Origin of the sequence: Streptomyces catenulae (genome assembly GCF_000718015.1) — a bacterium.
GTDB classification, from domain to species: Bacteria; Actinomycetota; Actinomycetes; order Streptomycetales; family Streptomycetaceae; genus Streptomyces; species Streptomyces catenulae.
The window spans coordinates 1-55,963 of the sequence record NZ_JODY01000033.1 but is presented as its reverse complement, the minus strand read 5'-3'; the positions used below and the strand labels follow the sequence as shown (position 1 = coordinate 55,963).

The window sequence follows — 55,963 nt, the reverse complement described above, 5'->3', positions numbered from 1 at the left end:
GAGTTGGCGTAGGTGACGCGGTGTCCGCGCGCCACCAGCTCACGGATGATCTCCAGGCCGGGCAGCACATGGCTGACCATCGGCGTCCCGATCATCGCCACATGCGCCCGCCCCCGGACGGGCGCATCGGCCCCCGGCGCCACCAGCGCCGAGGTACGGGAAGGGGCGTGCGGGCGCGGGGTGTTCTCAGGCATGACAATCCTCTGCTCGGTCTACGGGTACGGGGTGCCGTGAGCGGGCGGCCGGACGAACGGACGCCATGACGGCACGCGGACGAGGCCCGCGTCCCCGGGTGCGGCGCGGCGTCCGGGGCGCGGACGCGCTCAGGCGTCAGCGGTTCCGGGCGTCACGGGACGGCCGCGGTCCCGGCCGCGGCGCGGGCACGGGAACGGCGCGGCACGGACCGGCACGGGAGCCGGTCGACCGGGGAGCGGGACGGGGGCGGGCGCGGGCGCCCGGCCTGATCAGCCGTAGAACTGGAGGAAATGCATACGAGGACGGTAGGCGGACAACGGGCGGCGGCGCCACGGGTTTTCCGGTCGGCGGAGGGCGCGAGCGGGGCCCGTGCCCGGCTTGCGGCTGGCCTGCGCCCGGCCTGTGCCTGGCCCGTCCCGACCTGCGGACCTGGTCAGCCCGCCACGGCCCCGCGCTCGGCCCGCACGCGCGGCCCGGCCGCCACCGGGCCCGACCCCGCCCCGCCCTCCGTCCGCCCCACCGCCCGGCGCCGAACCCCCCGTACCCTGCCCGCCATGGCCGAAGACTCCATGAACCCGGGCCGGGACGCCGCCGAGGCGCCCGTGCCGTCCCCCGACGCCCCGTACGACGCGGACCGCGCCTTCCGTGAACTGCTGCGCGGGCTGCGGGTCTGGGACCATCCGCTGCCGTCGTTCGACGCGTCGCAGGCGCCGGACGCGCCGTTGCCGCTCTTCCGCCGCTGGCTGCGCGAGGCCGCCGAGGCCGGGCAGCCCGAGCCGCACACCATGACGCTGGCCACCGCGGACGCCGCCGGGGACCCTTCCGTACGCATCGTGATGCTGCACGACGCCGACGAGCGGGGCTGGCACTTCGGCTCCCACCGGGGCAGCCGCAAGGGGCGCGAACTGGCCGACCGGCCCCGCGCCGCGCTGCTCTTCTACTGGGCGGCGGTCGGCCGTCAGGTCCGGATCGAGGGGACGGTCACCGCGGCCGACCCCGGGGAGAGCGCGGCGGCGCTGCACGGGCGGTCCACCGGTTCGCTGGCCGCGGCGCTGGTCGGGCGGCAGAGCGAGGTGCTCGGCTCGGCCGCCGAACTGGACCGCGCCGCCGACGCCGCCTGGGACCGCGCGGTCCGCGAACCGGACGCCCCGGTGCCCGACTGGACCCGCTACACCCTGCGCGCGGAGACCGCCGAGTTCTTCCAGGGCGACGCCCGGCGCCGCCACGTACGGCTCAACTACCGCAAGGACGGCGCCACATGGCGGCGGGAGCTGCTCTGGCCGTAGCCGGGCGGGCGCTCCGGCGAGGTCTCAGGCCGTGTGGCGGGCCATCGCGTCGACGAGAACGGGCCAGAGCGGGCGCGGCCGGTCGTGGCCCATGTCCGGGACGAGCAGCAGTTCGGCGCCGGGCACCAGCTCCGCGGTGCGGCGGCCGCCGCTGGGGTCGATCAGGGTGTCGTCCAGACCGTGGATCACCAGCGTCGGCACCCGCAGCCCGCGCAGCGCGTCCGCGCGGGAGCCGTCGAGGACCATCGCGCCCATCTGCCGCGCGACGCCGCCGGGGTGGTGGCCGCGGTCGTAGCTCTCGGCGGCCAGCCGCCGCAGCTCGTCGGCGTCGCCGTACCGCCGCGAGGCCCACACCAGCTCGCGTTCGGCCGCCGCGATGTACCCCGCCCGGTCGTCGGGGCGCGGGCCGAAGAGCCCCGCCCGGGCCTCGGGGGTGGAGCGGCCGTACTCCGGCTCGCCGGTCGTGGACATCATGGACGTCAGGCTCAGCACCCGCTCCGGCCGGGTCAGCGCCATCCGCTGCGCGATCATGCCGCCCATCGAGGCGCCGACGACATGGGCCCGCTCGATGCCCAACGCGGTGAGCAGCGCGAACCCGTCGTCGGCCATGTCGGTGAGCCGGTACGGCACCATCGCGAGGGCGGCGGCGAGGTCTCCCGCCTTGACGGTCTCGATGAACCGGGCCATGTCCACGGGGTGGTCGTCGAAGGCGGTCGACCGCCCGCAGTCGCGGTTGTCGAACCGGATCACATGGCGGCCACGGTCCGCGAGCGCCCGGCAGAGCCCCTCGTCCCAGGCGATCATCTGCGCGCCGAGGCCCATCACGAGCAGCACCGGGGCGTCGTCGGGGTCGCCGAAGCACTCGTGGGCGAGGGAGATTCCGGGCGCTACGTCGATGATCGGCATAGCGGCAGTCTGCCGGAACGGGGCGCGGGAGCACAGCCCCCGAGGGCGCCGTCCGGGCCGGTGCGCGCTCCCCCGGCGGCGGCCGGAACACCGCCCCGGATCCCGCGAGGACCGCTGGCGGAAGGGCACTTGTGCAGGGAAAACGCAACGTCGACAGGGCGCGCGGAGGCGGCTACCTTCACCTCGTCCCCGGTGGTCGCCCAGGGCCGTACCGGGCCCGTTCAGGCCGGGCCGTCCCCTACCGGACGAGCCGGTCACGCCCCACGCACCCGCCCCGCGCACACCACCGCACCGTGTCCACACCCGTCAGCCCGACCAGGGAGAGACACATGCCCGCTCTCGCTCTGTACACGTTCGGCATCCTGAAGTCGCCGCTCACCGATCCCACACCCCTCATGCGCGAGTTCCACGACGGCGCCGAGGCCGTCTACCGGACGATCAGCCACCACCCCGGATACCTCGCCCACGCCGAAGCGGCGGACGGCCCCCGGGGCAGCCACTTCGACCTGGACTGGGGCGCCTGGGGCCGGTTCACCGTCCCGGCCTGGTACGACAGGGGCCGTACGCCGGAAACCCTCGCCCTGGCCGCGACCCTCTCGCTCTGGACCGACCCGCGCTCCGCCTTCGACGCCCTCTACACCGGACTGCACCGTGCCGCGATGAACAGGCGGTACGACTGGTTCGAGCGGGCGGCGCACCCCGGCTACATGCTCTGGTGGGCCCCCGACGGCGCCACCCCCACCTGGCAGGACGGCGTCGCCCGGCTGGAACGCCTCCACGGCCACGGCGCCACCGCGCACGCCTTCACCTTCCGCCGCCCGTTCGCCCCGGACGGGACGCCGACCACGGTCGACGGCACCGGGCCACGGGGCGACCGGGCCCGCTGACGGGGCGGCGGGAGCGGCCGGCTGCGCCGCCGCGCCCGGCGCCGCCGCTCACCGCCCCGTCACAGCTCCTGGAACATGATGTGCAGGCCCACATAGCCCTTGGTGGGGTGGCGGAAGCCCTCCGGGAGGGTGGCCAGGATCCGGAAGCCGAGCGAACGCCACAGGGCCACCGCGCCGGTGTTGGTCTCCACCACCGCGTTGAACTGCATCGCGCGGTACCCCTCGGCGCGCGCCCACGCGAGGACGTGCTCCCCGAGGGCCCGTCCGACGCCCCGACCGCCGTGGCCGGGGTCCACCATGAAGCTGGCACCGGCGATGTGGTCGGCGGCGCCCAGGTGGTTGGGGTTCATCTTCGCCGAGCCGAGGACCGTGCCCGCCCCGTCCACGGCGACGACGGTCCGCCCCGGCGGGCGGAGCAGCCACAGCTCCCGCGCGCTCGCCTCGTCGAGGTCGCGCGGGTAGGTGTACGTCTCACCGGCGGCGACGATCGGGCGGAAGAACGCCCAGACGGCGGGCCAGTCGGCGGCGGTGGCTTCTCGGATCTGGATCTGCATCGCCACAGGATGCCCGCGCCCGGGGCGCCGCTCCACCGACTTTTCCCACGTCGGGGGCGGCGCACCGGGCCGGACGGCGGGGCGGACGGCTCAGCTCCCGGCCCCTTCCTCCGGCCGGAACACCGGAATGACCACGTCCGTCCCCGCCCCGGACGTCGCCTCCCCCGGCCCGATGTCCCGGAACGCGACCCGCAGCGCCATCCCGATCCGCAGCCCCGCCGCGGGACAGTCGACGATCTGGGTCATCATCCGGGGCCCCTCGGCCAGCTCCACCACGGCGGCGACGTACGGGACGCGCTCGCCGAACGGCGGCAGGTCGTTACGGTGCACCACCGACCAGGTGTAGAGCGTGGCGCGGCCGGACGCCCGCTCCCACACCACGTCCTCGCTCCAGCAGCGCGGGCAGAACTCGCGCGGATAGTGGTGCGCCGCACCGCACCCCTCGGCCCGGCACCGGCGCAGCAGCAGCCGTCCGGCCGCGGCAGCCTCCCAGTACGGGCGGGTGAACGCGTCGGTCTCCGGCAGATCGAAGCGGACCGTGCTCCTCCCGCCCGCCGTCCCGCCCGTCACCGGAACAGTCCCAGCGCCGCGTCCAGCGACCAGCTCTGGCCGCACAGCGCGAAGAGGCCGACCAGCGAGATCAGCGCCATCATGCCGTTCTGCCCCTGCTCCGCCCAGTCGTGGATCATCAAGGCCAGGTAGAGGAGGTTGAGCACCGCCCCGCCGACCAGCGCGACCGGGGTGAGGAAGCCGAGCACCAGCCCCAGCCCGAGGGCCAGTTCCGCATACACGACGAGGTACGCCATCGTCTTCGGGTACGGCCGCACCACCGCGTCGAACCCCCGCCGCACCACACCCCAGCGGTGCCGGTCGGCGACGTCCGCGGCCCAGGCGATGCCGGTGCCGCGCGCGAACCACGCCTTCTTGTCCTTGTGCCGCCAGCTCTCCAGCCACCACAGGCCGAGGCCGATACGGAGCACGGCGAGCCATTCGGCCCCGCCGAGCCAGATCGTCTGCATCGCGCGCGTCCTCCTTCGAAGAGCCCCATGACCACATCTGACGCTACGTCAGTTACGGCGGAGCCAGTTCAGCCGATCCGGACGCGGACGCGCAAGAGGCCGGAACGGGGCGGGAGTTGCCCCGTCGGCCATCCGGCGCCGCCCACCGGAACCTTTCCGTGCAGCCCCATTCCTGACAGACCGTCAGTTCCAGTAATCTGACCGCGCGTCAGCACGGAGAGCCGCCGTCACAGAGGAGCGGGCGACTGCGATGCTTGGATCGACTCACGGCACCCTCAGCACTCACTCCCGCCCGGCCCGCGTCGTGGCCTGCGGGGAGCAACCACCCCACACCGCACACGGCACGGTCCCTCCGTCCCCGGACGGACGCCCCGGAGCCGCGGCCGACCTCGACGTCAGCGGCCGTCCGCTGTCCGCCGCCGTGCCCGACCTGGACCGCTTCTTCCGGCCCGCCTCGGTGGCGGTCGTCGGCGCGTCCGACAGCGAGGGCCGTCCCAACACCGGCATCACCCGGCAGCTGATCGCCTGGGCCGACCGCGTCGGCGCCCGGCTGCACCCGGTGAACCCCGGACGGCGCACCGTCTTCGACCGCGTCTGCCACCCGACCGTCGCCGACCTCCCGGAACCGGTCGACCTCGCGGTGCTGCTCGTCGCCGACCCGGTGCCGGTCATCGAGCAACTGCCCGCGGCCGGGGTGTCGTTCGCGGTGGCGTTCGCCTCCGGCTTCGCCGAGACCGGCGCGGACGGCGCCGCCGCCCAGGAGCGCCTGGCGGACGCCGTCCGGCGCTCCGGCGTCCGGCTGCTCGGGCCGAACACCAACCTCAACGCCTTCGAGTCGTTCCGCGACGACCTCGACGGGCCCTCGATCGCCCTGATCACCCAGTCAGGCCACCAGGGCCGCCCGGTCTTCGCCCTCCAGGAGCTGGGCATCCGCCTGACGCACTGGGCCCCGACCGGCAACGAGGCCGATCTGGAGACCGCCGACTTCCTCTCCTACTTCGCCTCCCGTCCCGAGGTCGGCGCCATCGCCGCGTATGTGGAAGGGCTGAAGGACGGCCGCAGCTTCCTGCTCGCCGCCGACCACGCCGCCCGCGCGGGCGTACCCGTCGTCGCCGTGAAGGTCGGCCGTACGGAGACCGGCGCCCGCACCGCCGCCTCCCACACCGGCAAACTCACCGGCGCGGACGGCGTCGTCGACGCGGCGATGCGGCAGTTCGGCGTCATCCGGGTGGACGGGCTGGACGAGCTCCAGGACACCGCGGCGCTGCTGGCCCGGGCCCGGAAGCCGCTCGCCGAGGGCGTCGCGGTCTATTCGATCTCCGGGGGCACCGGCGCCCACTTCGCGGACCTGGCGACCGCCGCGGGGCTGCACCTGCCCGTCCTCTCCGACGCCAAGCAGACCGAACTGCACCGGTGGATACCCGACTACCTGAACGTCGCCAACCCGATCGACAACGGCGGCCACCCGGTCGGCGACCACCGCGGCCCGAAGATCATCGACGCGATCCTCGACGACCCGTCCGTCGGCGTGCTGATCTGCCCGATCACCGGACCGTTCCCCCCGATGAGCGACAAACTCGCCCGGGACCTGGTGGCCGCCGCCGAACGCACCGACAAGCTGGTGTGCGTGGTGTGGGGCTCGCCCGTCGGCACCGAGGAGGCGTACCGCTCCACGCTGCTGGGCTCCTCGCGGGTGGCGACCTTCCGCACCTTCGGCAACTGCGTCACCGCCGTCCGCGCCTATCTCGGCCACCACCGCTTCACGGCCGACTACCGCTCCCCCTTCGACGACGCCCCGCGCACCCTCTCGCCGTCCGCCCGCAAGGCCCGCGCCCTGCTGCGCCCGGGCACCCAGCTCAGCGAGCACGCGGCGAAGCAGCTGCTGCGCGCGTACGGCATCCGCGTACCACGGGAGCAGTTGGTGACCAGCGCGGCGGCGGCGGTACGGGCGGCGAGCCTGGTCGGCTACCCCGTCGTCATGAAGGCATCCGGGCCGCAGCTGGCGCACAAGAGCGAACTGGGGCTGGTCAAGGTGGGTCTGACCTCCGCCAGCCAGGTCCGGGACGCCTATCGCGAACTGACCGAGATCGCCCGCTGCGAGGGCGTGCCGCTGGACGGGGTGCTGGTCTGCCAGATGATCGAGCGGGGCGTCGAGATGGTCGTGGGCGTCACCCGCGACAGCCTCTTCGGGCCGACCGTGACCGTCGGGCTCGGCGGGGTGCTGGTGGAGGTGCTCCAGGACGTCGCGGTCGGGGTGCCGCCCTTCGGCGAGGAGCAGGCCCGCGCGATGCTCGGCGAACTCCGCGGCCACGCCCTGCTGGAGGGCGTCCGGGGCGCGCCGCCCGCGGACGTCGACGCGCTGGTGGAGGTGGTGCTGCGGGTCCAGCGGATGGCGCTCGAACTCGACGGTGGCCTCGCCGAGCTGGACATCAATCCGCTGGTGGTGCTCCCCCGGGGGCAGGGCGCGGTGGCGCTGGACGCGCTCGCCGTCTGCCACTGACCCGCCCCGCACCGGACCACACCGCACCGGCCCGCACCCGCCGCGCCCGGGACACGTACCGCCCGCCCCCGCGCCGCCGCGCGCGCCCGGCCACCACCGCAGCAGCACCGGCAGCCACCGCACCCACATCCCCAGGAGCCACGCCCCCATGACCTCCGCCCCCCTCTCCGACTCCCCCGATTCCCCCGGCACCTCCGACGCGTCCGCCGCGGCGGCCGGTGCCTCGGATTCCTTGATACTGCACACCACTGACAACGGCGTCGCCACGCTCACCCTCAACCGGCCCGAGGCCCATAACGCCCTCACCCCCGACCAGCGCGAACGCATCATCGACCGGCTCGCGGAAGCCTCCGCCGACCCCGCGGTACGGGCCGTGCTGATCACCGCGCGGGGCAAGGGGTTCTGTGCCGGGGCGGATCTGCGGGCCCCCCGCGCGGGCGGGTCCGGGGAGCGGGTGGCCGGGGATGTGGCGCGGCTGATCCGGGGCGGGGCGCAGCGGCTCGTCGGGGCGGTGCTGGACTGCGAGAAGCCGGTCCTCGCGGCCGTCAACGGCACCGCCGCCGGGCTCGGCGCGCATCTGGCGTTCGCCTGCGATCTGGTGCTCGCCGCCGAGTCGGCGCGGTTCATCGAGGTGTTCGTCCGCCGCGGTCTGGTGCCGGACGGCGGCGGCGCCTATCTGCTGCCGCGGCTGATCGGCCCGCAGCGGGCGAAGGAGCTGATGTTCTTCGGCGACGCGCTGCCCGCCGCGGACGCCGCGCGGCTGGGGCTGGTCAACCGGGTGGTCCCCGACGACGAGCTGCCGCAGCGCGCCCGGGAGTGGGCCGACCGGCTGGCCGCCGCCCCCACCAGGGCGCTCGCCCTCACCAAACAGCTGGTCAACGCCTCCCTGGACGGCGACCGGAGTGCGGCGTTCGCCGCCGAGGCCACCGCTCAGGAGCTGACCATGACGACGGCGGACGCCCAGGAGGGCGTCGCCGCGTTCGTGGACCGCCGCACCCCCGTCTACCGGGGGCGCTGACCGGCGCTACCGGGGGCGCTGACCGGCGCTACCGGGTGCGCTGGGCCGGGACCCGGGGCACGGCGGGGCCCGGCGGCCCCTCCCCCGGGGGCCCCGGCTGGGTCGGCACCACCCGGTCCACCGCGGCGGGCGCGCCGTCGCCGTCCGCCGACGACGCCGTGACGGCGCCCGCCGCGCCCAGCAGTCCGACGGTGAGGACCCCGGCGCCGACGGCTCCGTTGAACATGGCTCGTACCTTCATCGCTGCTCTCCCGTGCAGTGCGGACCCGGCATCCCTCATACGGCCGGGCCCCCCGATCCGTATGACACCGCCCTGGGTGAGCCGTGTCACAGCTTGCTCTCGCGTGCGGTGCACACCGGCACCTCGCGGGTGTTGCGGGTCCGCACCCCGGGCAGCCAGCCCGTCATGCCCCGGGCCGTCCGGACGCGGTACCAGCGGGTGGAGGTCAGGCCCTGTTCGTCGCGGACCATGACGCCGTCGGTGACCACGCAGCGGGCCGCCAGGACGTCGCCGTGCCAGACCCGCCCGGCGGCGTTGTCGCGGTCGGCGTAGCGCCGGTACGGGTCCTTGGCCAGCCGCAGCGCGCACTCCAGCGTGTGGCTGCCGCGGCAGACCGGCTCGGTGTTGTAGACCGCCACCGGGACGGTCGGGGGCGCGGCCGGACGCGGCGGCGCGGCCCCGGGGCGCACCGCCCACCACACACCCAGTGCCACCGCCGCGACCGCCGCGGCGACCACGAACGCCGTGGCGTACGGACGGCGGCGGAGCGCGAGCGGGGCGGCGCGGCGCTCCGGCGGCGTCTCCCGGACCCGTGCCCACAGCCCCGGGGGCGTCCCGATCGCCTCGTCGGCGCGGCGCAACCGCTCCCGCAGCAGCGCCACCGCGTCCGCGCCGCCGCCGTCCGGCCCGCCCGTACGGCCCGGCCCGCCGCCGCCCGGTCCGCCCCCGTGGGCGTCCGCGCCGTCCGCGCCGTCCGCGCCGTCGTTCCGGTGTCCCGTGTCCACCGTGCCCTTCACCTCCCCGCCCGTCCCCGGGCCGATTCAACGAGGTGGGCGCGGAGCCTGTCCAGGGCGCGGGCCCGGTGCCGGGCGGCCGTTCCGCGGTGCACCTTCAGGATCTTGGCGGCCTGGTCGAGGGTGTAGCCGTCGAGGTCGACGAGGATGACGATGCCCGCCTGCCGGTGGGTGAGCATGCCCAGCATCCGTACCGCCTCCAGCTCGGCGTGGCGGCGCTCCAGCCCGCCGTCCCACCCCGCGGCGTCCACCGGGGCGCTCTCCTCCGCGAAGCCCTCGACGGCGTCGACCGGCACCTGCCGGCCGTTCCTGCGGTACGCGTCGCGGGCGATGTTGAGCGCGGTGGTGAACGCATAGGCGTACGGCTCCGGATGGGCGAGAAAGCGCTGGGGGCGCTGGGCGAGCTTGAGGTAGGTCTCGTGCACCACGTCCTCCGCGGAGTGGCGCGAGCCCGCCAGCATCACGGCGCGCCGGTAGAGGCGCGGCAGCAGCCCGCAGAAGACGTCGTCGAAGGTCGGTGGTGCGGCGGACGCGGACGATGACGGCATCACATCGGCCATGTACCGGAACCTCCCCCGTTGCTCGGTCACGGTCGCGGCCGGGGTGGACGCTACCCGCACGGTGGGCAGCAAATCAGGCCGTTGCGGGCCGTCGGCCGAAAATGCCCGGCGTTCGCCGCCCCGGGTCCGCCAAACCACCCGTGAGGGTCAACTCCCTTTTCCCCAGCACCTCATGGCGCACCGGAACGCTTCACATCTGACGTAGCGTCAGCTTCAATGAGGCCATGATGGGACATGCGGGAATGGCGGCCGCGGCCGTCCGCTATCTGCGTTCGACCGGCGCCACGACCGCGGCACCCGCGCCGGGAACCGCCCCTCGGCGACCACTGCGGGCGGTACGCGACGGGGAGCGCGCACCGTGCGATCCGGCCGCGTTCCGCGCCGCCCTGGGGCACTTCGCCAGCGGCGTCACCGTGATCACCGCGCCCGCCCCGGCCGAGGGCGCCACCGGACCGGCCGGTTTCGCCTGCCAGTCCTTCGCCTCGCTCTCCCTGGACCCGCCGCTGGTGACGTTCATGGTGGCCCGTACGTCGACGACCTGGCCGCGGATCGCCCGCGCCGGGGTCTTCTGCGTCAATGTGCTGGGCGCCGGGCAGGGCGCGCTGTGCCGGGCGTTCGCGGTCAGCGGGGCCGACAAGTTCGCCGGGGTGCGGCACACGCCCGCGCCGGTGACCGGCGCGCCCCGGCTCGACGCCGTGCCCGCCTGGATCGACTGCACCGTCCACGCGGTGCACACCGGCGGCGACCATCTCGTCGTCGTGGGCCGGGTCGAGGCCCTGGGGACGGACGCGACGGCGGCGGCCGACGGTCCGCTCCTCTTCCACCGCGGGGCCTTCGGGACCTTCCGGGAGGCGTGAGCGCGGGGGCGCGGGCCGGGTGGCCCGCGCCCCCACCGCGCGCCTCACCCCGGGAAGACCAGCACCCCGCGCGCCACCCGCCCGTGGTGGGCGTCGTCCGCCGCCCGGGCGAACTCCTCCACCGGGTACTCCGCGCTGACCAGTTCGTCGAGGAGGAGCCGGCCCTCGCGGTAGAGGCGGGCGTAGAGGGCGATGTCGCGCTGCGGGCGGGCGGAGCCGTAGCGGCAGCCCAGGATCGCCTTGTCGAGATACATCGACGACACCAGGAACGACGCCTCGGCGGTGGCGGGCGGGACGCCCAGCAGCACCGCCTGGCCGTGCCGGTCCAGCAGGTCCACCGCCTGCCGGATGAGGCGGGTGGAGCCCACGCACTCGAAGGCGTGGTCGGCGCCGGTCGGCAGCACCGCCTTCACCGCCTTGACGCTGTCGGGCACCGCGGAGGCGTCGATGAAGTGGGTGGCGCCGAACTGCCGGGCCCGCGCCTCCTTCGCCGGGTTGGCGTCCACCGCGACGATCACCGAGGCACCGGCGAGCCGGGCGCCCTGGAGGACGTTGAGGCCGACCCCGCCCGCGCCGATGACCACCACCGAGTCGCCGCGGTCCACCTTGGCGCGGTTGAGCACCGCGCCGACGCCGGTCAGCACCGAGCAGCCGATGAGCGCCGCGGACGCCGCCGGGATGTGCGGCGAGATCTTCACCGCCTGGACCGCCTTGACGACGGTGCGCTCCGCGAACGCCGAGTTCGACGCGAACTGGTACAGCGGCGTACCCCGCCACCGGAACGGCGTGCCGGGCATCCCGATCGCCTTGCGGCACATCGTCGGCCGCCCCCGGTCGCACTCCGCGCACGCCCCGCAGTTGGCCAGCGTGGACAGCGCCACCTGGTCCCCCGGCTCGACATGGCCGACGCCCGGGCCGACCGCCTCCACCACCCCGGCGCCCTCGTGCCCGAGCACCAGCGGCGCCGGGAAGGGGATCGTGCCGTCGACGACCGACAGATCGCTGTGGCACAGCCCGGCCGCCCGGACGGCGACCAGCACCTCACCGGGTCCGGGGTCGCGCACCTCCAGGTCGTCGACGACCCGGGGCTTCTCACCGTCGAAGATGACGCCTCTCATCACAACCTCCGTGGATCGGCCGCCCGGACCGGGGCGGGGACGGGGCGGGACGGACAGGGCGGGCGGGCCGGAGGCACGGCCGCGGGGCGGCGGGCGCGCCGCCCCGCCGCCCCGCGCGCCGCCCCGCACCCGTACCGGTCTCAGCCGTTGGGCCGCTCGCCCTTGGCCGCCGCTGCCGCCATCGCCTCCAGCTGCGCCAGCATCGGCATCGGGTCCGTGCCGAGGGTCACCGGCAGGGACGCGGCCAGCTTCTCCGGGCTCCAGCCGTCGGCGCTGTAGGCGGCGCGCACCTCGCGGGGCTGGGCCCAGAGGGCGATCTTGGGGCCCGCGACGGTGTAGACCTGCCCGGTGATCTTCTGCTCCCGGGCCCGGTCGCTGAGCAGGTAGACGACGAACGCGGCGACGTCCTCGGGCTCGCCGATCTCCGTCAGCTCCATGGGCACGTTCGCCGACATCCGGGTGCGCGCGACGGGCGCCACCGCGTTGGCGGTCACGCCGTACTTGTGCAGCCCCAGCGCGGCGCTGCGCACCAGCGAGATGATGCCGCCCTTCGCCGAGGCGTAGTTGGCCTGCGCCACGCTGCCCTGGTGGTTGCCGCTGGTGAAGCCGATGAGGGTGCCGGAGCGCTGTTTGCGCATGACGGCACTGGCGGCGCGGAAGAGGGTGAAGGTGCCCTTGAGGTGGGTGGCGACCACCGGGTCCCACTCCTCCTCGGTCATGTTGAAGAGCATCCGCTCGCGCAGGATCCCGGCGACGCAGACCACCCCGTCGAGGCGTCCGTAGCGCTCCAGCGCGGTGTCGACGATCCGCGCTCCGCCCGCCATCGTCGCGACGTCGTCGGCGGCCGCGACCGCCTCGCCGCCCGCCGCGGTGATCTCCTCGGTGACCGCCGCCGCGACCTCGCTGCTCGGCTCGCCGCCCTCGACGGAGACGCCGTAGTCGTTGACGACGACGCGGGCGCCGTGGGCGGCGCAGGCGAGGGCGACCGCCCGGCCGATGCCGCGCCCCGCCCCCGTGACGGCGATCACCTTGCCGACCAAGAAGTTGCCCATGTCGCGACCCTCCCAAAGTTTCTGACGGATCGTTAGATTTTTGAGCAGTCCCGGGACGAACACAAGACCCCGGGCCGAACCCACCGGGAGGGCCCGTGCCGCTGCCGCAGGAATTCCACGACCTCGCCCGCCGGGTGAACAACTGGGGCCGCTGGGGGCCGGACGACGAGATCGGCACCCTCAACCTGATCACCGAGGAGACCGTCCGGGCCGCCGCCGCGGAGGTGCGCGACGGCCACCGCGTCCCGCTCGCGCTGCCGCTGCGCCACGACGGCGTCCAGACCGGCGCGATCCCCGGCCGGATCAACCCGCTGCACACCATGACCGCCGTCCACCACGAACTGTTCGGCCCGGGCACCGTCGCCACCTCGGACGACGCGGTCACCATGGGCCTCCAGGCCGCCACCCACTGGGACGGCCTGACGCATGTCTCGTACGCCGGGCGGCTCTACAACGGGCGCCCCGCCGACACCGTCACCGCACACGCCGGGGCCACCGCCCTCGGCGTCGAGAAGCTGCCGCCGGTCGTCTCCCGCGGCGTCCTGCTCGACGTGGCCCGCGCCCACGGCGCCGACCGGCTGCCCGACGGCCACGCCGTCACCCCCGAAGACCTGGACGCCGCCGAGGAGTTGGCGGGCGTCCGGGTGCGGGCGGGCGATGTGGTGCTGGTGCGCACCGGGCAGCTCCGGCGCTATCTGGCGGGCGAGCGGGAGGCGTACGCGTTCCCGTCGCCGGGGCTGTCGGTGCACACCCCGCGGTGGTTCCACGAGCGGGACGTGGCGGCGGTCGCCAACGACACCCTGACGTTCGAGATCTTCCCGCCGGAGATCGAGGGCGCGTGGCTGGCGGTGCATGCGCTGCACCTGGTGGAGATGGGCATGCTCCAGGGCCAGAACTGGAACCTGGAGGAGCTGTCGACGACCTGCGCGGAGCTGGGCCGCCACACCTTCCTGCTGTCCGCCGTCGCCGAACCCTTCACCGGCGGCGCGGGCGCCCCCGTGGCCCCCGTCGCGCTGCTCTGACCGGCCCGGGCGCGCGCCGGAACGACGGACCGCCGCCCACCCGGGCCGCGGCCCGCGGGCGGCCCGGCGTCAGACGGCGTGATGGGTGACGCGGCACGCGGAGCCGGGGGCGTACGAGGCGTCCTGACCCTCCGGGGCGAACGGCAGCGGTCGGGCGCGGTCCACCTCGCACCAGATGCGCTTCCCGGCGCCCTCGGGCTGCCAGCCCCAGCGGTCGGCGAGCCCGTCGACCAGCTCCAGCCCCCGGCCGTGGGTGTCGTCGCCGTCGGCGTGCCGGGGGCGCGGCGGCCGGGCGCTGGAATCGGCGACCTCCACCCGCACCGTCCCCGCCACGGCGCCGGAGCCGGAGAAGCACATACGCAGCACGGCGCCGGTGCCCGTGTGGACCACGGCGTTGGTGACCAGCTCCGAGATCAGCAGGATCAGCGTCTCGGACAGCGGCTCGTCGACGCCTATCCCCGACCCGGCCAGCCGCGACCTGGCCCACCGCCGGGCCCGCCCCACCTCAGCGGGGTCGGGGCGTACCTCCAACTGCATCTGAAGCACCTGCACCGCTCACACCATCCGAACCGGCGGAAACTTCGCCTTGCGCCTCCACGAGGTCACGGTGCGTGACCTCACCGACTCCCAGCATGGTTGACGTTCCGTCACGGCAACAAGCGCTTCGGGCATATTCCAGCGCAAGGGAGTATGCGTGTTGCATACTGTGCGACGCACTTTTTGGGGGAGTCGAACACGCGGAAACCGACCTCCGCGCCCAGTGCGAGGGCGGCGCACTCCGTATCCCGGAGCCGCCTCACCGACGGCACCGTGATCATTGCGCCACAGAACCACTCGCACCCGAGCGAGCGTACCCGAGCGGACCGCCGACTCCCCCGTGTGACGAGTCACGCTCAGGACACAACCCGATATCGACGCTCCGTGACCGAATCTGCGTACCGGAACCGACATTTCGCGCATCGGCTGCAAGAAGCTGACATCCCTTGCGCCCGCTCCGGACATCATCCGGTCAGCAGGCCGGCCGCCAGCCGTTCCTCCGTCTCCCGCGCGCCACCCCAGCACTCCGCACGCCACCACGCCCGCTTGAGGTGGAGATGGATCTCCGCCTCCCAGGTGAATCCCATGCCGCCGTGCACTTGCAGACAGTCGCGGGCGTTACGCACCGCCGCGTCGTCGGCGAGCAGCTTCGCCGCGCAGACCTCGTCCTCGCTCTCGGTGACCGCCGCCGCGTACACCGCGGCGCGCGCCGTCTCGGCCCGTACCAGCATTCCGGCGCACAGATGCTTCACCGCCTGGAACGCGCCGATCGGCGCCCCGAACTGCTCGCGGACGCGGGCGTACGCCACGGCTTTCCCGACCGTGCGCGCCGCGCTGCCGAGCTGTTGCGCGGCGGTGAGCAGCGCCGCCTCCCGGCGCATCCGGCGCACGTCCACCGCGGGCCCCGGCAGCGCCCGCCCGCCGCCCTCGGGCACCCGGGCCAGCGGCGTCAGCGGATCGACGGAGGAGGGGCGCGGGGCGTCCGCCGCGCCGTCCGGCCGGAACACCCGTACGGGCCCGTCCGCGCGGTCCGGCAGCACCACCAACTCCGCGCATTCGTCCGGGTGTTCCCACAGCCCCGGCCCGCCCGGCGCCTGGGCCAGGCCGACGAGGCGCTCCCCGGTGGCGACGCCGTCGAGCCGTCCGGCCAGCAGATGGCAGGCGACCAGCGGGCCGGGGAGCAGCGCCCGGCCGGTCTCCTCGAAGAGCAGCACCGCCTCGGGCAGTCCGAGCCCGACGCCGCCGTCCGCCTCCGGCAGCCGCAGCGCGAAGAGTCCGGCCGCGCCCAGCTCGCGCCAGAGCGCACGGTCCGGGGCCGGTTCCGCGACGGCCGCGCGCAGCCGCTCGGGGCCGAACCGCCCGGCCAGCAACGCCCGCATCCCGTCTTGCAACTCGCCCTGTTCCTTGGTGAGTCGGAAGTCCACGGCCGCGCTCACCGCCCCTTCGGCAGGCCGAGGATCCGCTCGGCGACGATGTTCCGCTGAATCTGCGAGGTCCCGGCCGCGATGGTGTACGAGAGGGAGGAGAGGCGGGCGGCGACCCATTCGTGGTCGGTGTCGAGCGCCCCGGCGCCCAGCACCTCGGCCGCCGCGTCGTACAGCTCCTGGCGGGCGTGGGAGTAGCGGAGCTTGAAGACGGAGGCACCGGCGCCCGGCACCCCGCCGCCGCGTTCGGCCGCGCTGACGTTCCACTGGGTGAGCCGCCACAGCGCGGTGAACTCCGCGGCGAGCCGCCCCAGCCGCCGCCGCAGCACCGCATCGTCCCAGCGGCCGTTCTCCCGGGCGGTGCGGGCCACCGCGCCCAGCACCCGGCGGCAGGCGACGACCTCGCCGACGAAGGCGGTGCCGCGCTCGAAGGAGAGCGTCACCATCGTGACCCGCCAGCCGTCGTTCTCCGCCCCGACCCGGTACGCCGCCGGGATGCGGACCTCGTCGAGGAACACCTCGGCGAACTCGGTGGACCCGGCGAGCGTGCGCAGCGGCCGTACGGTCACGCCGGGCGCGTCCATCGGCAGGGCGAGCCAGGTGATGCCGCGGTGGCGGGGCGCGTCCGGGTCGGTGCGGACCAGGAGTTCGCACCAGTCGGCGACCTCGGCGTGCGAGGTCCAGATCTTGCTGCCGGTCACCACGTAGTCGTCGCCGTCGCGGACCGCGCGGGTGCGCAGCGCGGCCAGGTCCGATCCGGCGTCCGGTTCGCTGAAACCCTGGCACCAGATCTCGTCGCCGCGCAGGATCGGCGGCAGCCAGCGGGCGCGCTGCGCCGCGCTCCCCTCGGCGGCGAGTGTCGGCCCGGCGTGCAGCAGCCCGACGAAGTTCGCCCCGACGTACGGCGCCCCGGCCAGCTCGCTCTCCTCCAGGAAGATCAGATGCTGGGTCGGGGTGGCGCCCCGCCCGCCCGCGTCGGCGGGCCAGTGCAGCCCCGCGTACCCGGCGTCGTACAGCATCCGCTGCCAGGCGGTGTCGTAGGCGCGGCGCCCCGGCCAGTCGTGCGGGTCGGGGGGTGGCGGGAGCGTCGGGAGCGCGGTGGCGAGCCAGCGGCGCAGCCCGGCGCGGAACTCCTCCTCCTCGTCCGTGTAGGTGAGGTCCACGGGCGGGCCTACCGGTCCAGGTCCAGGCCGAGCATGCGGATGGCGTTGCCCCGCATCAGCTTGTACACGGTCGTCTCGTCGAGCCCCCGCACATGGTCGAGGGCGACCTGCTCGGTGTGCGGGAAGGTCGAGTCGACGTGCGGGTAGTCGGTCTCGAACGTCGCGTTGTCCCGCCCGACGACGTCCAGCGACGCGACGCCGTGCCGGTCACGGAAGAAGCAGCAGAAGATCTGCCGGTAGTAGTACGTGGACGGCGGCTCGGGGACCAGATCGCGCACCCCGCCCCAGGCGCGGTGCTCCTCCCAGACGTCGTCGGCGCGCTCCAGGGCGTACGGGATCCACCCCATCTGGCCCTCGCTGTAGGCAAGTTTGAGCCGCGGGAAGCGGACCAGGACGCCGGAGAAGAGGAAGTCCATCATCGACGCCATGGCGTTGTTGAAGGAGAGCGACGCCTGAACGGCGGGCGGCGCGTCCGGGGAGGCGGCGGGCATCTGCGAGCTGGACCCGATGTGCATGTTGACGACGGTCCCGGTCTCCTCGCACACCGCGAAGAACGGGTCCCAGTAGCCGGAGTGGATCGACGGCAGCCCGAGGTGGGTGGGGATCTCGGAGAACGTCACGGCGCGCACCCCGCGGGCCGCGTTCCGGCGGATCTCGGCGACGGCGAGGTCGATGTCCCACAGCGGGATCAGACAGAGCGGGATCAGCCGCCCGCCGCTGTCCCCGCACCACTCCTCGACCATCCAGTCGTTGTACGCGCGCACACAGGCGAGGGCGACCTCCTTGTCCCGCGCCTCGGCGAAGGTCTGGCCGCAGAAGCGCGGGAAGGTCGGGAAGCAGAGCGACGCCTCGACGTGGTTGAGGTCCATGTCCGCCAGCCGCGCCTTCGGGTCCCAGCAGCCGCGCCGCATCTCCTCGCGGGTGATGCCCTCCAGCGTCATCTCGTCGCGGTCGAAGCCGACGGCGGCGATGTTCCGCTTGTACGGGAACTTCAGGTCCTCGTAGAGCCACCAGTCGGTCGGCGGTCCGTCGGGGTCCATGGTGATGACGTACTTCCCGGCGACGTACGCCAGCTCGCCGATGCCCGCGGTGTGCGGCCGGGGGCCACGCTCGCGGTAGCGGCGCGGCAGCCAGGTCTCGAAGAGGTGCGCGGGCTCGATCACATGGTCGTCGACGCTGATGATGCGCGGTAGTTCCACCGGAATCCCCTCACCCGGACCGGCCGGACCCCACTGCCCGATCCGCCATATCTGATGCTCCGTCAGATATGAGGCTAGCTCCGGCCGCACGAGGCCGACAAGGCTTGGGAGATGGGCACGCGGACGCACGACGGACCGGCCCCCGGGAGCGGGAGCCGGTCCGCGAGGAGGCGGAATCGGCGGTCAGTTGGGCCGGTACGAGCCCGTGGCCTGGTCGTAGAGGCGGTCGACGGTGCGGCTGCCGGACTTGGGGCCGATGACCTGGACGAGGTGGTAGCGGCCCTGGTGGATCATGGCGAGGTTGCGGACGTAGACCTCACGGCCGCTGCCGTCCTTCCAGCTGAAGCCGCCCTCGGCCATCGCCGTCCGCCCGACGTCCATCCGCCGCAACCCGGACGCGGACGCCCAGTCGGCGGCGCGGTACGCCGCCAACTCCGGCTCCCTGTCCTGCTGGTAGGCCATCGGATCGGCGCCGAACGCAGCGACGGTGTCCCGGCCCGGCACCACGACCAGCTCGTAGTCGCCGCCGGTGTAGCGGATCCGGTCGTGCCCGTCCCGCCCCCGCCGCTGCCAGTCCGCACGGACCGCGATCTGGAAACCGGCCGGGTCCTTACGGACCGCGAAGCCGGTGGCGAGACCGGCCGGAGTGGTGGTCTGCGGGCTGCCCACGGGCGGGGCGCCACGGTCGTCGTCCGGGACGGTGGCGGCGGGCGACGGTGCGCCCGAGGTGCCGGTGCCCGTACGGCCGTGGGCCTCCTCACCGGCGTCCGGCAGGAACAGCACGACGCACGCCACCGCGCCCGCCATCAGCAGCAGGACCAGCACCAGCAGCAACGGGCCCAGATGGCGCGGCCCGCGGGCGCGCGGCGGCTTCGGCGCCCGGCCCGGGGCGGGCGCGGCGAGGCCGGGCGGCTCGTGCCGGTCGGCCACCGCCGCGCGGGCCTTCCGGCCGGGCGGCTGCGGCGCCGGGGCGGACGGCGCGGCGGAGCGCGTCCGGCCCGGGCGCCCCTTGCGGACCAGTTCGCCGCGGCGCCGGACCTCCGGCAGCCGCCGCGGGTCGGCCGCGCCACGGGCGGGGAGGGTGACGAGGCCGCTGTCCAGCTCCGGTTCGGTCGCGCCACGGGTCACCTCGCGCAGCACGGCGAGGAGCGGGCCGACCGCGGGCCGGGCGACCGGATCCGGGCCGAGCAGCGCCTCGACGGCGGGCCGCAGCGGGCCGCAGGCACCGGCGGGTGCCGGGCGGTGCGCGCAGACCATCCGGGCCAGCTCCGCCGCGTCCTCCTCCGGATACGGCGGATGGCCCTGCACACAGCGGAAGAGCAGCGCGCCGAGCGCCCACAGATCGGTGCCCGGACCCACCGCGCCCCAGGTACCGGACCCGGCCGGTGCCGCCTGCTCCGGCGCCCACCGCTCGACGACCGGCCCGACCAGCGCCAACCGCATCTCCCGCACCCGCCCGGCGACGAGCCCGGCACCGGCGGGAGCGGAACCCGTAGGGGCGGAACCCGTAGGGGCGGGGATGGCCGGGAGCGCCGGGGTGGGGCCCGCGGGGGCCGGGATCTCGGGTGCGGGGTCAGCGGGGGCCGCGGGGGCCGGGCCGCCGGGCTCCGCGACGGTGGCGTCCGCGGAGCCGTCCCCGGTGTCGCCCTCCGCCGCCTCGCCGTCGGGCTCCCCCGTGGCCTCCGCCACCTCGGGGCCCCGGGTCGGCGCCGGTACCGGGACCGGCAGCGGCATCGCCTCCGTCCCGCACAGCGCCTCCTGGGCCGCGCCCACCGCCAGGCCGCCGAGCACCGCGCGGCCGTCGTCGCAGATCAGGACCGTACGGTCGGTGATGTTGCGGTGCACCCAGCCCCGGGCGTGCAGGGTGCGCAGGGCGGTGAGGACATCCGCGCCGATCTCGGCGGCCCGCTGCGGCGCCATCGGGCCCTCGGCGAGCAGCGCGGCGAGCGGGCGGGCGGCGATCAGCTCACCGGCGATCCACAGCGCGCCCTCCGCCACGAAGACGTCGAAGACCTGGTCGAGCAGGGGATGGTCCGGCAGCTGCGCGGCGCGGGTCGCCGCCAGGAACGCCCGGCGTACGACCGGGTCCCGCGGATCGCGGGCCGCCTCCGCCGCACCGGCCCGCCCGGGCACGGACCGGCCGCCCGGCGCGTCGGCGAACTCCGCCTCCACCACCTCGGGCAGCGGCACCTGACGCAGCAGCACCTCCTGCGAGCTGTAGGTGTCGAGGGCGCGCAGCACCGTGGCGCCGTCCGCACCGCCGGGCCGCAGCGGCAGACGGTAACGCTCCGCGAGCATCCGCCCCGCGTACCGCTCCACGACGCCTCCCCTGCCTGTGTGCCGCGCGGTCGCCGCACCGGCGCCGCGTCCCCCGCGGGCGCCCGCCCGGGCCGCCCGCACCGGACCCGCACCGCACGGGCCCGAACAGCCTTGTGAATCTCACGATACGTGCCCGGAGCGGCGGTTGCGGCCCGCTCCGGGCGAACGGCGCGCGGCCTGTCGCCGCCGGGCCGACGGTCCGTCAGTCCTTGACGGCGAAGGTCGCGAACGCCGTGTCCCGCAGCTTCGTGCACTCGTCACCCGACCAGGCGTCCGCCTTGCAGCTGATCATGATCGCGTAGCCGTGCTTGTCGTCCGCCCGGAAACCGCGGTTGAGCACCCGTACCTTCTCGCCGTGCGAGGTGCGGGTGAACGACCAGTCGGCGACCGTCGGGTAGTCCCGCCACGCCACGGACTTGATGGCGATCCGGTGGTAGTCGGGCGTCGTGGCGCGCACCGACGTCTCCAGCTTCCGCCAGGAGGCCGCCGCGTCCTTGCCGGGCGTGGCGTTGTAGTCGATCTGGATCCGCGGGTAGCCGCCGTCCTTGCTGAAGATGGCGCCGGAGTTCTGCCCCGAGGTGCCCGTACGGTGCCAGCCCTTGGGCATCGCGACGCGGAAGTGGAAGTCGCCGTTGGTGACCTTCGCGTACCCGGCGGGCAGCTCGTCCTTCTTGTCGTCCTTCCCCTTGCCGTCGCCGTCCTGCGTGCCGTCGTCCCCGGCGCCGGGCGACGCCGGGGCCCGGTCGGACGGGGTGGACGTACCGCCGTCGGGCACGCCGCCGCCCTGCGAGGCGTGCGTCCGCGCCGCCGTCGCCTCGATGTCCCGGCCCGCCCGGGCGCTGTTGCCGGAGTCGCCGCCGGACAGCGCGAACCCGAGGATCGCGGCCACGACGGCGAGCGCCACGACCACCGCGATGATGATCAGGGTGCGGCGCGGCACCACATCGGTGACCGACGCCCGCGGCGGCCGACCGCCGCCCGCACCGGACGCGCCGGAGCCCGCACCCGAACCGGAGCGCGCCGCGGACGCCGCCGACGCCGCGGAGGAGGCGGCCGACGCGGCGGCGGCGCGCACCGTCTTCAGCGCGTCGCGCATCCGCTCCTTGGCCGCCTCGCCGTCGAAGCCCGGCCGGGTCGGGCCCGCCGCCTTCGCGGACCCGCCGCCCGGGGCGGCGGACGGCTTCTCCGGAGCCGCGGGCGACGCCTTCGCGGTCGGCTTCCGCGGCGCGGCGGCGGGCGCACCGGCGGCCGTCCCCGGCGTCTGCTTCGGCTTGCGCTGCCGGGACTTGGGCGGCCTGGGCGCGGGCTTCGGCGCCGCCGCCGGACGCGGCGGAGCCTCCTCGGGCACCACCGGCAGCGCCATCGCCCGCGTCGCGTCCAGCGGCGGTTCGGGCTTCTCCGGCGCGCTCACCGCCTTCTCCAGCAGCACCCGCGCCCCGGCGTCGTCCAACCGCCCGCCCGGGTCCTTGACCAGCAGCCCGCAGATGACGTCGGACAGCGGTCCGGCGTGCTTCGGCGGCTCCAGCGGCTCGGTCATCACCGCCGTCAGCGTCGCGATGGCGGAGCCCTTGTCGTACGGCGGCACGCCCTCGACGCAGGCGTAGAGCAGACCGCCCAGGGACCACAGGTCGGCGGGCGGGCCCGGCTTGTGGCCGCGGGCGCGCTCCGGCGAGATGTACGAGGGGGCGCCGACGAGCATGCCGGTGGAGGTCACCGACGGGTCGCCCTCGACCTGGGCGATGCCGAAGTCGGTCAGCACGACCCGGCCGTCGTCCGACATCAGCACGTTCGACGGCTTCACGTCGCGGTGCAGGATGCCCTCGCGGTGCGCGGCGCGCAGCACGTCGAGGACGGCGAGGCCCACCTCGGCGGCGCGGTGCGGGGTGAGCGGACCGTCGTCGCGCACCAGTTCGGCGAGGGAGCGCCCCTCGACCAGCTCCATGACGATCCACGGCCGGTCGTCCTCGTCGACCACGTCGTAGACCGTCACCGCGCCGTTGTTGCGGATCCGGGCGATCGCCTTGGCCTCCCGCAGCGTGCGGGTGATCAGGCGCCGCTTCTCGTCCTCCTCGACGCCGCCGGGGAAGCGCAGTTCCTTGACCGCGACCGTACGGCCCAGCACCTCGTCGCGCGCCCGCCAGACGGTGCCCATGCCGCCGCGGCCGAGGACTCCGGCGAGCCGGTACCGGCCGGCGAGCAGCCTGCCCTCCTTGCCGTCCATCTCGACCTCGTCGCCCACTGAATCCCCTCTGCAATCCAGCCGAGTTGGCGGCCCCGATTCCCATCGGCGCCAAACTGGCCCAACTCGGACAACCCACCCTGGCAGAGCCTTCATTCTCTCTCATCCGCGAGGGTGCGGAAGGCCCGGGGCCGTGACGTACAGTGCCGCGCGCACCCGCCACGACGGCCCGAAGGACGGGACCCCCGATGACGACGCAACGGCCGCACCCCGCTCCCCCGGGCGCGGTCCGGCGCCCGCCCGCGCCTCCCGCGCGCCGCCGCCCACCCACCGCGCGCCCCCTCCTGGCGGCGTTCCTGGCCCTCTCCTGCCTGCTGCTCACCGGCTGTACGCACCACCACCGGCTGTCGGCGCCGGTTTTGGCCCCCCGGCCGCCCGACACCACGGCGCCCGCGCTGCGCGCCCTGGTCGCCGCGGGCGCCCCCGGCGCCGCCGCCCTGGTCGTCCGGGGCGGGAAATTCACCGCCGCCCGCTTCTCCGCCGCCGGGTTCGCCGATCTGCGCACCCGCCGCCCCATGGAACGCCGGGACCACTTCCGGGCGGGCAGCCTCACCAAGACGCTGGTCGCCACGGTGGTCCTCCAGCTCGCCGCGGAGCGGCGGCTCGCCCTGGACGGCTCCGCCGCCCGGCTCCTGACGACCGGCCACCGGACGCCGCCGGGCCTGTCCCGCGCCCGTCTGGCCCCGCTGTCCCGGGTGACGGTCCGCCAGCTCCTGGACCACACCAGCGGACTCTTCAACTACACCGACGACCCGGCCCTGCACCTGACCGGCCCGGACTTCGCCGTCCACCGCTACGACAGCCACACCCCCGCCGAGCTGCTGCGCCGCGCACTGCGCCACCCGCCGGGCGCCGCCCCCGGCGCCCGCTACGCCTACTCCAACACCAACTACCTCGTCCTCGGTCTGATCGTCGAGGCGGTCACCGGCCGCCGCTACGCCGACGAGATCCGCCGCCGGATACTCACCCCCGTCGGGCTGACCGGGACCAGCTTCCCCGGGACCCGCACCGCCCTGCCCCGCCCGCACGGCCGCGCCTACTTCCGCACCGCTCACGGGCGGCTCGACGCCACCGAGCTGAACCCCAGCTGGGCGGGGGCCGCCGGGGAGATGGTCACCACCCTCGACGACCTCAACCGCTTCTTCGCCGCCCTCCTCGGCGGCCGGCTGCTGCCCCCGCACGAGCTGACCGCGCTCCGCGACGAGCGCGCCACCCACGGCACCTACGGCCTCGGCGTCTACGCCACCCGGCTGTCCTGCGGGGTGACCGTCTGGGGCCACAACGGCGACATCCACGGCTCGTACGCCCGCACCGCCGCCTCCGAGGACGGCCGACACCTCGTCAGCTACCGCCTCAACACCGACGCCCCCGGCCCCCGCGCGGGCGGCGACGCGGTGCTGACCGCGGAGTTCTGCCCCAAGCCGAAGCCGGGGCCGACCCCGACGCCGACTCAGGCGCCGGGGACGGCCGCACCGCGGACCGCCGCCCGCGCCGCGCCCGTCCCCGCCGCCTGAGCCCGTCCCGCCCCTACAGCGGGACGATGTCCGGGGCGCCCAGCCGGGCCGCATCGGCCGTCAGATCGTCGGGCTGGCGCTGCGATTCCCGCTCCGCCTCGACCCGCTTCTCGTAGTGCGTGACCTCCTTGTCGACCTGCGCCGCGTCCCAGCCCAGCGCGGGGGCCATCAACTCCGCCGCCTCGCGGGCGCAGCGGGTGCCGCGGTCGAAAGTCTCGATGGAGATACGGGTGCGCCGGGTCAGCACGTCGTCGAGGTGGCGGGCGCCCTCATGGGTGCAGGCGTAGACCACCTCGGCCCGGAGGTAGTCCTCCGCGCCGGTCAGCGGCGTGCCCAGCGTCGGATCGGCCACCACCAGCTCCAGCAGCTCCTCGGTCAGCGAGCCGTAACGGTTCAGCAGATGCTCGACGCGGGCGACGTGCAGCCCGGAGCGGGCCGCGATCCGCGCCCGGGCGTTCCACATCGCCCGGTACCCCTCGGCGCCGAGCAGCGGGACGTCCTCGGTGACGCACTCCGCGACCCGCTGGTCGAGCCCGTGCACCGCCTCGTCCACCGCGTCCTTCGCCATCACCCGGTACGTCGTGTACTTGCCCCCGGCGACCACGACGAGGCCCGGCACCGGGTGCGCCACGGTGTGCTCGCGGGAGAGCTTGCTCGTCGCGTCCGACTCCCCGGCCAGCAGCGGCCGCAGCCCCGCATAGACGCCCTCGACGTCGTCCCTGGTCAGCGGCGTGGCGAGGACGGAGTTCACATGCTCCAGGAGGTAGTCGATGTCCGCGCTGGACGCCGCCGGGTGCGCCTTGTCGAGATCCCAGTCGGTGTCGGTCGTCCCGATGATCCAGTGCCGCCCCCAGGGGATGACGAAGAGCACGCTCTTCTCGGTGCGCAGGATCAGCCCGGTCGTGGAGTGGATGCGGTCCTTGGGGACGACGAGGTGGATGCCCTTGGAGGCGCGGACGTGGAACTGCCCGCGCTCGTTGATCAGCCCCTGGGTGTCGTCGGTCCACACCCCGGTGGCGTTGACGATCTGCCGGGCCCGGATCTCGTACGTACCGCCCGACTCGACGTCCTCGACCCGCGCGCCGACCACCCGCTCGCCCTCGCGCAGGAAGTCCACCACCCGCGCACCGTTGGCGACCTGCGCGCCGTACGAGGCGGCGGTGCGCACCAGCGTCTCGACGAACCGCGCGTCGTCCATCTGCGCGTCGTAGTACTGCAACGCCCCCACCAGCGCGTCCTTACGCAGACAGGGTGCGACCCGCAGCGCCCGCTTGTGCGAGAGGTGCCGGTGGACGGGGAGCCCGCGACCGTGGCCGGAGGAGAGGGACATCGCGTCGTAGAGCGCCACCCCGGAACCGGCGTAGCAGCGCTCCCAGACGTGGTGCTGGAGCGGGTAGAGGAACGGCACCGGCTTCACCAGGTGCGGGGCGAGCCGCTCCAGCAGCAGCCCGCGCTCCTTCAGCGCCTCCCGTACCAGCGCGAAGTCCAGCATCTCCAGATACCGCAGTCCGCCGTGGATGAGCTTGCTGGAGCGGCTGGAGGTGCCCGCCGCCCAGTCGCGCGCCTCGACGAGTCCGGTGGCCAGCCCGCGGGTCGCCGCGTCCAGGACGGTTCCGGCGCCGACGACGCCGCCGCCGATCACCAGAATGTCGAGCTCCCGTTCCGCCATCCGGGCGAGCGCCTCGGCGCGCTGCACCGGTCCCAGGGTCGCTGTTTTCACCACTGCCTCCCACTGTGATCGGGGCCACACCCCCGTCGGTCGATTCTGTCCGCGTCGGCTGCCGTCACTCCCCCCTGCCGCCACCGGCGGCAACACCCCGCCACCTTGATCCACCAATTCCCATTCTGCGCGAAATGTCGGCTTAGTCTACTTATGCGTCAATCGGAATCGCTCGGGAAGGGCGGCAGCAGCATGCCCGCAGACCTCGCCGTCATCGGCCTCGGCCCCCTCGGCCTCCCCCTCGCCCGGGCCGCCACCGCGGCCGGGATCTCCACCGTCGGCTACGCCCCCGACCCGCACGCCGCCCCGCTCACCGCCCCCGACGGCCCGCTGACCGCCACCGAACTGCGACGGCTGACCGCCGCCGGATTCCGCACCACCGACGACCCCGCCGCCCTCGGCCGGGTCCGCACCGCGGTCATCTGCGCCCCCACCCCGCTCGGCGCCGACCGCGCCCTCGACCTCACCGCCGTCGCCGACGCGGCCCGCACCCTCGCCGCCCGGCTCCGCCCGCACACCACCGTCGTCCTCGAATCCGCCGCCTACCCGGGCACCACCGAGGACTTCCTCCGCCCCCTGCTGGAGGAGGGGTCCGGGCTCACCGCCGGGCGCGACTTCCACCTCGCCTGCTCCCCGCCGCGCCACGACCCCGGCAACCGCACCCACGGCTACGCCAACACCCCCAAGGTCATCGGCGGCCTCACCCCCGCCTGCACCGAAGCCGCCGCCGCCTTCTACGGCCGCCTCACCGACAAGGTCGTCCGCGCCCGCGGCCCCCGCGAGGCCGAGACCGCCGGACTCCTGGAGACCAACTACCGCCACCTCAACATCGCCCTGATGAACGAGATGGCGGTCTTCTGCCACGACATCGGCGTCGACCTCTGGGACGTCATCCGCTGCGCCGAGACCAAACCCTTCGGCTTCCAGGCGTTCCGCCCCGGCCCCGGCGTCGGCGGCCACGCCGCCCCCGTCGACCCCAACTACCTCGCCTACCAGGGCCGTTCCCTCGGCTACCCGCTGCGCATGGTCGAACTGGCGCAGGAGGTCAACGACCGGATGCCCGGCTACGTCGCCCGGCGCTGCGCCACCCTCCTCAACGAGCACGGCAAGTCCGCCCGCGGCGCCCGCGTCCTCCTCATCGGCGTCACCTACAAGCCCGACATCGGCGACCAGGAGGGCGCCCCCGCCCGCGAGATCGCCGCCCGCCTGATGGAACTCGGCGCCCACATCACCTACCACGACCCGTACGTCCCCCGCTGGACCGTCCTCGACCGCCCGGTCCCCCGCGCCGACTCCCTCCACGAGTCCGCCGCCGACGCCGACCTCACGGTCCTCCTCCAGCCGCACCGCACCTACGACCTCCAGGGCCTGTCGGTCAAGGCCCAACTGCTGCTGGACACCCGCGGGGCGACACCCGCCGGGGCGGCCCACCGGCTGTGACATACGGAAGGGGCCCGGCCCACCGTGGTGGTGGTCCGGGCCCCTCGTGCTGTCTACCGCCGTACGGTCAGCGCCTGCCGCGCTGCGACGGGTCGACCGTCACCTCGACCCGCTGGAACTCCTTCAGCTCGGAGTAGCCGGTCGTCGCCATCGCCCGGCGCAGCGCGCCGAAGAAGTTCATCGAACCGTCGGGGGTGGTCGACGGGCCGAGCAGCACCTCCTCGGTGGTGCCGACGGCGCCGAGGTCCACGCGCTTGCCGCGCGGCACGTCCTCGTGGACCGCCTCCATGCCCCAGTGGTGGCCGCGACCGGGCGCGTCCGTCGCCCGGGCCAGCGGGGAGCCCATCATCACGGCGTCCGCACCGCAGGCGATGGCCTTCGGCAGGTCACCGGAGAAGCCCACGCCGCCGTCGGCGATGACATGGACGTACCGGCCGCCGGACTCGTCCATGTAGTCCCGCCGCGCCGCCGCGACATCCGCCACCGCCGTCGCCATCGGCACCTGGATGCCGAGCACGTTACGGGTGGTGTGCGCCGCGCCGCCGCCGAAGCCGACCAGCACACCGGCGGCACCGGTCCGCATCAGGTGCAGCGCCGCGGTGTACGTGGCGCAGCCGCCGACGATCACCGGGACGTCCAGCTCGTAGATGAACTGCTTGAGGTTGAGCGGCTCGGCCGCCGACGAGACGTGCTCGGCGGAGACCGTCGTCCCGCGGATCACGAAGATGTCGACACCGGCGTCCACCACCGCCTGCGAGAACTGCGCGGTGCGCTGCGGGGAGAGCGCGGCGGCGGTGACGACACCGGAGTCGCGCACCTCCTTGATGCGCTGCCCGATCAGCTCTTCCTTGATCGGCGCGGCGTAGATCTCCTGCATCCGCCTGGTCGCCGCGTCACCGTCCAGCTCGGCGATCTCGGCGAGCAGCGGCTCCGGGTCCTCGTAGCGGGTCCACAGGCCCTCCAGGTTGAGGACGCCGAGGCCGCCCAGCTCACCGATGCGGATGGCGGCCTGCGGCGAGACCACGGAGTCCATCGGGGCCGCCAGGAAGGGCAGCTCGAAGCGGTAGGCGTCGATCTGCCAGGCGATCGAGACCTCCTTCGGGTCGCGGGTGCGGCGACTCGGTACGACGGCGATGTCGTCGAAGGCGTACGCCCGGCGGCCGCGCTTGCCGCGCCCGATCTCGATCTCAGTCACGTTGTGGGGCCTTTCCCTCTTGGTCTGCGTGTCCCAGTATCTCCGACACGCGTGTGAGGGGCGGCTCCGGAGCGTCCGGTGCCGCCCCTCACGGGCGTGGTGCTACTTACGGCTGTAGTTCGGCGCCTCGACCGTCATCTGGATGTCGTGCGGGTGGCTCTCCTTGAGCCCCGCCGAGGTGATCCGGACGAAACGGCCCTTGGACTCCATCTCGTCGATGGAGGCGGCACCCACGTACCCCATCGTCTGGCGCAGGCCACCGACGAGCTGGTGCAGCACGTTGGCCAGCGGACCGCGGTAGGGCACCTGACCCTCGATGCCCTCGGGCACAAGCTTGTCGTCGGAGGCGACATCGGCCTGGAAGTAGCGGTCCTTGGAGTACGAACGGCCCTGGCCACGGGATTGCATCGCCCCGAGGGAACCCATGCCGCGGTACGACTTGAACTGCTTGCCGTTGATGAACAGCAGCTCGCCCGGCGACTCCTCACAACCGGCGAGGAGGCTGCCCAGCATCACCGTGTCGGCACCGGCGGCGAGCGCCTTGCCGATGTCGCCGGAGTACTGCAGACCGCCGTCGCCGATGACCGGGACACCGGCCGCGCGGGCGGCGAGCGCCGCCTCGTAGATCGCGGTGACCTGCGGGACGCCGATACCGGCGACCACCCGGGTGGTGCAGATCGAGCCGGGGCCGACACCGACCTTGACGCCGTCGACACCGGCGTCGATCAGGGCCTGCGCGCCGTCCCGCGTCGCGACGTTGCCGCCGATGACGTCGACGTTCACCGCGGACTTGATCTTCGCCATCCAGTTCAGCGCGTTGCTGTTGTGGCCGTGCGAGGTGTCCACGATGAGGAAGTCGGCGCCCGCCTCGGCCAGCGCCTGCGCCCGCTCCAGGGCCTCGGGGCTCGCGCCGACGGCGGCACCGACGAGGAGACGGCCCTCGGCGTCCTTCGCCGCGTTCGGGTACTGCTCGGCCTTGACGAAGTCCTTGACCGTGATCAGGCCCTTGAGGACACCCGCGTCGTCGACCAGCGGAAGCTTCTCGATCTTGTGGCGGCGCAGCAGCTGCATCGCGTCCACACCGGAGATGCCGACCTTGCCGGTGACCAGCGGCATCGGCGTCATGACCTCGCGCACCTGACGGGTGCGGTCGGGCTCGAAGGCCATGTCACGGTTGGTGACGATGCCGAGCAGCTTGCCCGCCGCGTCGGTCACCGGGACACCGCTGATACGGAACTTCGCGCACAGGGCGTCGGCCTCGGCGAGCGTGGCGTCCGGGTGCACGGTGATCGGGTCGGTCACCATGCCGGACTCGGAACGCTTCACGAGGTCGACCTGGTTGACCTGGTCCTCGACGGACAGGTTGCGGTGCAGCACACCGACGCCGCCCTGCCGCGCCATCGCGATGGCCATCCGGGCCTCGGTGACCTTGTCCATCGCGGCGGAGAGCAGCGGGATGTTCACCCGGACGTTGCGCGAGATACGGGACGAGATGTCGACCACGTTGGGCAGCACCTCGGATGCGCCCGGCAGCAGCAGCACGTCGTCGTAGGTCAGCCCGAGTGTCGCAAATTTCTCAGGTACTCCATCGACGTTGTCGCTCATGACACCTTCCCCAATGCTCTTGCCTCGGCGCGGACGTCCATGCTAACGGCCTGAGGTGGTGTCTCATTCCACGAGGAATGAGGGCCTCATCACCCGTACCTTCCTACGGCCGCAACCGGCCATCGGCGCACGGATCACGCCACCCCGGGCCTACTGCTCGGCGAGCGCCCGCAGCCTGCTCAACGCCCGGTGCTGCGCGACCCGCACCGCACCCGGCGACATCCCGAGCATCTGCCCGGTCTCCTCCGCCGTCAGCCCCACCGCGACCCGCAGCAACACCAGCTCCCGCTGGTTCTCCGGCAGGTTGGCCAGCAGCTTCTTCGCCCACGCGGCATCGCTGCTCAGCAGCGCCCGCTCCTCGGGCCCGAGCGAGTTGTCCGGCTGCTCCGGCATCTCGTCGGACGGCACCGCCGTACTCCCGGGCCCGCGCATCGCGGCACGCTGGAGATCGGCGACCTTGTGCCCGGCGATGGCGAAGACGAACGCCTCGAACGGCTTCCCGGTGTCGCGGTAGCGCGGCAGCGCGCAGAGCACCGCGACACAGACCTCCTGCGCCAGATCCTCGACGAAGTGCCGGGCGTCCCCCGGGAGCCGGGAGAGACGGGTCCGGCAGTAGCGCAGCGCCAGCGGGTGCACATGGGCCAGGAGATCGTGCGTGGCCCGCTCGTCCCCCTCGACTGCGCGTGCAACGAGATCACCGATCTCCTGCTTGCCGTCATCGCGCATCGGACCATGGTGCCTTGACGCGGCACCGCTCCCGGCACCGCCCTCGTCGTTGTGCACTGAACCGTTACGAGCCGCCGCGTTAGCACGCACGTCCCACGCCTCCCCCGATCGGGTTGTGCCCATGCCGACGTCGAGTCCTCGCCGGTAGCGTGTATCCGTGCCGTGAGGCATCGGGTAAGGCTTGTCCGTCATGAGGTCTCTTCTTGGCCGAGTGAGAAGCCCCGGCCTCCGCCGGGGAGGAGTCACACGTCAAGGATGCGGCATCCCGTGACGTTTCGACGTCTAAGGGTTGCCCACACCGCACACCGGCCACCCCGGGGCGCACCGCCGAGCGGCGCCCGACCCCCGAAGACCGGCGCGGCCCGCCGTCCGGACGACGGCGCTCCCCCGCGCGCGACCTGCGCCGCACCGCCCGTCACCCACGCGGCAAGGGGGCCACAACGCTCACTCCTCCGACCGGAGAGAGCCGCCGTGACCCCGTTGACCCGCAGTTCAGCGCACCAGCCCCCAACGGAAGCCCAGCGCCACCGCATGGGCGCGGTCCGAGGCGCCGAGCTTTTTGAACAGCCGCCGGGCGTGGGTCTTGACCGTGTCCTCGGAGAGGAACAGCTCCCGGCCGATCTCGGCGTTGGAACGGCCGTGGCTCATGCCCTCCAGCACCTGGATCTCGCGGGCGGTGAGCGTCGGGGCGGCACCCATCTCGGCGGACCGCAGCCGCCGCGGGGCGAGCCGCCACGTCGGGTCCGCGAGCGCCTGGGTGACCGTGGCCCGCAGCTCGGCGCGCGAGGCGTCCTTGTGCAGATACCCGCGGGCCCCGGCGGCGACCGCGAGGGCCACCCCGTCCAGGTCCTCGGCCACCGTGAGCATGATGATCCGGGCGCCCGGATCGGCGGACAGCAGCCGGCGCACCGTCTCCACACCGCCCAGACCGGGCATCCGCACATCCATCAGAATCAGATCCGAGCGATCGGCACCCCAGCGGCGGAGGACTTCCTCGCCGTTGGCTGCCGTCGTCACACGCTCGACGCCGGGAACGGTCGCAACCGCGCGGCGGAGCGCCTCTCGGGCAAGCGGGGAGTCGTCGCAGACGAGGACGGAAGTCATGACTGTCCCCCGCGGCTCTCACAGCTGCTGCGCGTCACCTTGAGCCTCCAGGCTGGTACGTATCGTCACCTGTGCGCTTGACGGGCTCGGACACCTGCCCGATCACTAACTCCGCCAACCGCTTTCGCACACTCAACGACGGTCACTCGAAAGAGTTACGGGTTCGAGCATCGAATTCGGCACGCTGCGTAAGGGCCCGGATACGCAGACGAACAGGGCCGCCGTGGGCGATCACTCGCCCCCGAATGAGCCTTATGCCCTATTTGGCTCTCTTCCTTCCATTTTCTGGCGATCTGACGCTAGATTCGCAATGAGTCATATTTACATCTACTTACACAGTAGATGTACCGTCGTCACCACCGAGCCCGATACAGCAATCGCTTCGAGGGGATACGCAATGGCAGATTTCTCCCGCCTCCCGGGCCCGAACGCAGACCTCTGGGACTGGCAGCTGCTGGCAGCCTGCCGCGGTGTGGACAGCTCGCTGTTCTTCCATCCCGAAGGGGAACGCGGTGCCGCCCGCAGCGCGCGTGAGACATCGGCGAAGGAGGTCTGCATGCGCTGCCCCGTACGGGCCGAATGCGCGGCGCATGCGCTGGCCGTCCGCGAGCCCTACGGGGTCTGGGGCGGCCTGACCGAGGACGAACGCGAGGAGCTGATGGGCCGGGCCCGGCACCGGATGGTCCCCGCGACCACGCTGGTCGGCCCCGCGGGCGCCCAGAGCGGCTGACACCGGACGGCCGAACCGTTCAGCAGAAACGTTCCTCCAGGGGCGTGGCCGCACCTCGGCCAGGGGTGTGGTCGCGCGGCGAGCTGCCCTGAACCGGCGCCGGGCGCACCGTCCGTACGCCGCCGGATCAGCGGGCGGCGGCGCACTCCAGCTGATCGAGCATGGCGCCGACGGCCGGGACCCGGGCGAGGTCCGGCAGGGTGAGGGCCACGATCTCGCGGTGCACGGCGGGCTCCAGACGCACCGTGCGCGCACCCTTGGGCCGTACCGACGCGAGGGTCAGCTCGGGGAGGGCGGCGACGCCCAGACCGGCGCCGACCAGGCCGATCACGGCCGGGTAGTCGTCGGTGGCGAAGTCGATGCGCGGGGTGAACCCGGCGCGCTCGCACACCTCGACCAGATGCGTACGGCAGCGGGGGCACCCGGCGATCCACGGCTCGTCGGCGAGGTCGCCGAAGGCGGCGGAGCCGGTGGCGGCGAGGCGGTGGCCCTCCGGGACCAGGCCCACCAGACGGTCGGCGAGGACCGGGCGGACGACGAGGTCGTCCCAGTCGGAGCAGGCTTCCGGGGCGGCGGCGCGGACCTCCGGGTAGCGGAAGGCCAGCGCGATCTCGCAGTCGCCGTTGCGCAGCATCTCGATCGAGCGGGGCGGCTCGGCCTCGTCCAGGGAGACGCGGGTACGCGGATGGGCGGCGCGCATGGCGGCCAGCGCGGCGGGCACCAGCGTGGAGCTGCCGGAGGGGAAGGACACCAGGCGGACCCGACCGGCGCGGAGCCCCGCGATGGCGGCGACCTCCTCCTCGGCGGCGGTGAGCCCGGCGAGGATGCCGACGGCGTGCCGCACCAGCGCCTCGCCCGCCTGGGTCAGCCGCATCTCGCGGCCGGTGCGGATCAGCAACGGGGTGCCCGCCGACTGCTCCAGGGCCTTCATCTGCTGACTTACGGCCGGCTGGGTGCAGCCCAGTTCCCGGGCGGCGGCGGAGAACGAGCCGGTACGGGCGACCTCGCGCAGCACACGGAGATGGCGAGCCTCGATCATGGCTCCAGCATAAGCGAGGCTTGGGGGTAGGGGGAAAATAAGGGGTGCGACTTTGGTCGCGCCGCCCTTCCCGGGTCCGGCTCCGGCTCGGGTGGCGCCGGGGCGGGCGGGCCGGTCGGGGCGGGCCGGACGGGTGCGTTCATGTCATCCGGGCCGGATAGCGTGCAGCGCATGACGACTGCATTGATCACGGGAGCGACCTCGGGCATCGGGGCGGCGTTCGCCCGGCGCCTGGCGCACGACGGCCACAACCTCGTCCTGGTGGCACGCGACGAGAAGCGGCTGCACCGGCAGGCGACCGAACTGCACGACCTGCACGGCATCGAGGCGAGCGTGCTGAGCGCGGATCTGGCCACCGAGGAGGGCATCGCCACGGTCGAGGAGCGGCTCGGCGACCGGAAGCACCCGGTGGACCTGCTGGTCAACAACGCGGGCTTCGGCAACAAGGGTGAGTACCTGGACGTGCCGATGGACGACGAACTCGCCATGTTGAAGGTGCACTGCGAGGCGGTGTTGCGGCTGACCACGGCGGCGGTGCGCGGGATGCGGGAGCGGCGGCGCGGCGGGGTCGTCAACGTCGCCTCCGTCGCGGCGTTCGTACCGCGCGGCACCTACGGGGCGAGCAAGGCGTGGGTGGTGCAGTTCACGCAGGGCGCGGCGCGGGATCTGGCGGACAGCGGGGTGCGGCTGATGGCGCTCTGCCCCGGCTTCGTCCGGACGGAGTTCCACCAGCGGGCCGGGATGGGGACGGACAACATCCCCGGCTGGATGTGGCTGGACGCCGACAAACTGGTCGACGCGGCGATGAAGGACCTGGCCCGCGGCCGGTCCCTCTCCATCCCCGACCCCCGCTACAAGGCACTGATGGGCGCCGCGAAGCTGGCCCCGCGCGGCATGCTCGGCGGCCTGACCTCCCGCACGGGACGGAAGTTCGGACCGAAGTAGCGGGGCACGGCACGAGGCCCGGCCCCGCTGAGCACGCCCGCGGTCCCGTAAGGGGCAGGAACCTGTCCCTTACGGGACGGCCGCCGCTCCCCCGCGCCGCCGCTACGCCTCGATGTCGTATTCGAGTACGTACGCGGACGAGTCCAGGATCATTTCGTTGACCTCGACGGGGCGGCCGCCGTCCGCGAAGGCGGTACGGACGATGACGATCACGGGCGTACCGGCGCCGAGGCGCAGCCGGTCCGCCTCGTCCCGGGACGGCATCCGGCTGCGGCTCTGCTCCCGGAAGCGCACAGGACCGCAGCCCAGTTCAGCGAGACGGGCGTAGATGCCGCCCGGACCGGTGTCCTTCCGGACAATCGCCGAACCAGCCACCAGGGCGGCGGGCAGATAGCTGGTGGCCAGCAGAACCGGCTTGCCATCGAGGCTGAACCGGCGGCTGCGCACGCACACCGCCTCACGCGGAGCGATCCTGAGCACGTCCGCGACGGCTTGGGGCGCCGACTCCTCGCTGACGACAACCTGGTCGACGACCAGCTCCCTCTCCCCGGCATCGGCCGATCGGATGGAGCGGCCCGCTCCCCACTGATCACGCGCGAGCCGCTGGACACCACGGCGCCGCAACGGCTGGAAGTCACGGACGAAGACACCCACGCCCTTGCGCGCCTCCGCGACTCCTTCGTTCTGCAGGACACCGAGGGCCTGACGCGCAGTCATGCGGGCGACTTGGTGCGCAGCCATGATGTCGTTCTCGCCGGGAAGCCGATCACCGGGCCCGTATTCGCCGACCCTGACCGCCTCCTTCAGCTCTTCAGCGATGCGCTGATACTTCGGCTGACGGTCGTTGCCCTTGGCGGCCATACGCCCCCTCCTGATCTCTGGACACCCTAGACCGCCTGTTCACCCGCACAGCGGACGCTCACCTTCGCGGGTGACATCTCTAGAGGAGGCTTGCGATCTCTAGAGATGGAACGCTTCACTTGGCCGCAGACGGCCCCCGACATCTGACGGAGGGACCGAAGCGGAACATTCACCGATGCCCCAAGGCCGCGCCACGCACTGGCAACGGCCTTCCGCCGCACGGAGGTTGACGACTTGCTTCGCACCAGCCGAACGCTCTTCATGCCGCTGCCCGCCCAGGGCCGCCGTCCCGCAGACACCTCGCCCTCGGAGGAGGCGGCTGCCCGATGAACTCCATAGACCTTGCCCGGCTGCTGCCGTGGACCAGCCCCGACGGAAAGCCGTGTTACCTGATCGGCGGCACCGGGACCGGGTACATCTCGCGGCTCGCCGACCGGATGGAGGCGGAGCAGATGGAAGCGGCGGCCGTCCTCGTCGGAGAAGCCCGTCGCACGCTCGACTCCTGTGCGTGGACGCCTGGCGAAATCCATCTGCTGGCCTACGACTTGAACGATGCGCTGACCAAGGTGCACCGGGTGTCGGAGAGCCGGGGCGCCCGCTTGCGGCAGCTGATGGACGGCGGCGGGGGCGGCGCTTCAGCCGCCTGATGCAGGGCCCGGCCGGTACCGGACCGGCGCCCCGGGCACGGCACGAGGCCCGGCCCCCTTCGTGGGGGACCGGGCCTCGTGTGGCGCTACCGGCGCGGCCTGTGAGGGGCCGGGTCAGTGGGAGTGGCCGTGGCCGTGACCGGCCTCGGCGGGCTCCTCCTCGGCAGGCTTCTCGACGACCAGGGTCTCGGTCGTGAGGAGCAGCGAGGCGATGGAGGCGGCGTTCTCCAGGGCGGAGCGGGTGACCTTCACCGGGTCGATGACGCCGGCCTTGACCAGGTCGCCGTACTCACCGGTGGCGGCGTTGAAGCCCTGGCCCTTGTCCTGCTCGGCGACCTTCGAGGTGATGACGTAGCCCTCGAGACCGGCGTTCTCGGCGATCCAGCGCAGCGGCTCGACGGCGGCGCGGCGGACGACGGCGACACCGGTGGCCTCGTCGCCCTCCTTGCCCAGACCGCCGTCCAGCACCTTGGCGGCGTGGACGAGCGCGGAGCCACCACCGGAGACGATGCCCTCCTCGACCGCGGCGCGGGTCGCGGAGATGGCGTCCTCCAGACGGTGCTTCTTCTCCTTGAGCTCGACCTCGGTGGCCGCACCCACGCGGATGACGCAGACGCCACCGGCGAGCTTGGCGAGGCGCTCCTGGAGCTTCTCGCGGTCCCAGTCCGAGTCGGTGGTCTCGATCTCGGCCTTGATCTGGTTGACGCGACCGAGGACGTCCTCGGAGTTGCCGCCACCGTCGACGATGGTGGTGTCGTCCTTGGTGACGGTCACGCGGCGGGCGGTGCCCAGCACGTCCAGACCGGCCTGGTCGAGCTTGAGGCCGACCTCCTCGGCGATGACGGTGGCACCGGTGAGGGTGGCCATGTCGCCGAGCATCGCCTTGCGGCGGTCGCCGAAGCCGGGCGCCTTGACGGCGACGGCGTTGAAGGTGCCGCGGATCTTGTTGACGACCAGGGTCGACAGGGCCTCGCCCTCGACGTCCTCGGCGATGATCAGCAGCGGCTTGGAGCCACCCGCCTGGATGACCTTCTCCAGCAGCGGGAGCAGGTCCTGGATCGAGGCGATCTTGCCCTGGTGGATGAGGATGTAGGGGTCCTCCAGGACCGCTTCCATCCGCTCCTGGTCGGTGACCATGTAGGGCGAGAGGTAGCCCTTGTCGAAGGCCATGCCCTCGGTGAAGTCCAGCTCCAGGCCGAAGGTGTTGGACTCCTCGACGGTGATGACACCGTCCTTGCCGACCTTGTCCATCGCCTCGGCGATCAGCTCGCCGACCTGCTTGTCCTGGGCGGACAGGGCCGCGACGGCGGCGATGTCGGTCTTGTCCTCGATGGGACGCGCGGTCGCGAGCAGGTCGTCGGAGACGGCCTTGACGGCGGCGTCGATGCCCTTCTTCAGGGCGGCGGGGGAGGCACCGGCGGCGACGTTGCGCAGACCCTCGCGGACCAGCGCCTGGGCCAGCACGGTGGCGGTGGTGGTGCCGTCACCCGCGATGTCGTTGGTCTTGGTCGCCACCTCCTTCACCAGCTGGGCGCCGAGGTTCTCGTAGGGGTCGTCGACCTCGACCTCACGCGCGATGGTGACGCCGTCGTTGGTGATGGTCGGCGCGCCGAACTTCTTGTCGATGACGACGTTGCGGCCCTTGGGGCCGATCGTCACCTTCACCGTGTCGGCCAGCTTGTTGACGCCGCGCTCCAGGGCGCGACGGGCGTCCTCGTCGAACTTCAGGATCTTCGCCATGAGTTACGTGTCCTTAACGTCGTGCTCTCAACGAACTGCGCCCCTGCCCCGGTGCTTGGACGCGGGAACCAGGGGCGCAGATCACAGCAGAATGCTGGGTGACTTACTTCTCGACGATCGCGAGAACGTCGCGAGCCGAGAGGACGAGGTACTCCTCGCCGTTGTACTTCACCTCGGTGCCGCCGTACTTGCTGTAGAGCACGACGTCGCCGACGGAAACGTCGAGCGGAAGACGGTTGCCCTCCTCGAAGCGACCCGGACCGACGGCCAGGACGACGCCCTCCTGGGGCTTCTCCTTGGCAGTGTCCGGGATGACCAGGCCAGAGGCCGTGGTCTGCTCGGCGTCGAGCGGCTGGACCACGATGCGGTCCTCAAGCGGCTTGATGGCAACCTTGGTGCTGGCGGTCGTCACGATCCGACCTCCCCCTTCGGAGATCTCACGGGGTTAACTGTCTGAGGTGGCGAGCAGATGGATCCGTCGTCGCGGGTGCCGGACCAGCCCATCGCCGTGCTTAGCACTCCCCTTCGGAGAGTGCCAACGCCGACACTATGACGCGGTTAGCACTCGGTCAAGTGGAGTGCCAGTCGAGCCGGAAACGGGTCGCCCGGTCCACGGGCGGGCCGCGGGCGGAACTCCGGCGGAGCCGTGCCCTGCACCGTCCCGGCCGGATACCGTGCCGAATCGGACACATCAGGGGCCGTCGTCGCAACCCGGCGCCCCGGACCTCGGTCTTCCCTCAAGGTTGCCGAGCCGGCCACCGGGGCGGGCAGCTTCGCGGATGACGGAGGAGACAGGTGCGAGGAGCGAGGAGTGCGGCACGTACCGCGCGGGAGGAGAGCGACGTCGAGCGCACGATGACGTTCGCCGCGCTCGCCCAGGCACCGGACCGCCGCGGGACCGAGGCCCGGATGCTCGCCTTCGCGGTCGCGATCACCGTCGGCGGCTACGCCTACACCGGACTGTCGATGGAGGGGCGGCTGCCCGACGGGATGGCGTGGTTCACCGCCGCGATGGTGCTGATCGCGCTGGTGCCGCACCTCGTCGTCCGCCGTGTCGCCGAGCGCGCCGATCCGCTGATCCTGCCGCTGGCCACCCTGCTCACCGGCATCGGGCTCGTCCTGCTGAACCGTCTGGACATCACCTACGAACGGCTGCCACGGCTGCAGACCGCGCAGGCGGCCACCGGGCAGCTGGTGTGGACCGGGCTGGGGGTGGCGGTCTGTGTGGGGATCCTGCTGCTCCTGCGCGACCACCGGGTGTTGCAGCGCTACGTGTATCTGACGATGGCGGTCGGGCTGGTGCTGCTGATGGCACCGGCGTTCTTCGGCGCGGACCAGTTCGGCGCCAAGCGGTGGATCCTGCTCGGGCCGCTGTCGCTGCAGCCCGGCGAGTTCGTGAAGCTGATGATCGTGGTGTTCTTCGCCGGGTATCTGACGGTGAACCGCAACGCGCTGGCGCTGACCGGGCGGCGGGTGATGGGCGTGCAGCTGCCGCCTGGCCGTCAGCTCGGGCCGATCTTCACGATCTGGATCATCAGCCTGCTGGTGCTGGTCTTCGAGCGTGACCTCGGTACGTCGCTGATCTTCTTCGGCGTCTTCGTGATCATGCTGTACATGGCGACCGAGCGGACCGGCTGGGTGGTCTGCGGTCTGCTGATGGCGGCGGTCGGCGCGGCGGTCGTGGGGTCGGCGGAGCCGCACGTCAAGGGCCGGGTGATGGCCTGGCTGCACCCGATGGACATCTTCCTGCCGCCGGAGAAGCGGCCGCCGGGGCTGATCTCCGCGCAGTCGGCGGAGTCGCTGTTCAGCTTCGGCAGCGGCGGCGTCGGCGGCACCGGGCTCGGTCAGGGCCATCCGGAACTGGTCGGGTTCGCGGGCAACAGCGACTTCATCCTCACCACCGTCGGCGAGGAGCTGGGGATGGCCGGGGTGATGGTCGTCCTGCTGCTCTACACCCTCCTCGCGCAGCGCGGGTTCCGGGTCGGGGTGAGCGCCCGCGACCCGTTCGGCAAGCTGCTCGCCGTGGGGCTGTCGGGCGCGCTGATACTCCAGGTCTTCGTGGTCGCCGGTGGTGTGACGGGGCTGATCCCGCTGACCGGCAAGGCGCTGCCGTTCCTCGCCAAGGGCGGGTCGTCGCTGGTGGCGAACTGGATGATGGTCGCCGTGCTGCTGCGGATCAGCGATGCGGCGCAGCGGCGCCGGGAGCCGGTGGGCGCCTTCGCGCGGCGTTCCCGGCGGCGCGCGGGGCGGCGTGCGCTGCCCGCCCCGCGCGCCGGTGGGCCGGGGGGCTGACGGCCCCCGGCCGTCCCCGACCACCCGTAGAGGGCGGGCTCCGGCGGGTGCCCGGAGGTGCCGGGCGGTCTGCGGCTCAGACGTAGTCCTCCAGACGGGCGACGGCGAAGCCCTGCTCGGTGGCGGTGCGCAGGACGTTGCGGAGCAGGTCGGGCATGGTCGCCTGCCAGTCCTCGCGGCCCCGGAAGTGGCTGAGGATGATGTCGCCGGGGTGCAGCTTCCCGTCGCCGCGGCTGTAGTCGACGTGGTCGGGGAAGAACTCCTCGGCCCACAGCGGGACGACGGAGATGCCGCAGGACGCGGCGATCTTCAGGGTCTCGTGGGTGTAGTCCCCGTAGGGGGGCCGGAAGAGCCGCGGGGTGCGGCCCATCTCGCGGGTGAGGTACTCCTGCTGCCCGCAGATCTCCTTGCGCTGCTGGGCGTCGCTCAGTCCGGGCAGGTAGGGGTGGTGCAGCGTGTGGTTGTGCACGCCGTTGCCCTGCTGCTGGACGGTGCGGAAGAAGCCGTAGCCCTTGCCCGCCTTGGCGAGGTAGTCGCTGAGGAAGGCGCTGTAGGGGATGTGCAGCTCCTTCGTCATCCGCAGGAACTCGGGGTCCTTGTCGTAGCCGTCGTCCAGCGTCAGGAAGACGATCTTCCGGTCGGTGGGGACGCGGGAGATGGCAGTGGGGAGGTCCGGGTCGTCGCCGCGGGCGAAGACCGGCTCGGTGGTGATGTGGGGTTTGGCGGCGGGCGGCTCGGGCGGCTCCAGCGGCGCCTCGTCGAGCCCCCAGCGGGCGGCGACCGCGTCGCGGCGGGCCTGGGCCCGTTCGATCAGCTTGGCCTGGGTGAGCAGGGCGCGGGCGGCGGGGGCCACGGCGGGGCGGCCGTGGGCGGGGGCGTTGTCCTGGGGGGAGGGGGTCGCGGCGGCGGAGCAGCCGACGGCGAGCAGGCTCAGGGCGCCGACGGCGGCCAGGGTGCGCGTCCGGCGCGCCGTCGGGCGGCCCGGTCCGGGGCACCCGGAATGCGAGAAAAGTCTGATTAGCTGCATAACGCCGGATAGTGGCAGCGGCTTTCTGCGCGCCGCCGCGCGCCACGCGGCAGGGTCAACCGACCGGCCCACGCCGCCCCGCGCGCCGTCCACCCGACGGCCCCGCCCGCCCTACGCCGAGCGGGTCATGGCAGGTCAGCGACGTACCGCCGGGCCGTACGGGATGGACGGCGGCGGCTCGGGGGCGGGCGCGGGGACGCCCCGGGGGCCCCGCCGCGGGTCCGTACCGGCTCCCCGTGAGGCCCGTCCGTCACCGTCCGGCGGCGGCGAGGAATGATGGGACGGTGACCGATCCCGACTCCTTCGCCGCGCTGCTCACCCCCGAGGGGCAGGCGCTGCTGGACGCCCTGCACGACCACGACCCGGCCGACGAACTGGCCACCGCGACCCGGCTGCGCCGCGACCATCCGGCCGCGCTGGTCTCCGCCGCGCTGGGCCAGGCGCGGCTGCGCCAGCGCGCCGCGGCCAAGTTCGGGGCGGACGCCCGGCGGATGTACTTCACGCCCAACGGCGTCGAGCAGTCCACCCGTACCGCCGTCGCCGAGCACCGCGCCGCCCGCCTCGCCGCGCTCGGCGTCCGGTCCGTCGCCGATCTGTGCGCGGGCATCGGCGGGGACGCGCTGGCGCTGGCCCGCGCCGGGATCCGGGTGCTCGCCGTCGACCGGGACCCGCTGGCCTGCGCCGCCGCCCGCGCCAACGCCGACGCGCTCGGGCTCGCCGACCTGATCGAGGTCCGCTGCGCCGACGTCACCGGGACCGACACCGCCGGTTACGACGCGGTCTTCGTCGACCCGGCCCGGCGCACCAAGGCGCGCGGCGGCCGGATCTTCGACCCCGAGGCGTACTCCCCGCCGCTCTCCTGGGCGATCGACGCGGCCCGCACCGCGCCGTACGCGGCGCTGAAGATCGCGCCGGGCGTCCCGCACGAGGCGCTGCCCGCGGACGCCGAGACCGAGTGGATCTCCGACGGCGGCGATGTGAAGGAGGCGGTGCTGTGGTTCGGGCCCGCCGCCGACGCGCCCGGGGCGGTCCGGCCGGGTGGCCGCCGGGCGACGCTGCTGCCCGCCGGGGACTCACTGCTCGGCGCGGACCTGCCCGACCCGGAGCCGGGACCGGTCGGCGGGTGGCTCTACGAACCGGACGGCGCGGTGATCCGCGCCCATCTCGTCGCGGACGTCGCCCGGCAGGTCGGCGGGCGGCTCATCGACCCGACGATCGCCTATGTCACCGCGGACGCCCTGACCCCGACGCCGTACGCCACCGCCTACGCGATCACCGACGTGCTGCCGTTCAACGTCAAGAAGCTGCGGGCGCTGCTGCGGGAGCGGGAGGTGGGCGTCGCCGTGATCAAGAAGCGCGGGTCGGCGGTGGAGCCCGAGGAGCTGCGCAAGAAGCTGAAGCTCGGCGGACGGAACCACTGCACGGTCTTCCTCACCCGGGTCGCCGGGGCGCCCGCGATGCTGCTCGGGCACCCGGCGCAGGCACCCGTCACGCCTGGTCGGTGAGGTCCTCGGCGTAGATCTGGGCGAGCGGCTGCGGGCCGACGTACTGCTGGCAGGCGCAGGGACCGGCCTCGTAGCGCACCGGCCGGTGGTCGGCGTCCCAGGCGACCGGGCGCTCCACCGGCTCGTGGCACTTCCCGCTCTTGTCGTGCTTGGCGAGATGGTGGGTACAGCCGCAGACCGGCTTGGGCGGCTCCTGGGCGGCGGCCAGCTCGGCGCGGCGCGCGCGGTCGGTCTCCAGGCGCTCCATACGGCGTTCGTGGCGGGTGCGCAGCGCGCCGCGCGCGGTGTCGGCGACCTTCGCGAAACCGCCCGCCATGAAGAAGATGAAGACCCACCAGAACCAGTCCATGCCCGCCTCCCCGCGCGCCGCCGGCCGTTCCGCCGCTGCCAGGGTAGCGAGGACGCCGGTGCGCCCGGTCAGCCGTAGAGGTTCTCCTTGCTCAGCTCGTGCACATGGTCGTGGTCATGGCTGTGGCCGTGGGCGTGGGCGTGGGCGTGGCCGTCGTCGTGGGTGTGGGTGCCGGGGACGTGGGGTTCGGTCACCGGGAGGGAGGAGTCGGCGGGGAGGTCCCAGTCGGAGGCGGCGCGGCCCCGGGCGACCATCTCCGCGCCGAGCGCCGCGACCATCGCGCCGTTGTCGGTGCACAGCTTGGGGCGCGGCACCCGCAGGGTGATCCCGGCGTCCTCGCAGCGGCGGGCGGCCATCGCCCGCAGCCGGGAGTTGGCCGCGACGCCGCCGCCGATCATCAGGTGGTCGACGCCGTTGTCCTTGCAGGCGCGGACGGCCTTACGGGTCAGCACGTCCACCACCGCCTCCTGGAAGGAGGCCGCGACATCCGCCACCGGCACCTCCTCACCCGCCGCCCGCTTCGCCTCGATCCAGCGGGCCACCGCGGTCTTGAGGCCGGAGAACGAGAAGTCGTACGCGGCGTCGCGCGGACCGGTCAGGCCACGCGGGAAGCGGATCGCCTCCGGATCGCCCTCGCGGGCGTAGCGGTCGATGACCGGGCCGCCCGGGAAGCCGAGGTGCAGCACCCGCGCGACCTTGTCGAACGCCTCGCCCGCCGCGTCGTCGATGGTCGCGCCGAGCGGCCGGACGTCGGAGGTGATGTCGGGCGCCAGCAGCAGCGAGGAGTGGCCGCCGGAGACCAGCAGCGCCATCGTCGGCTCCGGCAGCGCGCCGTGCTCCAGCTGGTCGACGCAGATGTGGGAGGCGAGGTGGTTGACGCCGTAGAGCGGCTTGCCGAGCGCGTAGGCGTACGCCTTCGCCGCCGAGACGCCGACGAGCAGGGCACCGGCGAGCCCGGGGCCCGCGGTGACGGCGATGCCGTCGAGGTCGCTCGCGGCGACACCGGCGTCCTTCAGGGCGCGCTGGATGGTGGGGACCATCGCCTCCAGATGGGCGCGCGAGGCGACCTCGGGGACGACGCCGCCGAAGCGGGCGTGCTCGTCGACGCTGGAGGCGACGGCGTCGGCGAGCAGGGTGTGGCCCTGGACGATGCCGACACCGGTCTCGTCGCAGGAGGTCTCGATGCCGAGGACCAGCGGTCCACCGCGAGAGTCAGCCATGGTGATCGGATTCCTTGGGGCGAGGGGCGTCGGGGGCGGGGGCGGCGGGGACCGGCGGAGCGGCGTCCGGATCGGGGTCGGGCGCCTCGGCGTCCGGGTCGGTCGCGGTGCGCCGCATGACCAGGGCGTCGACGTTGCCGGGCTGGTAGTAGCCGCGGCGGAAGCCGAGCGGGACGAAGCCGAAGCGTTCGTACAGGCGCTGGGCGCGGAGGTTGTCGACGCGGACCTCCAGCAGCACCTCGTGGCACTCGAAGTCGGTGGCGGCGGTGAGCAGCGCGGTCAGCAGCCGGGCGCCTAGGCCGCTGCCCCAGTGGTCGCGGGCGGTGGCGATGGTCTGGATGTCGCCGGTGCCGTCGACGGCGGCCAGCCCGCCGTAGCCGACGATCCGGCCGCCGCTCTCGGCGACGAGGTAGCGGCGGTTGGCGGCCGGTCCGCGGGCGTACGCCAGCTCGGACCAGAACATCCCGGCCGACCAGGCGTCCTCCGGGAAGAGCGCCCGCTCCAGATCGAGCACCGCGTCCAGGTCCCACCAGCGCATCTCGCGCAGGACGGGGGCGTCCACCGCACCGGGGACGGTCGTGCTCACCGGGGGGTGACCACCTTGTAGTTGGCCGGGACCTGGGCGTCGGGGCGGCGGAGGTAGAGCGGCCGGGGCGGCAGCAGCTCCTCACCGGCGGCGAGCGCGCGGACCGCGGCGGAGGCGAGCGCGGCGCCGGACTGGTGCTCGGGGCCGTCGCGCCGTACGCCGGTGAAGACCGCGTCGTACAGGAGGGCTCCGGCGCCGACCGCGGGGACCCCGGCGACCTGCTCGGCGAGGTCGGCGGGGCGGTCGACGGCGGGTTCGGTCAGGCGGCGGCCGTCGGCGTCGTAGCGGGCCCAGTAGACCTCCTTGCGGCGGGCGTCGGTCGCCACGACGAAGGGGGTGTCCAGGGCGGCGGCGTGGGCGAGGCCGTCCAGGGAGCACAGGCCGTGCACCGGGATGCCGAGCGCGGCGCCGAAGGAGGCGGCGGTGACCAGGCCGACGCGGAGGCCGGTGTAGGGGCCGGGGCCGACGCCGACCACCAGGTCGGTGACCGCGTCGAGCTTCACGCCCGCCTCGGCCAGCACCCGGTCGACGGCGGGCAGCAGCAGCTCGCCGTGGCGGCGCGCGTCCACCTGGCGGGACTCGGCGAGAACCCGCTCGCCGTCGTGGAGGGCGACGGTGACGGCGGGCGTGGCGGTGTCTAGGGCTAGGAGCAGCACGCCCTCAAGCGTACGGCGCGCCGGGCGGTGCCCTTTCCGGTGCTACGGTCGGCGTCCAGTACGTCAATCGGACCGCGAGACGGCTCGCCCCCGGGGTGGGCACAACGGAAGCGCGCACAGCGGAAGGTGGCACAGCGATGCCCGCCAGGAGCAGCACGATCGTCACCGCGCTCACCGCGGCGGCCCTGGTCGCGGTCGGTTTCCTGGGCTACCAGGCGTCCGCGTCCGCCCCGGCCGATCTGCACCCGCACCACAAGAGCGGCGACAGCGCGGGCAAGCACCCCGCGCAGCAGCCCGGCGGCGCGAAGAAGGAGCACCGCCCGGCGGCGCCGAAGGTCCCCGAGGCGTCCGGCGCCGGGAAGCGGATCGTCTACGCGCTCGGCGCCAAGCGGGTCTGGTTGGTCGGCGAGGACGAGACCGCCACCCGCACCTTCGCCGTCGCCCCGAGCACGGTCTCCCCGCCGATGGGCACCTACGCGGTCGCCTCCCGGTCGGTGAGCGTGACCGGGTCGGACGGGATCGCCATCGAGCACGTGGTGCGGTTCGCCAGCGTGGACGGTGTGGTCATCGGCTTCAGCGCGGCGGTCGACGGGTCGTCCCCCAACCCGGACGCCTCGCAGCGCACCGGCGGCATCCGGGAGTCGCGCGCCGACGGCGCCGCGATGTGGGACTTCGCGGTCAACGGCACCAAGGTGGTCGTGGTCGCCTGACGGCCGCGGGCGCCCGTAAATCCTCTTCCGGGCGCCCGTAGATCCTTTTCCGGGCGTCGGTTACATCCGTTCCGGGCGCCCGTACGTCTTCGGGTGCCCGCTCCCCCGCTGCCCGCACACACGGCGACCGGCCGGGACGCGTATCGCGCCCGGCCGGTCGGCGTTCGCCCGTACGGGCTATGCGGCGTCCCGCTCCGTGGTGGACGGCGCCGGGACGTCCGGCTCGGCCGGAGGCGCGGCGGCGGGGGCGGCCGGGGCGTCGGGGGGTGTGGAGACGGCGGTGGCGGCGGCGCAGGACGCGAGGAGCTGGCGCATGGTGGGCGGCGCGTCGCACGCCTCGCGGGCGGGCGGTGCGGCGGCGGGCTCGTGAGCGGTCATGGTCGCCTCCCGGGCTCCTGGGGCAAGCGGGTCGAGAGGGAAGTTAGGCTGACCTAACTTCTACTCCTCTCCCATGTGACCACGGCGGGCACCGCGGACGCAACACGTTACCGACGGCCTGTCGGAAAAGCCCGGCGCACGTCACCCCGGGCACCACCCGCCCGCCGCGCCGCCGGTCAGCCCGCGGTCAGCTCCGCGACCCCGGCGTCCGCCCAGCGCGCGCCGATACCGGTGACCGTCACCGTGCGGACGTCGGCGGCGTCGCTCTCCCAGCCGGTGTCCACCGGGGCGTCCGCGCCCACCGCGCGCTCGATCACCACGTGCAGCCGGTCGTCGGACAGCTCCTCGACCTTGCCGTCGCCCCACTCCACGACCACCACCGACTCCGGCAGCGACACATCGAGGTCCAGGTCCTCCATCTCGTCCAGACCGCCGCCGAGGCGGTAGGCGTCGACGTGGACCAGCGCGGGGCCGCCGGTCAGCGGCGGGTGCACCCGGGCGATCACGAAGGTCGGGGAGGTGACGGCGCCGCGCACGCCCAGGCCCTCGCCCAGGCCGCGGGTGAGCGTCGTCTTGCCCGCGCCCAGCTCACCGGTGAGCAGCACCAGGTCGCCGGGGCGCAGCAGCGCGGCCAACCGGCGCCCCAACTCCTGCATCCGCTCGGGCGTTTCGACGGTGACACGGGTCTGTGTGGCGGTGGCACTCATGCCGCAAATGGTACGGGCGCGGCGGTCAGGCCCGCGCCGAGCGCCCCCGGCGACCGGCCGACGCGGCCCGCTCGATCAAGGTCACCAACTCCTCGGTGACCAGCTCCGGGCGCTCCAGCATCACCAGATGTCCGGCGCCGTCCACCTTCAGCAGGCGGGTGGCGGGGAGCAGTTCGGCGATGGCCTCGCTGTGGTCGGCCGGGGTGATCAGATCGCGTTCCCCGGCGAGCACCAGCGAGGCGACCGTGTCGTACGCCACCAGCGCCGCCGCCTTGTCGTGGGTGGCGAAGGCCGGGTAGAACTCCGCGACGACGTCGATGGGGGTGGCCTCGATGAGCCGCTCGGCGAAGCGCGCGACGCCCGGGTCGACGTCCTGCGGGGTGCCGAAGGAGTACCGCTTGATGATCCCGGCGAAGAGGTCGGCGGTGGCCCGGCGGCCCCGCTCGACGACATCGCTCTGGGCGCCCAGCACCTTCAGCAGACCGGGCGCGAGCCGGTGGAACGCCTTGACGCCGAAGGACGGCAGCCCGAACGCCACCTCGCTCAGCCGCCCGGCGGACGTCCCGATCAGCGCCACGCCCGCGACCCGCTCGGCCACGAACTCCGGGTACTGGTCGGCGAGGGCCATCACCGTCATCCCGCCCATGGAGTGCCCCACCAGCACCAGCGGCCCCTCGGGCGCCGCCGCGTCCAGCACCGCCTTCAGATCGCGGCCCAGCAGATCGATGGTGACCGGCTCGCCGCCGTCACCGACCGCGCGGGAGCGGCCCGAGCGGCCGTGGCTGCGCTGGTCCCAGTGGACGGTGCGGACCGCGCCGCGCAGCGCGGCGCGCTGGAAGTGCCAGGAGTCCTGGTTGAGGCAGTAGCCGTGGCAGAAGACGACGGTGGGCGCGGGCGAGCGGCGGCGCGGCCCGGCGAGGCGGCGGCGGACCTCCGCGGCGTCGCCGGACGCGTCCTTCGCCGTCCGGACGCGCGGCGCCGCGGCGGCGTCCGCCTCGTCGATCTCGTAGTACAGCGGGGTGCCGTCCGCGGCGACGGCGGTGCCCGGGGTGCCGCGGAGCGTGCCGTAGGGGCCGACGGCGTCCAGCGCGGTGCGGGCGCGCCGCCGCATCCCGCGGCCGACCGTCATCCGCTCCATCGCCACCCCGGCGGCGGCGCCCGCGGCGACGATGCCGATGGCGGCGCCCGCCAGCCCCGCGTGACGGCCGGCCTTCGCCCAGCTGCCCGCGGCCCCGGCCGCCGCCTCGGCCGCGTCCCCGGCGTCCGTCATCCGGTGCCTCCCGCGTCGCGGCTGCCCGCCGCCGCGGGCACGGCGGGCTCCGGCGCGCTGTCGTGGTGGACCCGCGCCACCCGGCCGCCGATCCGCGTGACGATCTCGTACGCGATGGTGTCGGTGGCCCGCGCCCAGTCCTCGGCGGTCGGCTCACCGTCGTCGCCGGGGCCGAAGAGCACCGCGCGGTCGCCGGGGAGCGCGGTGTCGCCGTGCAGATCGACGACGAACTGATCCATCGCGACCCGCCCGGCGACCGTCCGCCGCTTCCCCGCGACGAGCACCGGCCCGCGGCCGGAGGCATGGCGCGGAATGCCGTCCGCGTAGCCGAGCGGCACCAGCGCGAGCGTCGTCCCGTCCGCCGTCGTGTAGTGGTGGCCGTACGAGACGCCGTGACCGGCCGGGGCGCTCTTGACCGAGGCGAGTGACGCCTCCAGCGTCATCGCGGGGCGCAGCCCCAGCTCCCGGGCGGTGCCGATCTCGGGGGCGGGCGAGACGCCGTAGATGCCGATGCCCGCGCGGACCAGGTCGAAGTGGGCCTCGGGGAGGGTCAGCAGCGCCGGGGTGTTGGCGATGTGGCGGACCTCCGGGCGCAGCCCCGCGGCGTCGGCGACGGCGAGCGCCGTGCGGTACGCGGTCAGCTGCGCGGCGATCGAGGGGTGGCCCGGCTCGTCGGCGCAGGCGAAGTGGGACCAGACGCCGGTGACGGTGAGCAGCCCGGCGCGCTCGGCGTCGCGGGCGGCGGCGGTCAGCTCCGGCCAGTCGGCGGGCTGGCAGCCGCTGCGGCCCAGCCCGGTGTCGGCCTTGAGCTGGACGCGGGCCGGGCGCCCGGCAGCGCGGGCCGCGTCGGTCACCTCGCGCAGTGCCCACAGCGCGCTGACGGAGACGTCGATGTCCTGCTCGACGGCGGTGCGCCAGGGGCCGCCCGGCGTCCACAGCCAGCACATCAGCCGCCCGGTGTCACCGGCCGCGCGGAGCGCGAACGCCTCCTCGGGAAGGGCGGTGCCCAGCCAGCTCGCGCCCGCCGCGCGGGCGGCGCGCGCACAGGGCACCGCGCCGTGTCCGTAACCGTCGGCCTTGACCACGGCCATCAGCTCTGCCCCGGGTGCGCGGCCGCGCAGCGCTCGCACATTCGACCGCACGGCGGCGAGGTCGATGGCGGCGCGGGCCCGCTTCGCTGTCTCGTTCATCCCCCTCAGTGTCTCAGGCGCCGCCCGGCGGGCCCCGGGTACGCCCGGCCGGAGGCGGCGTACGGGGCCCGGCCGACCGGCGCGGACCGGCCCGGGAACGGCGTGCGCGCAGGGTGCGGGACGCGGCCCGCGGCGGCCGTTCAGCGGGCCGCTCCGCCCTGCCGCGGGGTGCGCCGTCCGACGTCCCGCCAGGCCGCCGCGAGCCGACCGGCGACCTGCATCGCGGTGACCGGCGCCCCGTCCGCACCGGCCGCGAAGCGGGCCGCGAGGCCGTGCAGATAGGCGCCCGCCGACGCCGCGTCCCGCGGGGCGAGCCCGGCGGCGAGCAGCGAACCGGTCAGGCCGGACAGCACGTCGCCGCTGCCCGCGGTCGCCAGCCAGCCGGTCCCGGTGGGGTTGACCCGTACGGGGCCCGCGGCGTCCGCGACCAGCGTCGTCGAGCCCTTGAGCAGCGCCGTCGCGCCGAACCGGGCGGCCAGCTCACGGACCGCCCGCAGCCGCCCGGCCGTCACCTCGGCGCGGTCGGTGCCGAGCAGCGCGGCGGCCTCGCCCGCGTGCGGGGTGAGCAGGGTGCCCGCGGTCCGGGCGCGGACCCGCTCCGGCGTCAGGAACCGCAGCCCGTCGGCGTCCACCAGCACCGGCACCTCGGCGGCGAGCACCTCGTCCACGGCGTCCGCCTCGTCGCCGATGCCGGGGCCGAGCACCCAGGACTGGACCCGGCCCGCGCGGTGCGGCGGCCCGGTGTGCACCAGCGTCTCCGGGAAGCGCGCGAGGACCGCGTCGGCGGCCGGTCCGACGTACCGGACGGCGCCCGCGCCGCCGCGCAGCGCCCCGGCGACCGCCAGCACCGCGGCCCCCGGATACCGCGCGGACCCGGCGACCACCCCGACCACCCCGCGCCGGTACTTGTCGCTCTCCGCCGACGGCACCGGCAGCAGCCGCGCCACCTCCGCGTGCTGGAGCGCCTCGGCGGCGGGCTCCGCGCCCGGCGCGAGACCGATGTCGACGTGGTGCACCACCCCGGCCCGCTCCCGCGCCGGATCGATCAGCAGCCCCGGTTTGTACGCCCCGAACGTCACGGTGACATCGGCCCGGACCGCCTCGCCCGCCACCTCGCCGGTGTCCGCGTCCACCCCGCTCGGCAGGTCGACGGCGACGACTGGGCACGACTCGGCGGCCAGCGCGGCGAGTTGGGCGGCGCGGGGACGGAGTCCGCCGCGGCCACCGATGCCGACGATGCCGTCGAGCACCAGATCGGCGCGGGCCACCGCGCGCTCCGCGTCGTCGACGACGGTGCCACCGGCCGCCCGCAGCGCCGCCAGCCCCCCGGCGTGCGCCCGCTCCGGCGACAGCAGGACCGCGCCGACCGCGGCGCCGCGGCGCGCCAGCCGCGCCCCGGCGTACAGGGCGTCACCGCCGTTGTCACCGCTGCCGACCAGCAGCACCACCCGGGAGCCGTACACCCCGCGCGCCCCGCTCAGCAGCCGGACGCAGACCGCCGCCAGCCCGGCCGCGGCCCGCTGCATCAGCGCCCCTTCGGGCAGCCGCGCCATCAACTCCCGCTCCGCCGCCCGCACGTCCGCCACGCTGTACGCAGTCCTCATGGGGTCAGTCTCACACCGGGGCGCCACGGCGGCACGGGGACGGAGCGGGCCGGGCGGGGCCCGCCCCGGGCCTCACCCCTCCGCCACGACCACCGCCGACGCCACACCCGCGTCATGGCTGAGCGAGACGTGCCAGGCGCGGACGCCCAGTTCGGCGGCGCGGGCGGCGACGGTGCCGCGGACCCGCAGCCGGGGCTGGCCGCTGTCCTCCACGTACACCTCGGCGTCCGTCCAGTGCAGCCCGCCGGGCGCGCCGAGCGCCTTGGCGACCGCCTCCTTCGCGGCGAAACGGGCCGCCAGCGAGGCGGTACCGCGCCGCTCCCCGCTCGGCAGCACCAGCTCCGCGTCGATGAACAGCCGCCGCGCCAGCTCCGGCGTACGCTCCAGCGCCGCCCCGAACCGGTCGATCTCGGCGACGTCGATCCCCACCCCGATGATCACCGGCGCACCCCGCCCCGGAGGCGCGCCGCACGGCACCGCTGACGGCCGCTCACTCCACCGTCACCGACTTGGCTAGGTTGCGCGGCTGGTCGACCTCGTTGCCGCGGGCGGTCGCCAGCTCGCAGGCGAAGACCTGGAGCGGGACGGCCGAGACCAGCGGCTGGAGCAGCACCGGGGTCCGCGGGATGCGGACGAGGTGGTCGGCGTAGGGCACCACCGCCTCGTCGCCCTCCTCCGCGATGACGATGGTGCGGGCGCCGCGGGCCCGGATCTCCTGGATGTTGGAGACGATCTTGTCGTGCAGCACCGAGCGGCCGCGCGGCGACGGGACGACCACCACGACCGGCACGTCCTGCTCGATCAGCGCGATCGGACCGTGCTTCAGCTCACCCGCCGCGAAGCCCTCGGCGTGCATGTACGCCAGCTCCTTGAGCTTGAGCGCGCCCTCCAGCGCCACCGGGTAGCCGACGTGCCGCCCCAGGAACAGCACGGTGTTCTTGTCGGCCAGCCCCCGGGCCAGCTCCCGCACCGGCTCCATCGTGCCGAGCACCTGCTCGACCTGCGTACCGATCGCGGCCAGTTCCCGGACCACGTCCCGGATCTCGTCGCCCCACTTCGTCCCCCGGACCTGCCCGAGGTAGAGCGCCACCAGGTAGCAGGCGACCAGCTGGGTCAGGAACGCCTTGGTGGAGGCGACCGCGACCTCGGGACCGGCGTGGGTGTAGAGCACCGCGTCCGACTCACGCGGAATGGTCGAGCCGTTGGTGTTGCAGATCGCGAGGACCTTGGCGCCCTGCTCGCTCGCGTGGCGGAGCGCCATCAGGGTGTCCATCGTCTCGCCGGACTGGCTGATCGCGATGACCAGCGTGCGCGGCCCCATGATCGGGTCGCGGTAGCGGAACTCGCTGGCCAGCTCGGTCTCGCAGGGGATCCGCGTCCAGTGCTCGATCGCGTACTTGGCGATCATGCCCGCGTGGTACGCCGTCCCGCAGGCGACGATGACGACCTTGTCGATCTCCCGCAGCACCTCCGGCGGGATGCGCACCTCGTCCAGCGAGAGCACACCGGACTCGTCCACCCGGCCCAGCAGGGTGTCGGCGACCGCCTTGGGCTGCTCGGCGATCTCCTTGAGCATGAAGTAGTCGTAGCCGTCCTTCTCGGCGGCGGAGGCGTCCCAGTCGACGTGGTACGCGCGCACCTGCGCCGGTGCCCCGTCGAAGTCGGTGACGGTCACCCCGTCCCGGCGCACCTCGACGACCTGGTCCTGGCCCAGCTCGATCGCCTCCCGGGTGTGCGCGATGAACGCCGCGACGTCGGAGGCGAGGAACGCCTCGTCCTCACCGACGCCGACCACCAGCGGGGAGTTGCGGCGCGCCCCGACGACCACGTCCGGCGCGTCGGCGTGCACCGCGACGAGGGTGAACGCGCCCTCCAGACGGCGGCACACCTGACGCATCGCCTCGGCCAGGTCGCCGCAGGACGAGTACGCCTCGGCCAGCAGATGCGCGACGGCCTCGGTGTCCGTCTCGGACGTCAGTTCATGGCCGCGGTCGGTCAGTTCGGCGCGGAGCGCGGCGAAGTTCTCGATGATGCCGTTGTGGACGACCGAGACCCGCCCGGCGTTGTCCAGATGGGGATGGGCGTTGGCGTCCGTGGGCCCGCCGTGGGTGGCCCACCGGGTGTGCCCGATACCGGTCGTCCCGGACGGCAGCGGCCGCGCCGCCAGCTCCTTCTCCAGATTGGCGAGCTTCCCGGCCTTCTTCGCCGACGCCAGCCCGCCGTCCGCCAGCACCGCGACGCCCGCCGAGTCGTACCCGCGGTACTCCAGTCGGCGCAGTCCGGCGAGCACGACGTCCAGGGCGCTCTGCCCGCCCACATAACCCACGATTCCGCACATGGGGGCAGCGTACGCGCCGGGCCTGTGAGCCCCCGCGCCCGGCAGCCGCGTGGCCGCACCGGGCGCGCCGACGCCCCCGCCGGGCGCGCCCCGTCAGCGGTGTGCGGGGCTCAGTAGCCGCGCTCCGACCGCTCCGCCGCCAGCCGGACCGTGTCCAAGAACTCCTCCTCGGCCTCCGCGTCGGTGCACGCCGGGGACTCGTACCGCTCCAGGAACCCGGCGAGCCCCTCGTCCAGATCGAGCAGATCCAGGTCCACGTCCGGCAGTTCCTCGGCCAGCTCCGCGTGGACGGACGCGGCGAACCGCTCCCGCTCCACCACCGCCGCCCCGCCCCGGCGCCGCCGCAGCACTCCCCTGCCCTGCCGTCCACCCATCCCGACCACCCCTCCCCGGCCCGCTGCGGGCCCGCGCCGTCCCGGGCAACCCGGTCCATGCTCGAAGACGGCGGCGGACGCCCAACCGTTCCCACCGCACGCGTCCACTTCCGGCCACCCGGACGCCCCGGCCGACCCCGGGGGCGCCGCCGCGGCCCGCCCGCGCACAATGAACCCGTGGCCCCGACGACCGATCCGCAGCAACGACGCCGCGCCGAGCGCTCCCCGTACGTCGATCTGACGCGTACGGAGTGGAGCGCGCTGCGGGAGAAGACCCCGCTGCCGCTCACCGCCGAAGAGGTCGAGCGGCTGCGCGGACTGGGCGATGTCATCGACCTCGACGAGGTCCGCGACGTCTACCTCCCGCTCTCCCGGCTGCTCAATCTCTACGTCGGCGCCACCAGCAATCTGCGCGGCGCGCTCAACACCTTCCTCGGCGACGCGGGCGGCGGCCACGGCGCGCAGCCGGGCACCCCGTTCGTCATAGGCGTGGCGGGCAGCGTCGCGGTCGGCAAGTCGACCACCGCGCGGCTCCTCCAGGCGCTGCTGGCGCGCTGGCCCGAGCATCCGCGCGTCGAACTGGTCACCACCGACGGCTTCCTGTACCCCAACGCCGAGCTGCACCGCCGCGGGCTGATGTCCCGTAAGGGCTTCCCGGAGTCGTTCGACCGGCGGGCGCTGACCCGCTTCGTCGCCGCTGTGAAGTCCGGCCGCGCCGAGGTCACCGCGCCGGTCTACTCGCATCTGATCTACGACATCGTGCCGGGCGAGCGGCTCACCGTGCACCGCCCCGACATCCTGATCGTGGAGGGCCTCAACGTCCTCCAGCCCGCGCTGCCCGGCAAGGACGGCCGCACCCGCCTCGGGCTCGCCGACTTCTTCGACTTCTCCGTCTACGTCGACGCGCGGACCGAGGACATCGAGAAGTGGTACCTCGGCCGCTTCCGGAAGCTGCGGGAGACCGCGTTCCAGGACCCGTCCTCGTACTTCCGCCGCTACACCCAGGTCTCCGAGGAGGAGGCGCTGGAGTACGCCCGGAAGATCTGGCGGACCGTCAACAAGCCCAACCTGGAACAGAACGTCGCCCCCACCCGCGGCCGAGCCAACCTCGTCCTACGCAAGGGCCCCGACCACAAGGTGCAACGACTGTCCCTGCGGAAGCTCTGAGCCGCTGCGGGAGCGCCGGGGCCTGCGGGGGGCGCTGAGCCGCCGCGGGAGCGCTGAGCCGCTGCGGGAGCACCGACCGGATGCCCACGGACGGCCCGCACCCCCGGCGAAACTGCGACCGCAGAGCCACCACCGCGTCGCCGAACTCCCCACCCACCACCGTCAGTTGACCGCGTCCCGCGTCTTGTCACCGCCGTCACACCCGCCCTACCGTCAGGTAATACGGTCCGTGCACGGATCTTTCCGGACCGTGGCCCGCACACCGTGAACCGGCGGCGGCTCCGGCCCCGTACCGCACCGGGTACGCCGTCCGGCCCGCCGCGGCATGCCCTTGAGCGCTCCCCCTCGTTGACAGTCCGCCGTCCGCCGGAGCCGGTCGGCCCTCTCACCAGGAGCCCCCATGAACCGTGCCCCCTCCCCCCACCGGACCCCCCGCCGCCCGCTGCGCCGACGCG

Annotated in this window: 53 protein-coding genes (1 of these 53 cut by a window edge); 15 read left to right on the top strand and 38 right to left on the bottom strand. The window is 74.0% G+C overall.

Features of this window, described 5'->3' with window-relative positions:
- Positions 1 to 95, bottom strand: partial view of a macrolide family glycosyltransferase gene (locus IF23_RS0125305; RefSeq protein ID WP_030287518.1) — the start only. 1,075 nt of this gene lie to the left of the window's left edge; 95 of the gene's 1,170 nt are visible here — the first part of the coding sequence; its start codon is at positions 93 to 95; its stop codon lies off the left edge, out of view.
- Positions 96 to 764: 669 nt separating this feature from the next.
- Between IF23_RS0125305 and IF23_RS0125300 the strand changes: the two genes are divergently transcribed.
- Positions 765 to 1,481, top strand: coding sequence for a pyridoxine/pyridoxamine 5'-phosphate oxidase (locus IF23_RS0125300; protein WP_051739881.1), 717 nt, complete (start codon positions 765 to 767; stop codon positions 1,479 to 1,481).
- A 24-nt stretch (positions 1,482 to 1,505) separates the two neighbouring features.
- Here IF23_RS0125300 and IF23_RS0125295 read toward each other — a convergent pair whose 3' ends face one another.
- Positions 1,506 to 2,387: an alpha/beta fold hydrolase gene (locus tag IF23_RS0125295; protein WP_030287514.1), complete on the bottom strand. Its 882-nt coding sequence runs from the start codon at positions 2,385 to 2,387 to the stop codon at positions 1,506 to 1,508.
- 329 nt (positions 2,388 to 2,716) lie between these two features.
- On the opposite strand from IF23_RS0125295, the gene IF23_RS0125290 reads away from it, so the two are divergent.
- Complete coding sequence (locus IF23_RS0125290; protein ID WP_030287512.1) at positions 2,717 to 3,274, top strand: DUF3291 domain-containing protein; 558 nt, start codon at positions 2,717 to 2,719, stop codon at positions 3,272 to 3,274.
- A gap of 59 nt (positions 3,275 to 3,333) precedes the next feature.
- On the opposite strand, the gene IF23_RS0125285 is transcribed toward IF23_RS0125290, so the two are convergent.
- The 3 genes from IF23_RS0125285 to IF23_RS0125275 form a co-directional block, all read right to left on the bottom strand.
- Positions 3,334 to 3,828 carry a GNAT family N-acetyltransferase gene (locus IF23_RS0125285; protein ID WP_030287510.1) on the bottom strand — a complete coding sequence of 165 codons (495 nt, stop codon included), beginning with the start codon at positions 3,826 to 3,828 and terminating at the stop codon, positions 3,334 to 3,336.
- 90 nt (positions 3,829 to 3,918) lie between these two features.
- Positions 3,919 to 4,398 carry a Zn-ribbon domain-containing OB-fold protein gene (locus IF23_RS0125280; RefSeq protein WP_051739880.1) on the bottom strand — a complete coding sequence of 160 codons (480 nt, stop codon included), beginning with the start codon at positions 4,396 to 4,398 and terminating at the stop codon, positions 3,919 to 3,921.
- A complete protein-coding gene (locus IF23_RS0125275) occupies positions 4,395 to 4,847 on the bottom strand; it encodes a DoxX family membrane protein (RefSeq protein ID WP_030287506.1) in 453 nt (150 codons plus the stop codon). The genes IF23_RS0125280 and IF23_RS0125275 overlap by 4 nt, the downstream gene beginning before the upstream one ends.
- Positions 4,848 to 5,097: 250 nt before the next feature.
- On the opposite strand from IF23_RS0125275, the gene IF23_RS0125270 reads away from it, so the two are divergent.
- Both IF23_RS0125270 and IF23_RS0125265 read left to right on the top strand, forming a co-directional pair.
- Positions 5,098 to 7,347: an acetate--CoA ligase family protein gene (locus IF23_RS0125270; RefSeq protein ID WP_030287504.1), complete on the top strand. Its 2,250-nt coding sequence runs from the start codon at positions 5,098 to 5,100 to the stop codon at positions 7,345 to 7,347.
- 232 nt (positions 7,348 to 7,579) lie between these two features.
- Positions 7,580 to 8,365, top strand: a complete 786-nt coding sequence (locus IF23_RS0125265; protein WP_030287502.1) for an enoyl-CoA hydratase/isomerase family protein — start codon at positions 7,580 to 7,582, stop codon at positions 8,363 to 8,365.
- Positions 8,366 to 8,393: 28 nt separating this feature from the next.
- Here the strand turns inward: IF23_RS0125265 and IF23_RS0125260 are convergent, their stop codons facing one another.
- From IF23_RS0125260 to IF23_RS0125250, 3 genes are all read right to left on the bottom strand, one after another.
- Entirely contained in the window at positions 8,394 to 8,591 is a 198-nt protein-coding gene (locus tag IF23_RS0125260) for a hypothetical protein (protein ID WP_030287499.1), read from the bottom strand.
- A 101-nt stretch (positions 8,592 to 8,692) separates the two neighbouring features.
- Positions 8,693 to 9,370, bottom strand: coding sequence for a hypothetical protein (locus IF23_RS0125255; RefSeq protein WP_245655105.1), 678 nt, complete (start codon positions 9,368 to 9,370; stop codon positions 8,693 to 8,695).
- An 8-nt stretch (positions 9,371 to 9,378) separates the two neighbouring features.
- Entirely contained in the window at positions 9,379 to 9,939 is a 561-nt protein-coding gene (locus IF23_RS0125250) for an RNA polymerase sigma factor (protein WP_245655104.1), read from the bottom strand.
- 224 nt (positions 9,940 to 10,163) lie between these two features.
- Between IF23_RS0125250 and IF23_RS0125245 the strand changes: the two genes are divergently transcribed.
- Positions 10,164 to 10,796, top strand: a complete 633-nt coding sequence (locus IF23_RS0125245; protein WP_245655103.1) for a flavin reductase family protein — start codon at positions 10,164 to 10,166, stop codon at positions 10,794 to 10,796.
- Between the two features lie 44 nt (positions 10,797 to 10,840).
- On the opposite strand, the gene IF23_RS0125240 is transcribed toward IF23_RS0125245, so the two are convergent.
- Entirely contained in the window at positions 10,841 to 11,914 is a 1,074-nt protein-coding gene (locus IF23_RS0125240; protein WP_030287492.1) for an alcohol dehydrogenase catalytic domain-containing protein, read from the bottom strand.
- A gap of 140 nt (positions 11,915 to 12,054) precedes the next feature.
- Entirely contained in the window at positions 12,055 to 12,966 is a 912-nt protein-coding gene (locus IF23_RS0125235; protein ID WP_030287490.1) for an SDR family NAD(P)-dependent oxidoreductase, read from the bottom strand.
- Between the two features lie 95 nt (positions 12,967 to 13,061).
- Between IF23_RS0125235 and IF23_RS0125230 the strand changes: the two genes are divergently transcribed.
- Positions 13,062 to 13,988: a cyclase family protein gene (locus tag IF23_RS0125230; RefSeq protein WP_030287489.1), complete on the top strand. Its 927-nt coding sequence runs from the start codon at positions 13,062 to 13,064 to the stop codon at positions 13,986 to 13,988.
- 69 nt (positions 13,989 to 14,057) lie between these two features.
- Here the strand turns inward: IF23_RS0125230 and IF23_RS0125225 are convergent, their stop codons facing one another.
- From IF23_RS0125225 to IF23_RS0125200, 6 genes are all read right to left on the bottom strand, one after another.
- Positions 14,058 to 14,540, bottom strand: coding sequence for an ATP-binding protein (locus IF23_RS0125225; protein WP_030287487.1), 483 nt, complete (start codon positions 14,538 to 14,540; stop codon positions 14,058 to 14,060).
- A gap of 449 nt (positions 14,541 to 14,989) precedes the next feature.
- A complete protein-coding gene (locus IF23_RS0125220; protein WP_030287486.1) occupies positions 14,990 to 15,949 on the bottom strand; it encodes an acyl-CoA dehydrogenase family protein in 960 nt (319 codons plus the stop codon).
- An 8-nt stretch (positions 15,950 to 15,957) separates the two neighbouring features.
- Positions 15,958 to 17,112 (bottom strand): acyl-CoA dehydrogenase family protein, encoded by a 1,155-nt coding sequence (locus tag IF23_RS0125215; protein ID WP_030287484.1) that lies wholly within the window; start codon positions 17,110 to 17,112, stop codon positions 15,958 to 15,960.
- A gap of 8 nt (positions 17,113 to 17,120) precedes the next feature.
- Positions 17,121 to 18,317, bottom strand: a complete 1,197-nt coding sequence (locus IF23_RS0125210) for an amidohydrolase family protein (RefSeq protein ID WP_107127014.1) — start codon at positions 18,315 to 18,317, stop codon at positions 17,121 to 17,123.
- Positions 18,318 to 18,494: 177 nt separating this feature from the next.
- A complete protein-coding gene (locus tag IF23_RS0125205) occupies positions 18,495 to 20,630 on the bottom strand; it encodes a serine/threonine-protein kinase (protein WP_030287481.1) in 2,136 nt (711 codons plus the stop codon).
- A 202-nt stretch (positions 20,631 to 20,832) separates the two neighbouring features.
- Positions 20,833 to 22,869 carry a serine/threonine-protein kinase gene (locus IF23_RS0125200; protein ID WP_425423884.1) on the bottom strand — a complete coding sequence of 679 codons (2,037 nt, stop codon included), beginning with the start codon at positions 22,867 to 22,869 and terminating at the stop codon, positions 20,833 to 20,835.
- Positions 22,870 to 23,057: 188 nt separating this feature from the next.
- Between IF23_RS0125200 and IF23_RS0125195 the strand changes: the two genes are divergently transcribed.
- Positions 23,058 to 24,383 carry a serine hydrolase domain-containing protein gene (locus IF23_RS0125195; RefSeq protein WP_078654242.1) on the top strand — a complete coding sequence of 442 codons (1,326 nt, stop codon included), beginning with the start codon at positions 23,058 to 23,060 and terminating at the stop codon, positions 24,381 to 24,383.
- 13 nt (positions 24,384 to 24,396) lie between these two features.
- Here the strand turns inward: IF23_RS0125195 and IF23_RS0125190 are convergent, their stop codons facing one another.
- Entirely contained in the window at positions 24,397 to 26,103 is a 1,707-nt protein-coding gene (locus IF23_RS0125190) for a glycerol-3-phosphate dehydrogenase/oxidase (RefSeq protein ID WP_030287475.1), read from the bottom strand.
- Positions 26,104 to 26,295: 192 nt separating this feature from the next.
- Between IF23_RS0125190 and IF23_RS0125185 the strand changes: the two genes are divergently transcribed.
- Complete coding sequence (locus IF23_RS0125185) at positions 26,296 to 27,543, top strand: nucleotide sugar dehydrogenase (RefSeq protein ID WP_030287473.1); 1,248 nt, start codon at positions 26,296 to 26,298, stop codon at positions 27,541 to 27,543.
- A gap of 67 nt (positions 27,544 to 27,610) precedes the next feature.
- On the opposite strand, the gene IF23_RS0125180 is transcribed toward IF23_RS0125185, so the two are convergent.
- The 4 genes from IF23_RS0125180 to IF23_RS0125165 all read right to left on the bottom strand — a co-directional run bounded on the left by IF23_RS0125180 (position 27,611) and on the right by IF23_RS0125165 (position 32,173).
- On the bottom strand, positions 27,611 to 28,738 hold the full coding sequence (locus IF23_RS0125180) for a GuaB3 family IMP dehydrogenase-related protein (protein WP_030287471.1): 1,128 nt from the start codon (positions 28,736 to 28,738) through the stop codon (positions 27,611 to 27,613).
- A gap of 102 nt (positions 28,739 to 28,840) precedes the next feature.
- The gene (gene guaB, locus IF23_RS0125175) at positions 28,841 to 30,343 is read right to left on the bottom strand and encodes an IMP dehydrogenase (RefSeq protein ID WP_030287469.1); all 1,503 of its coding nucleotides are present in this window, start codon (positions 30,341 to 30,343) and stop codon (positions 28,841 to 28,843) included.
- A gap of 150 nt (positions 30,344 to 30,493) precedes the next feature.
- Entirely contained in the window at positions 30,494 to 31,069 is a 576-nt protein-coding gene (locus IF23_RS0125170; RefSeq protein WP_030287467.1) for a sigma-70 family RNA polymerase sigma factor, read from the bottom strand.
- 492 nt (positions 31,070 to 31,561) lie between these two features.
- Positions 31,562 to 32,173: a response regulator transcription factor gene (locus IF23_RS0125165; RefSeq protein ID WP_003948568.1), complete on the bottom strand. Its 612-nt coding sequence runs from the start codon at positions 32,171 to 32,173 to the stop codon at positions 31,562 to 31,564.
- Between the two features lie 397 nt (positions 32,174 to 32,570).
- On the opposite strand from IF23_RS0125165, the gene IF23_RS0125160 reads away from it, so the two are divergent.
- On the top strand, positions 32,571 to 32,903 hold the full coding sequence (locus IF23_RS0125160; protein WP_030287465.1) for a WhiB family transcriptional regulator: 333 nt from the start codon (positions 32,571 to 32,573) through the stop codon (positions 32,901 to 32,903).
- A 127-nt stretch (positions 32,904 to 33,030) separates the two neighbouring features.
- Here IF23_RS0125160 and IF23_RS0125155 read toward each other — a convergent pair whose 3' ends face one another.
- A complete protein-coding gene (locus IF23_RS0125155; protein ID WP_030287463.1) occupies positions 33,031 to 33,942 on the bottom strand; it encodes a LysR family transcriptional regulator in 912 nt (303 codons plus the stop codon).
- 171 nt (positions 33,943 to 34,113) lie between these two features.
- Here IF23_RS0125155 and IF23_RS0125150 point away from each other — a divergent pair, with 171 nt between their 5' ends.
- Positions 34,114 to 34,887, top strand: a complete 774-nt coding sequence (locus tag IF23_RS0125150) for an SDR family NAD(P)-dependent oxidoreductase (protein ID WP_030287461.1) — start codon at positions 34,114 to 34,116, stop codon at positions 34,885 to 34,887.
- 102 nt (positions 34,888 to 34,989) lie between these two features.
- Here IF23_RS0125150 and IF23_RS0125145 read toward each other — a convergent pair whose 3' ends face one another.
- Positions 34,990 to 35,748 (bottom strand): GntR family transcriptional regulator, encoded by a 759-nt coding sequence (locus IF23_RS0125145; RefSeq protein ID WP_030287460.1) that lies wholly within the window; start codon positions 35,746 to 35,748, stop codon positions 34,990 to 34,992.
- 326 nt (positions 35,749 to 36,074) lie between these two features.
- Here IF23_RS0125145 and IF23_RS0125140 point away from each other — a divergent pair, with 326 nt between their 5' ends.
- Entirely contained in the window at positions 36,075 to 36,395 is a 321-nt protein-coding gene (locus tag IF23_RS0125140) for a hypothetical protein (RefSeq protein WP_030287458.1), read from the top strand.
- Between the two features lie 114 nt (positions 36,396 to 36,509).
- Here IF23_RS0125140 and groL read toward each other — a convergent pair whose 3' ends face one another.
- On the bottom strand, positions 36,510 to 38,135 hold the full coding sequence (groL, locus tag IF23_RS0125135) for a chaperonin GroEL (protein WP_030287456.1): 1,626 nt from the start codon (positions 38,133 to 38,135) through the stop codon (positions 36,510 to 36,512).
- Between the two features lie 103 nt (positions 38,136 to 38,238).
- A complete protein-coding gene (gene groES, locus IF23_RS0125130) occupies positions 38,239 to 38,547 on the bottom strand; it encodes a co-chaperone GroES (RefSeq protein ID WP_030287454.1) in 309 nt (102 codons plus the stop codon).
- A gap of 443 nt (positions 38,548 to 38,990) precedes the next feature.
- On the opposite strand from groES, the gene IF23_RS0125125 reads away from it, so the two are divergent.
- A complete protein-coding gene (locus IF23_RS0125125; RefSeq protein WP_078654240.1) occupies positions 38,991 to 40,427 on the top strand; it encodes an FtsW/RodA/SpoVE family cell cycle protein in 1,437 nt (478 codons plus the stop codon).
- Positions 40,428 to 40,503: 76 nt separating this feature from the next.
- On the opposite strand, the gene IF23_RS0125120 is transcribed toward IF23_RS0125125, so the two are convergent.
- A complete protein-coding gene (locus IF23_RS0125120; RefSeq protein ID WP_078654239.1) occupies positions 40,504 to 41,454 on the bottom strand; it encodes a polysaccharide deacetylase family protein in 951 nt (316 codons plus the stop codon).
- 284 nt (positions 41,455 to 41,738) lie between these two features.
- Between IF23_RS0125120 and IF23_RS0125115 the strand changes: the two genes are divergently transcribed.
- A complete protein-coding gene (locus tag IF23_RS0125115; RefSeq protein ID WP_030287449.1) occupies positions 41,739 to 42,959 on the top strand; it encodes a class I SAM-dependent methyltransferase in 1,221 nt (406 codons plus the stop codon).
- Here the strand turns inward: IF23_RS0125115 and IF23_RS0125110 are convergent.
- The 4 genes from IF23_RS0125110 to tsaB all read right to left on the bottom strand — a co-directional run bounded on the left by IF23_RS0125110 (position 42,943) and on the right by tsaB (position 45,770).
- The gene (locus IF23_RS0125110) at positions 42,943 to 43,308 is read right to left on the bottom strand and encodes a hypothetical protein (RefSeq protein WP_030287447.1); all 366 of its coding nucleotides are present in this window, start codon (positions 43,306 to 43,308) and stop codon (positions 42,943 to 42,945) included. The two genes, IF23_RS0125115 and IF23_RS0125110, sit on opposite strands and share 17 nt — an antisense overlap.
- Positions 43,309 to 43,376: 68 nt before the next feature.
- Positions 43,377 to 44,528, bottom strand: coding sequence for a tRNA (adenosine(37)-N6)-threonylcarbamoyltransferase complex transferase subunit TsaD (gene tsaD / locus IF23_RS0125105; protein ID WP_030287445.1), 1,152 nt, complete (start codon positions 44,526 to 44,528; stop codon positions 43,377 to 43,379).
- Positions 44,521 to 45,114 carry a ribosomal protein S18-alanine N-acetyltransferase gene (gene rimI, locus IF23_RS0125100; RefSeq protein WP_030287443.1) on the bottom strand — a complete coding sequence of 198 codons (594 nt, stop codon included), beginning with the start codon at positions 45,112 to 45,114 and terminating at the stop codon, positions 44,521 to 44,523. The genes tsaD and rimI overlap by 8 nt, the downstream gene beginning before the upstream one ends.
- On the bottom strand, positions 45,111 to 45,770 hold the full coding sequence (gene tsaB / locus IF23_RS0125095) for a tRNA (adenosine(37)-N6)-threonylcarbamoyltransferase complex dimerization subunit type 1 TsaB (protein WP_030287442.1): 660 nt from the start codon (positions 45,768 to 45,770) through the stop codon (positions 45,111 to 45,113). Before tsaB ends, rimI begins: the two co-directional genes overlap by 4 nt.
- Positions 45,771 to 45,907: 137 nt before the next feature.
- On the opposite strand from tsaB, the gene IF23_RS0125090 reads away from it, so the two are divergent.
- The gene (locus IF23_RS0125090; RefSeq protein WP_030287440.1) at positions 45,908 to 46,480 is read left to right on the top strand and encodes a L,D-transpeptidase; all 573 of its coding nucleotides are present in this window, start codon (positions 45,908 to 45,910) and stop codon (positions 46,478 to 46,480) included.
- A 177-nt stretch (positions 46,481 to 46,657) separates the two neighbouring features.
- Here the strand turns inward: IF23_RS0125090 and IF23_RS31600 are convergent, their stop codons facing one another.
- The 8 genes from IF23_RS31600 to IF23_RS0125050 form a co-directional block, all read right to left on the bottom strand.
- Positions 46,658 to 46,858 carry a hypothetical protein gene (locus IF23_RS31600; RefSeq protein WP_037679604.1) on the bottom strand — a complete coding sequence of 67 codons (201 nt, stop codon included), beginning with the start codon at positions 46,856 to 46,858 and terminating at the stop codon, positions 46,658 to 46,660.
- 176 nt (positions 46,859 to 47,034) lie between these two features.
- Positions 47,035 to 47,565 (bottom strand): tRNA (adenosine(37)-N6)-threonylcarbamoyltransferase complex ATPase subunit type 1 TsaE, encoded by a 531-nt coding sequence (gene tsaE, locus IF23_RS0125080; protein ID WP_030287438.1) that lies wholly within the window; start codon positions 47,563 to 47,565, stop codon positions 47,035 to 47,037.
- A gap of 25 nt (positions 47,566 to 47,590) precedes the next feature.
- Entirely contained in the window at positions 47,591 to 48,835 is a 1,245-nt protein-coding gene (locus tag IF23_RS0125075; protein WP_030287436.1) for an alpha/beta fold hydrolase, read from the bottom strand.
- Complete coding sequence (gene alr / locus IF23_RS0125070; RefSeq protein ID WP_030287434.1) at positions 48,832 to 50,025, bottom strand: alanine racemase; 1,194 nt, start codon at positions 50,023 to 50,025, stop codon at positions 48,832 to 48,834. Before alr ends, IF23_RS0125075 begins: the two co-directional genes overlap by 4 nt.
- A 140-nt stretch (positions 50,026 to 50,165) precedes the next feature.
- The gene (locus tag IF23_RS0125065) at positions 50,166 to 51,629 is read right to left on the bottom strand and encodes a bifunctional ADP-dependent NAD(P)H-hydrate dehydratase/NAD(P)H-hydrate epimerase (protein WP_030287432.1); all 1,464 of its coding nucleotides are present in this window, start codon (positions 51,627 to 51,629) and stop codon (positions 50,166 to 50,168) included.
- Between the two features lie 72 nt (positions 51,630 to 51,701).
- Positions 51,702 to 52,070, bottom strand: a complete 369-nt coding sequence (locus IF23_RS0125060) for a holo-ACP synthase (protein WP_030287430.1) — start codon at positions 52,068 to 52,070, stop codon at positions 51,702 to 51,704.
- 49 nt (positions 52,071 to 52,119) lie between these two features.
- Positions 52,120 to 53,967: a glutamine--fructose-6-phosphate transaminase (isomerizing) gene (glmS, locus tag IF23_RS0125055; protein WP_030287428.1), complete on the bottom strand. Its 1,848-nt coding sequence runs from the start codon at positions 53,965 to 53,967 to the stop codon at positions 52,120 to 52,122.
- Positions 53,968 to 54,077: 110 nt separating this feature from the next.
- The gene (locus tag IF23_RS0125050) at positions 54,078 to 54,341 is read right to left on the bottom strand and encodes a hypothetical protein (protein ID WP_245655102.1); all 264 of its coding nucleotides are present in this window, start codon (positions 54,339 to 54,341) and stop codon (positions 54,078 to 54,080) included.
- A gap of 177 nt (positions 54,342 to 54,518) precedes the next feature.
- Here IF23_RS0125050 and coaA point away from each other — a divergent pair, with 177 nt between their 5' ends.
- On the top strand, positions 54,519 to 55,508 hold the full coding sequence (gene coaA, locus IF23_RS0125045) for a type I pantothenate kinase (protein WP_030287425.1): 990 nt from the start codon (positions 54,519 to 54,521) through the stop codon (positions 55,506 to 55,508).
- The last annotated feature ends 455 nt before the right edge of the window (positions 55,509 to 55,963 follow it).

Bases quoted from the DNA above. Each gene is read 5' to 3' on its own strand.
- IF23_RS0125300 (WP_051739881.1), top strand. From the start codon at position 765: ATGAACCCGGGCCGGGACGCCGCCGAGGCGCCCGTGCCGTCCCCCGAC.
- IF23_RS0125295 (WP_030287514.1), bottom strand. From the start codon at position 2,387: ATGCCGATCATCGACGTAGCGCCCGGAATCTCCCTCGCCCACGAGTGC.
- IF23_RS0125290 (WP_030287512.1), top strand. From the start codon at position 2,717: ATGCCCGCTCTCGCTCTGTACACGTTCGGCATCCTGAAGTCGCCGCTC.
- IF23_RS0125285 (WP_030287510.1), bottom strand. From the start codon at position 3,828: ATGCAGATCCAGATCCGAGAAGCCACCGCCGCCGACTGGCCCGCCGTC.
- IF23_RS0125275 (WP_030287506.1), bottom strand. From the start codon at position 4,847: ATGCAGACGATCTGGCTCGGCGGGGCCGAATGGCTCGCCGTGCTCCGT.
- IF23_RS0125270 (WP_030287504.1), top strand. From the start codon at position 5,098: ATGCTTGGATCGACTCACGGCACCCTCAGCACTCACTCCCGCCCGGCC.
- IF23_RS0125260 (WP_030287499.1), bottom strand. From the start codon at position 8,591: ATGTTCAACGGAGCCGTCGGCGCCGGGGTCCTCACCGTCGGACTGCTG.
- IF23_RS0125250 (WP_245655104.1), bottom strand. From the start codon at position 9,939: ATGGCCGATGTGATGCCGTCATCGTCCGCGTCCGCCGCACCACCGACC.
- IF23_RS0125245 (WP_245655103.1), top strand. From the start codon at position 10,164: ATGATGGGACATGCGGGAATGGCGGCCGCGGCCGTCCGCTATCTGCGT.
- IF23_RS0125240 (WP_030287492.1), bottom strand. From the start codon at position 11,914: ATGAGAGGCGTCATCTTCGACGGTGAGAAGCCCCGGGTCGTCGACGAC.
- IF23_RS0125235 (WP_030287490.1), bottom strand. From the start codon at position 12,966: ATGGGCAACTTCTTGGTCGGCAAGGTGATCGCCGTCACGGGGGCGGGG.
- IF23_RS0125195 (WP_078654242.1), top strand. From the start codon at position 23,058: ATGACGACGCAACGGCCGCACCCCGCTCCCCCGGGCGCGGTCCGGCGC.
- IF23_RS0125185 (WP_030287473.1), top strand. From the start codon at position 26,296: ATGCCCGCAGACCTCGCCGTCATCGGCCTCGGCCCCCTCGGCCTCCCC.
- guaB (WP_030287469.1), bottom strand. From the start codon at position 30,343: ATGAGCGACAACGTCGATGGAGTACCTGAGAAATTTGCGACACTCGGG.
- IF23_RS0125170 (WP_030287467.1), bottom strand. From the start codon at position 31,069: ATGCGCGATGACGGCAAGCAGGAGATCGGTGATCTCGTTGCACGCGCA.
- IF23_RS0125165 (WP_003948568.1), bottom strand. From the start codon at position 32,173: ATGACTTCCGTCCTCGTCTGCGACGACTCCCCGCTTGCCCGAGAGGCG.
- IF23_RS0125160 (WP_030287465.1), top strand. From the start codon at position 32,571: ATGGCAGATTTCTCCCGCCTCCCGGGCCCGAACGCAGACCTCTGGGAC.
- IF23_RS0125155 (WP_030287463.1), bottom strand. From the start codon at position 33,942: ATGATCGAGGCTCGCCATCTCCGTGTGCTGCGCGAGGTCGCCCGTACC.
- IF23_RS0125150 (WP_030287461.1), top strand. From the start codon at position 34,114: ATGACGACTGCATTGATCACGGGAGCGACCTCGGGCATCGGGGCGGCG.
- IF23_RS0125145 (WP_030287460.1), bottom strand. From the start codon at position 35,748: ATGGCCGCCAAGGGCAACGACCGTCAGCCGAAGTATCAGCGCATCGCT.
- IF23_RS0125140 (WP_030287458.1), top strand. From the start codon at position 36,075: ATGAACTCCATAGACCTTGCCCGGCTGCTGCCGTGGACCAGCCCCGAC.
- groL (WP_030287456.1), bottom strand. From the start codon at position 38,135: ATGGCGAAGATCCTGAAGTTCGACGAGGACGCCCGTCGCGCCCTGGAG.
- IF23_RS0125125 (WP_078654240.1), top strand. From the start codon at position 38,991: ATGACGTTCGCCGCGCTCGCCCAGGCACCGGACCGCCGCGGGACCGAG.
- IF23_RS0125120 (WP_078654239.1), bottom strand. From the start codon at position 41,454: ATGCAGCTAATCAGACTTTTCTCGCATTCCGGGTGCCCCGGACCGGGC.
- IF23_RS0125110 (WP_030287447.1), bottom strand. From the start codon at position 43,308: ATGGACTGGTTCTGGTGGGTCTTCATCTTCTTCATGGCGGGCGGTTTC.
- tsaD (WP_030287445.1), bottom strand. From the start codon at position 44,528: ATGGCTGACTCTCGCGGTGGACCGCTGGTCCTCGGCATCGAGACCTCC.
- IF23_RS0125090 (WP_030287440.1), top strand. From the start codon at position 45,908: ATGCCCGCCAGGAGCAGCACGATCGTCACCGCGCTCACCGCGGCGGCC.
- IF23_RS31600 (WP_037679604.1), bottom strand. From the start codon at position 46,858: ATGACCGCTCACGAGCCCGCCGCCGCACCGCCCGCCCGCGAGGCGTGC.
- tsaE (WP_030287438.1), bottom strand. From the start codon at position 47,565: ATGAGTGCCACCGCCACACAGACCCGTGTCACCGTCGAAACGCCCGAG.
- IF23_RS0125075 (WP_030287436.1), bottom strand. From the start codon at position 48,835: ATGACGGACGCCGGGGACGCGGCCGAGGCGGCGGCCGGGGCCGCGGGC.
- alr (WP_030287434.1), bottom strand. From the start codon at position 50,025: ATGAACGAGACAGCGAAGCGGGCCCGCGCCGCCATCGACCTCGCCGCC.
- IF23_RS0125065 (WP_030287432.1), bottom strand. From the start codon at position 51,629: ATGAGGACTGCGTACAGCGTGGCGGACGTGCGGGCGGCGGAGCGGGAG.
- glmS (WP_030287428.1), bottom strand. From the start codon at position 53,967: ATGTGCGGAATCGTGGGTTATGTGGGCGGGCAGAGCGCCCTGGACGTC.
- IF23_RS0125050 (WP_245655102.1), bottom strand. From the start codon at position 54,341: ATGGGTGGACGGCAGGGCAGGGGAGTGCTGCGGCGGCGCCGGGGCGGG.